Below are 46,767 nucleotides of genomic sequence, written 5' to 3'. Positions count from 1 at the left end.
GCCCCCTCGCCGTGACCGGGCGGGACGTCGCCCCCGCCGCCGGGCGCCGCGCCGGACGGCGCACCGAAAGCCAGCGTGGGCGTCCCGGGAGCGGCCGGAGCCGTGGCGGGGGCCGATGCCAGGGGCTCCGGAGCGGCCGGGGCCGGTGCCGGGGTCTCCGGGGCGGCCGGGGCCGGAGCCGGGGTCTCCGGGGCGGCCGAGGCCGGAGCCGGGTTCGTGGGCTTCGTCAGGTTCGGAGCCGTCCACGGCGGCTCGGCGGCTCGTGGAGACCCCTCGGGGGCAGGCGGCGCGGCCGGTGCCGGAGTTCGCGGGTCTGCCGGGTCCAGGGTTCTGTCGTTCGGAATGCGGTCGGACGGTTCGGGACGTGCGTCGTTCGGCTCTTCCCCCACCACGGTTCCCCCTCGTGGTCCATGCGCGGTGACACCCCACCGTCGCTCTTCCCACCTACCCTTCACCTTCTCCGCACACGCGTCCGCCGTTCCGGGAAGCGGTGACAAACCTGCGACCTTCGCCCTGCGGGAATTCGCGCCGCCCAGGGCCTAGAGTCGCTGGGTGCCGTACGACCACCGGAACACCGCCCGCCGTTCCCTCGCCCTCGCGCTCGCCGCCACGGGCTGCTGCGCCGTGCTCGCCGGATGCGCGGCCTCGCAGGCCGCGCCGCCCGCCGGAAAGGCCCGGGAGGCTCAGGAGGCCCAGGAGACCCGGGAGGCCCAGGGCACTCAGTCCCGCCCCCCGCTGGCCTCCGCGCCGACCCCGACCGGTTCACCTTCCCCCGCGCCGGCGTCCCAGGGCAGCGGGTCCCTGGCCGGCCGGACCGTCGTCATCGATCCCGGTCACAACTCCGGCAATTTCCGCCATTCAACGGAAATCAACCAGAAGGTGAACATCGGGACGACCCGCAAGGAGTGCGACACCACCGGCACGTCCACCGACGCGGGGTACACGGAGGCGTCGTTCACGCTCGACGTCTCCCACCGGCTGCGGGACCTGCTCGCCGCGCGCGGCGCGAAGGTGGTGCTCACCCACGACGCCGACCGCCCGTGGGGTCCGTGCATCGACGAGCGGGCCCGTATCGGCAACGCCGCCCGCGCCGACGCCGTGGTCTCCGTCCACGCGGACGGTTCGGCGGCCGGCCACCGCGGCTTCCATGTGATCCTTCCCGCACGGGTGCGCGGCGGCGCGGCGGACACCGCGCCGATCGTGGCGCCGTCGCGCGCGCTCGGCGAGCGGATCGTCGACCGGTTCGCCCGCGCGACCGGAACGTCCCCCGCCAACTACCTCGCCGGCGGTACGGGGTTGGACGTGCGCGACGATCTGGGCGGGCTCAATCTGTCAACCGTGCCCAAGGTCTTCGTCGAATGCGGCAATATGCGTGATCCGAAGGATGCGCAGCTGCTCACGTCGTCGACGTGGCGGCAGAAGGCGGCACAGGGCATCTCGGACGGCATCGCGACCTACCTCAAGGGGTAGAACCGGCGAGCGATAGATTCGCTCCGTACGATGGGGCCGCCCCCGTGCCGCGAGGCCCCGAGTGCCACCCCCCGACGCGACGACCGACGAACGACGAAGGACTCTTACGTGAATATCCGCTCCCTCACCCGAGGCGATGGCGTGCTGATCGGTGCAGCGGTGGTGCTGTTCATCGCCTCGTTCCTCGGCTACGCCAGCTGTGACGGCCCGGCGTCCATCTGCGACCAGATCGACTCCCCGAACTCCTGGGAGGTGTCGCCGCTCGGCTGGGGCTCCTTCTTCCTCGGCATCGCCGGCGTCGCCCTCGTGGTCGTCTCCCACGGCCTGCCGCAGCAGCGCAAGATCGTCGGCCTGGAGCTGAACCAGGTCGGTGCCGCGTTCACCGTCGCCTCCGCGTGGACCCTGCTGATGTGGGTCTTCGAGTCGACGAACGCCGGCGCGGGCCTGATCCTCGGCCTGATCGCCTCCCTGGTCGCGGCCGGTGCCGCGGTGGCCGGCCCGCTGGTGCCCGCGCTGAAGGCCCCGCTGGTCGGTGCGCCGAGCCCGCAGGCCCCGCAGCCGTACGGCATGCAGCCGGGCCAGCAGGGTCAGCCGGGCGTTCCCGGCGGCTACGGCTACCCCGGCGCGCAGCACCCGCAGTACGGCGGACCGCAGGACCCGTCGCAGGGTGCGGGCCAGCCGTTCGGCGCGCAGGCCGCCGCCCCGCAGCCGCAGGCCCCGCAGCAGCCGGAGCCGCAGGCCCAGGCTCCGCAGCCGGCGGCGCCCGCCGCGGACTTCGCGCCGTTCTGGTTCGCCGTCCCGGTCGCCCGTCCGCTGTACGCGGAGGACGGCTCGCAGGCGCCGATCGCCGAACTGGCGCCCGGCACCTGGTACCTGGCGGTCGAGCAGCGCGGCCCGGCCCTGGTGGCCCAGACGCAGGACGGCCGCCGCGGCGTCCTCCAGGACACCACGGGCATCCAGCGCGGCTAGGTCCCGCGCACATCCCGCAGGCGACGGCCCCCCGTCCGGAATCCCTTCCGGGCGGGGGGCCGTTGCCGTACAGTGCCCGCACCATCTGATGGATCGTCAGAAAGGTTGCGGGGCATGCGACTCGGACTCGCCCTCGGCTACTGGGGCCGCGGCCCCTCGCCGGCCCACCTCGACCTCGCCCGCGAGGCCGAGCGGCTCGGCTACGACTCGGTGTGGACGGCGGAGGCCTGGGGCTCGGACGCCTTCACGGCGCTGACCTGGATCGCCGCGCACACCAGCCGGATCAGGCTGGGCACGGCCGTCGCGCAGATGGCCGCGCGCGCCCCGACGACGACCGCGATGCACGCGCTCACGCTCGACCACCTCTCCGGCGGGCGCCTGCTCCTCGGACTCGGCCTGTCCGGGCCGCAGGTCGTCGAGGGCTGGTACGGCCGCCCATTCCCCCGCTCCCCGCTGACCGCGACCCGCGAGTACGTGGACGTGGTCCGGCAGGTCCTGCGGCGCGAGGGCCCGGTCCGGCTCGACGGGCGGCACCACTCCCACCCGTACTCCGGCGAGGACGGCACCGGCCTCGGCAAGGCCCTCAAGCCGATCACCCACCCGCTGCGGGCCGACGTGCCCGTCCTGCTCGGCGCCGAGGGACCCAGGAACGTCGCGCAGACCCTCGCCATCGCGGACGGCTGGCTGCCCCTCTACTGGACGCCGGACCGCTGGGCCGAGGTGTACGCGCTCCCCGAGGACCTGCCGGAGGGCTTCCTGGTGGCCCCGATGGTCCGGGCGCAGCTCTGCGACGACGTGGCGGCCGGCCTGCTGCCGGTCAAGGCGATGCTCGGCTTCTACATCGGCGGCATGGGACACGCGGCCCGCAACTTCCACGCCGACCTGATGGGGCGGATGGGGTACGGAAAGGAGGCCGGGCGGATCCAGGAGCTGTTCGCGGCCGGGCGGCGCGAGGAGGCGGTGCTCGCCGTGCCGGACGCCTTCGCGGACGAGATCTCCCTCGTCGGCCCGCGCGCGCGGATCGCCGAACGGCTCGCCGCATGGCGCCGGGGCCCGGTGACGGACCTCCTCGTCACGTCACCGGACCCCGCCACGCTCCGCGTCCTCGCCGAGCTCAACACGTAGAGGCGACACATAGGGCTCGACACGTAGGGCTCGACACGTAGAGCTCGGAGCTCACTGAGCAGAGCTCGACAGACGGAGCTCGACAGGCGGAGCTCGACAGGCGGAGCTCGACACGTCGGGCTCGACGCGTCCGACTACCCGCCCAGCTGCGAGGCGCTGGGCACCTTCTCGACGACCTCGGCGCCGGCGCTCTTGCCCGCGTCCTTGACGCTGTTGATGACGCTCTCGAAGGCGCCGACGTCCGCGGCACCCGCCTCACCCTTGCGGAGCTTGGTCCCGAGGTCCTTCAGGGACTCGATGCCGGCCGAGAGCGGCGCGACCGCCCTGGAGAGCAGCGGGTCGCCCTTCGCGTTGTTCACCGCCGCCTTGAGCCTGTTGTACGTGAACGCGCCCGCGAGGCCCGCCTTCACCAGCGCGAGCGTCCGGCCGTCGGCGCCCTTGGTGAACTTGCCCGCGCGGTACGGCTTCACGATCCACTGGTACGCGGCGCCCGCCGCCAGGCCCGCGTTGGCCACGAACCGGGTCTTGGCCAGCTTCTGCTGCTCGAAGGTGCTCGTGCTCGTCGGGGTCACGGCGGCGCCCACGCTCTGGGCCTCGTCGTCGCCGCCGCACGCGGCGGTCGTCAGGAGCAGGGTGCAGGACAGCAGCAGCGCCACGACGCCACGCGAGACGGTTCTGGGCACGACGGACACGGCGGGACCTCCCTGGGGACTGTGGCGCCAGCCTCGCCCGGCCCCCGCCGGGCCGCCACCCGGGTGGCTCCGAACGGGGCGGTGGCTCCGAAGGGGCGGCGGTCCCGGACCAGGGGGTTCCGTCAGAGGCAGCAGTCCGGTTCGAGGCCCGTGGGGAGGCGTTCGCCGCCGAAGACGGCGACCGTGGCCTCCTCGCCGCCGAGTGCGGCGACCGCGAGCAGCAGGGAGCCGGCGGTCCAGCTGGTCTGCTCCTCGGGCCAGAAGGCCTTGTCGGCCTCCGTGTCGCCCTCGAAGACGTACCCCGTCCAGTACATGCCGTTCTCGGCCCGCAGGTGGCCGATGTCCTGGAGGACCGCGAGGGCCCGGTCGGACTCGCCCATCGCCCAGAGCGTGAGGGCGAGCTCGCAGGACTCGCCGCCCGTGACCCACGGGTTGGGCACGACGCACCGCACGCCGAGGCCGGGCACGACGAACGTCTCCCAGTCGGCGTCGATGCGGGCCTGCGCCTGGGGCCCGGTGATCGCGCCGCCGAGGACCGGGTAGTACCAGTCCATCGAGTAGCGCGACTTGTCCAGGAAGCGCTCGGGGTGCCGGCGGATCGCGTGGCCGAGCGCCCCGGCCGCCAGCTCCCAGTCGGGCTGCGCCTCCTCGCGGGCCTCGGCGATGGCGAGGGCGCAGCGGAGGGCCTGGTGGATCGACGAACTGCCGGTGAGCAGCGCGTCGTTCACCGGCTCGCCGTCGGGCTCGCGCTTCCAGCCGATCTGGCCGCCGGGCTGCTGGAGCCCGAGGACGAACTCGACGGCCGCGTAGACGACGGGCCACATCCGGTCGAGGAAGGCGTCGTCGCCGGTGGACAGGTAGTGGTGCCAGACGCCGACCGCTATGTACGCGACGAAGTTGGACTCACGGCTCCGGTCGGTGACCCGGTCCGCCTCCCCGTCGTGGTAGGCCGCGTACCAGGAGCCGTCGCCGTTCTGGTGCCGGGCGAGCCACTCGTAGGCGCGGGCGGCGGCGGCGTGCTCGCCGGCCGTGTCCAGGGCCATGGCGGCCTCGGTGTGGTCCCACGGGTCGAGGTGGTGGCCGCGGAACCACGGGATGGCGCCGTCCTCGCGCTGCCCGGCGAGTATCCCGGCGACGGTCTCGGCGGCCTGCTCGGCGGTGAGCACCCCGGGCAGGACGAGGTGCTCCGCGATCCGCTCGGGGCTCGTCACTTGGCGTCGGCCTTCGGGAGGTGCGGCTTGGTCGCGTACGCCACGAAGCTCTTGCCGACGACCGGGTTGAGCAGCTGCTCGGCGACCCGGGTCAGTGCGGGCTTCTTCATGATGTCCCAGACCAGCAGCTTGTGGTACGCGCGGACCGGCAGCGCCTTGTCGTTGTCGACGCCGAAGGCGCACTTCAGCCACCAGTACGGCGAGTGCAGCGCGTGCGCGTGGTGGGTGCCGTACGGCCGGAGCCCGGCCTGCCGGATCTTGCCGAGGAGCTCGTCCGCCTTGTAGATGCGGATGTGGCCGCCCTCGACCTCGTGGTACGCGTCGGAGAGCGCCCAGCAGACCTTCTCGGGGCCGTACCGCGGCACGGTGATCGCGATCCGGCCGCCCGGCTTGAGGACCCGGACCATCTCGGCGAGCACGCCCTTGTCGTCCGGGATGTGCTCCATGACCTCGGAGATGATCACGACGTCGAAGGACTCGTCGGGGAACGGCAGGTTGAGCGCGTCGCCCTCCATGGCCGTCGCGGTCGCGCCGGCGGGGGCCTCCCCGGCCTCCTTCATCGCAGCGAACCACTTGGCGACCTCGCGGATCTCCTCGCCGTTCTGGTCGAGGGCCACGACCTGCGCGCCGCGCCGGTAGCACTCGAAGGCGTGCCTGCCCGCACCGCAGCCCAGGTCGAGCACACGATCGCCGGGGGCGAGCGGGAAGCGGGTGAAGTCGACGGTCAGCACGGGGTCCTGCTTTCGGGGTTGGAAGGGGTGTGTGGGCAGCCGTCGGCCCGTCGGGGGCGGGCGTTCCGCGAGGCGGAACAGGTGGGCACGGCCCACCCGCGGGGCCGCACCCGGCGAACGGTGCGACGCGTCACGGGCGGACTCCGGCACCCTGGCGGGCGACGGCCTCCCGGTACAGCTCGGCGGTGCCCTGCGCCGCACGCGCCCAGGTGAACCGGGACAGCACCCGCTCGCGGCCGGCGGCGCCGAGCCTCGCCCGGAGCTCCGCGTCCCCCAGCACCCGCCCCAGTGCGGCGGCCAGCGCCCCCGCGTCGCCCGGCGGCACGGCCAGACAGGTCTCGCCGTCGGGTCCGGCGACCTCGGGGATCGCGCCGCCCGTCGTCGCGACGAGCGCCGTCCCGGTGGCCATGGCCTCCGCCGCCGGCAGCGAGAACCCCTCGTACAGCGAGGGGACGCAGGACACCTGCGCCGAGCGCACCAGGTCGACGAGTTCGGCGTCGCTGATGCCCTTGACGAACTCGACGGCGCCTTCGAGCCCGTACCGCTCGATGGCCGCGGCGACGGGCCCCCGCTCGGCGCGCTTGCCGACGACGACGAGGTGGGCGTCGGGGTTCTCGGTGCGGAGCTTGGCGAGCGCCTCGATGAGGTGGACGAGGCCCTTGAGGGGGACGTCGGCGCTTGAGGTGGTGACGATCCGGCCGGGGACCTCGGCGACGGCCGGGTCCGGGGACCAGAGGGTCGTGTCGGCGCCGATGTGGACGACCTGGATGCGGTCCTCGCGGACGCCGAGGTGGTCGACGATCTCCTGGCGGGAGGTGCCGGAGACGGTGAGCACGGACTCCATGCGGCGGGCGACGCGCTTCTGCATGCGGGTGAAGCCGTACCAGCGGCGGACGGAGGCGCGGCGCTTCCAGTCGGCGGCGGCGTCGAGGTCGAGCTGCCGGTCGACGGTGATGGGGTGGTGGATCGTGGCGACGAGCGGTGCGCCGAGGGCGCGGGCGCCGCCGAGGAGCCCGTATCCGAGGGTCTGGTTGTCGTGGACGACGTCGAAGTCGCCGCGCCGGGCGGCGAGCATGCGCCGGGCGCGCAGGGAGAAGGTGAGGGGCTCGGGGAAGCCGCCGGTCCACATGGTGGCGACTTCGAGTCCGTCGATCCAGTCCCGGTACTCCTCGCGCTTCGGGGTGCGGAAGGGGTCCGGCGAGCGGTAGAGGTCGAGGCTCGCGATCTCGGTGAGCGGCACGCCTTCGTCGAGGGTGGGGTACGGCTGGGAGCCGATGACCTCGACGGTGTGTCCGAGGCGGGCGAGTTCGCGGGAGAGGTGCCGGACGTAGACGCCCTGCCCGCCGCAGAACGGGTTCCCCTTGTACGTGAGGAGAGCGATCCGCAACGGTCCGTCACCGGTCGCGGTGACGCCCTGTCGGGGGCCTGCCTCTATGGCCTCAGCGGTCATGCGCGACCCCCTTCGAGCGTGCGTTTCGCCGGAGCGTAACCGCTCGCGCTAATCTAGAACAAGTTACAGACTTGATCGTTCGGGATCTTCTCGCCCGTCTGCCCGCCCGGCCTTCTTGATCCTCCGAGGAGGACAGAATCTACCGGCAGGTAGCTCCGCGGTGAGAGCCGGAACAGGTGATTCGCGCCACGGCGGCGGCACCGCTACTGTCGCTCCCCACCGCACGGAACGGGACCTCATGACCGCAGAGAGCAGAGCGGACCACAGACCCGCGTCGCCGCCCCTCACGGAGCGCCAGGAGGCGCGGCGCCGCCGCATCCTGAACGCCAGCGCCCACCTCGCGGCGCGGGGCGGCTTCGACGCCGTGCAGATGCGGGAGGTCGCCGAGGCGGCCGGGGTGGCCCTGGGGACGCTGTACCGCTACTTCCCCTCCAAGATCCACCTGCTGGTCGCGACCATGCAGGACCAGCTCCAGCACATGCACACCACCCTGCGGAAGCGGCCGCCCGCCGGCGCCGTGCCGGCCGAGCGGGTCGCCGAGACCCTGATGCGGGCGTTCCGCGCGCTCCAGCGGGAACCCCAGCTGGCCGACGCGATGGTGCGGGCGCTGACGTTCGCGGACCGCAGCGTGAGCCCCGAGGTCGACACGGTCTCGCGGCTGACGACCGCGATCATCCTGGACGCGATGGGGACCGATCACCCCACTCCGTCGCAGCTCTCCGCGGTCCGGGTGATCGAGCACACCTGGCACTCGGCGCTGATCACCTGGCTGTCCGGGCGCGCCTCGATCGCCCAGGTGAAGATCGACATCGAGACGGTCTGCCGGCTGATCGACCTCACGGCCCCGGAGCCCGGGACCTCCTGACGGGTCCCGCCCGCGCCCCCTGCGGTCCGGCCGCCGGGGGTGCGGGCGGCGCCGGCTCAGCCCTGGGGCTTGGCGTTGCTCGCGGCGATGACCGCGGCGCACTCCGGGCTGCCGTCGACGGCCACGAACATCACGAGCTTCAGCGGGCCCGCCGAGTGGTTGCTGGCCTGGAGCTGCCAGCTGCTCTTCTTCAGCGACTTGATCACAGAGCCGCCCGCGCCGGAGCTGCGCTCCTCGCTCCAGCCGCCCTTGGTCAGGGTCGCGACGGTGTCCGTGTAGGACTTCGCCGGGTCCGCCGCCTTCTCGGCGTCGGCCGTCCAGCTGACCATGCAGTTCTTGGCCTCGGCCGGGATCTGCTCGCCCGAGGCGTCCTGCGTGAAGCCGGCCCCCGTCGCCGCGTCCGTCAGCTCCTTGGTGACCGCCGCCCCGTCCAGCTTGGCGTCGTCCGAGCCACCCGAGCCGCCCGAGCCGCCCGTCACGGACGATCCGGCCGAGGACGAACCGCCCTTGTCCGAGCCGCCCCCGCTCCCGCAACCCGCGACCAGCAGCACCACACCGGCGGCCGCGGCCACCCTCCCCCAAGTTCTCGACTTCGCTCGAACAGGGGGTACCCCCATCGCCTTGCGCACAACACTCCCGAATACGCACGCACGAAGGCCTCTTGCCCCCGTTGACAAGGGCACAGTTTTGCACGTGGAAACGACAGCCGGGCGCAACGACCCCTTTCGTCAGGGCCGTTCGCGGTCCTCCCCGAACAGGGTGTCCAGTTCCTTCGCCGTGAACCGCGCCATGCACGAGTCCTCCGAGGCCTGGAAGGAGATCAAGTCCATGCTCAGTCCCTGCCGCGTGCTCTGGTGACGGGCGTACAGCGTCCAGCCCTGCTTCTTGAGCGTGACCGCGACCATGGTGCCGCCCTTGTCGTCCAACTTCTCCACCTGGCGCTGCGACTGGCTCCACCGCTCCCCCGCCAGGGCGGCGACCGCCTCGTCGAAGCCACCGCGCGACCCGTCGGCGACGGGGCCGACGTACTGCCAGGCCGCCGAGCATGCGGCGGCCCGCTGGGCGATCCGCTCCCGCTCGTCCGCCGGCGTCGCCGTGGCCGTCACCTGCCCCGGCTCCGGCAGCTCGGACTTCGGCAGCCCCGCCCCGGCCACGGCCGCACGAATCTCGGCCTGCGCCGCCTCCCGCCCGAAGCCCCCGGCCCCGGCCTCTTGCGCGCCGCACCCCGTGACACCGATCGCCACCGTCATGGCCAGGGCCGCGACAGCGGCCCCCCTCTTCCCGTACACAGTCGTCCCTCCCAGGTCACGGGGCTGGAGGCCCCGTGATCGAGGGAGCAGTGTGCCATGGACGCGGGCGGCTACTCCTCCGGGGGATAGACCGGCTCGCCGCCGTCGGCGAGGGTGATGAGGATGGCTTCCACCGGGCAGCCCTCGGCGGCCGCGAGGACGCGTTCGCCCGCGTCCGCCTCGGGCTCGACCGGATGGGACTGGCGGGCGGTGTCGAGGCGGAAGCCGTCCGGGGCGTGGTTGACGCACATGCCGGAGCCGATGCAGACGCTGCGGTCGACCTCGACGCGCCAGCGGTCGCCCATCACGCGTCCCCGTACCCGGCGGGGAGGTGGATCATCTTGTGCTCCAGGTACTCGCCGAAGCCCTCGGGGCCGAACTCCCGGCCGAGGCCGGAGTTCTTGTAGCCGCCGAAGGGGCCGAGCATGTCGAGGCTGAAGGTGTTGACGTTGAAGGTGCCGGTGCGGACCCGGCGGCCGAAGTCGATGCCGTGCTCCACGTCGCCGGTCCAGACGCTGCCGCTGAGCCCGAAGTCGGAGTCGTTGGCGATGCGGAGGGCGTCGGCCTCGTCCTCGTAGGGCAGGAGGCAGATGACCGGTCCGAAGATCTCCTCGCGGGCGATCCGCATGGAGTTGTCGACGCCGCCGAAGAGGGTCGGTTCGACGTACCAGCCGCGTTCGAGCCCGGCGGGCCGCCCGCCGCCCGCGAGGATCTTGGCGCCCTCCTGCTGGCCGATGCCGATGTAGTCGAGGGAGCGCTGCTGCTGGCGCCGGGCGACCAGCGGGCCGACCTGGGTGGCCGGGTCGAGCGGGTCGCCGACGACGAGCGCGCCGGCCGCCGCGGCGAAGGCCTCGGAGATCTCCTCGTACCGCGAGCGCGGGGCGAGGATGCGGGTCTGGGCGACGCACGCCTGGCCGTTGTTCATCCAGGCGGCCGGGACGATCCCGGCGACGGCGGTCTCCGTGTCCGCGTCGGGCAGGATCACGGCGGCCGACTTCCCGCCGAGTTCGAGGGTGACGCGGGTGAGGTTGCGCGAGGCGACCTCCATGACCCGGCGCCCCGCGGCGACCGAGCCGGTGAAGGAGACCTTGTCGACCCCGGGGTGGCCGACGAGGTACTCGCTGACCTCGCGGTCGGCGGGCAGGATGCTGAGGACGCCCTCGGGCAGCCCGGCCTCGGCGGCGATCTCGGCGAGGATGTACGAGTCGAGGGGCGCCTCGGGCGACGGCTTGAGGACCACCGTGCAGCCGGCGAGCAGCGCGGGCCCCAGCTTGGCCGCGGCGGTGAACTGCGGCACGTTCCACGGGATGACGGCCGCGACGACGCCGACCGGTTCGCGCCGGACGAGCAGCGGCCCGAGGACGCCGCCGCGCCGTTCCTCGTACGGGAAGTCGCGGGCGACGGTGATCGCCGCGTCCCAGACCATCATCGCGCCGAGCGCCTGGGCGAGGACGGACCAGGAGTACGGGGAGCCGTTCTGCGCGCTGATGACGCGGCCGATCTCCTCGTACCGGACGGCGATGGCGTCCTTGATGCGGGTGACGACGGCGATCCGCTCCTCGACCGTCATCCGCGGCCACGGCCCCTCGTCGAAGGCCCGCCGCGCGGCGGCGACGGCCCGGTCGACGTCGGCCTCGGAGGCGTGCGGGACGCGTCCGATGACCTCCTCGGTGTGCGGCGAGATCACCTCGATCACGCCGGTTCCGAGCGGTTCGGTCAACTCCCCGCCGATGAACAGCCTTCCGTGCTCCACAAGCTCGGTCATGACCGCTGCCTCCCGAGGAGATGGAATTGCCCCTGAGTTTCTGACGACGCTTCAGAACTGATACCAGTTCTAGTTATACTTGGCCAGACTTGAGGCCAAACCGGCCCCCACCAGCAGCTTTGCCACTGGTGGGGGCCGTCGTCATGCCGCCTGGGCCGCCTGTGGGCCGTCGGGTGCTTCACCGCGCGCCTGATAGACGTCGTCGACGGCCTTCCGCGTACGGCTCTCACTGCTCGGCATGAGGTGCGTGTACGTCCTCAACGACTTCTCCGTACCGTCGGGGCCGACATACCGGGCCCGGTAGCGCATACCCGTCCCGTAGCGGTCGGTCCTGACCCGCCGGGCCTTGCCGTTGGCGCCCTGCTCGACCTTGAACCAACGGTCCTGGATGTGACCTGCCATGTGGTGCTGTGCCTCTCTCAGGGAAAGCCGTGGGGCGCGGCCTCATGGCCGCGCCCCGGGAGTTGGATCGATCGGTTGTGCCTCAGGCGGCCAGGTCGGCTGCCATGCGCTCGCATGTCCACTTCTGGACGGCGGCGGGGTCGTACCGGACGTGCTTGCCGACCCGGAAGCCGGGCGGCCCGGTGCGCTTCCGGCGCCACTGGTAGACGGTCTCCAGGGGCACGCCGAACAGTTCGGCGATGTCGTCGGGGGTGAGGTAGCGGTCGGGGAGTCCGGCTCGCAGGGTGGTCACGGCGGATGCCATGGGTGGCTGTCCTCTCGCGTGTGTCCGAGGTCGGGATTTCTGCGTCATCGCGTCAATCGCGTCACTCGGCCGCCTGACCTGCGGATTCCAGTGACGCAGGGGTCTTCGGCCTGGTCACTGGTGACGCAGGCTCTCCGTCACGGATGACGGAGGTGACGCGGAATGACGCAGACTTTGGCGTCTGCGTCACCGTCGTAGTGGCAGGTCAGGTGCCGTTTCCGGCCGCCTGTGACACAGGTGACGCAGCGTTTCTCTCTTAGGAAAAAGAGAGGGTGGTGTCTGTTGTTGTGCGCGCCTTCGAGCGTGAAGAGGGAGCCGCAGAGCGGCACGTCCCTTGCAGCGGCGGCGAGGCCGCCGAAGAACAAGAGGAGCACGCCCCCCGGGGCGGGGCCGTGCTCCTTTTGCTTGAGCAGTGGCAGGACATGTCGCGCGGCAGTCGGCACGTCGCTGTTCCAGCGGCTGATCGCTGCCACAGCCGCGCGCCGCAGGGATGAATCCTCAAGCAGGAGGGCGCCAACGTAGCCGTCCAGTGCCGCCACCCCGAAGCCGGCGAACGCCCGCAATAGTCGACCCGGCGGCTCAACGCGCCCGGGTCGCGGCAGGCTGCCCCGCACCACCCGCCGGTTGCATCGACGGGCGCTCCCAGCCGGGGAGCGCCACAGCAGCCCGGGGTCAGCCGCCACCCGAGTTGGCCGAGGCCGAACCACCTGAGGTCCAGCGGGAATTGGGCTGCGGCCTTTCGCGCGTGCTGCGCTCGGTGCGCAGCAGCACCACAACCCCAGCCGGGCCGAGCAGAGCCTTCAAGGCGTCGATGAGCCGCCGCGGGTCGCCGCCGAACGGGAGCTCGATCCGCTCCCGGGCGCCCTCTAGGACGAGTTCCAGCGCGAGCGTGGAGACGGCCGGCTTGCAGTCCCCCTGGTACGGCTCCACCACCTTGTGCGTCAGCCACACCTCGCGCAGGGTCGTGACGGGCAGCCAGACGTCCGGCCCGGCGGCCCGGACCAACCGCAGGGACGCGGGCACCCCGGCCGGCGCGAACTCCACCCGCAGGATGTCCCGGGCCCGGGAAAAGGCCATCGCCGGCCAGCCGATCAGGTACTCCAGCCCGACGATCACCCCCACCACCACGAACACGGTCGACGCCCGCGCCCCGGCCAGCGCCATCCAGAGGGCGACGACCAGGGTCGGCACACCCAAGGCGAGCGGAACGAACAGCGCCGGCCCCACCGACATCAGCGCGTTCCACACCCGCCCGGTCGGCCCCGCGCGCAGGACCAGATCCGTCGAGTCGGGGCCTTGTCTCAACAAGGGATCGGCCGCCATGCCTCCAGCGTAGGACCGGTCCGCAAGAGCGCCTCGACCACATCCGGCCGATGGGGCACGACTTCTGACGGCCCGTAGCCCTCAGTCGGCGGGCGCGGCGGGCTCCCAGCGCTCGAACCACGGGTCGGGCCACTGCTCGGCGGCCATCGGCGGCCCGTGCGGCGCGGTCTAGAACATCCCGCGCTGCGCGCCGGGCGAGGGGGGCTGCGGGCGGGTCATCTCGATGTACCGGGCGCTCCTCGTGCGGCCCCAGTCGACGACGACGCCGCGTGCGGCCAGGACGGGCTGGAGACGCTTGAGCCGGTCGGAGAGGACCTTGCCGGTGGTGGGCCACCCCTTGGGCGCGACCCGCAGGCCGTCGCGCGTGTAGAGCTGGGTGAGGCAGTGCAGCCACTCGGACGACGTCATCCGCACGTCCGCGCCCGGGTCGATGCCGGCGGCGTAGTCGAGGACGGTCTGCGCGAGCACGTCGCCCTCGATGACGTCGTCGTTCAGGTCGTCCAGGCTGGCCCGGTAGGCGTCCAGCGCTCCGAAGCCGGTGGCCGTGTCGAGCTGCGCGCACAGGTGGGCGAAGTCGGCCATCCGCAGGTCGGTCGGGATCTGCGGATGGGCGGCGCGGACCTTGACGGTGAGGTCGAGCAGCGAGCCGAGGATGACCGGGAGGATCTCCTCGAACTCCGCCCACAGCTCCGCCTCGGTGCGCCGGATGAGGGGGCGTTCCAGACGGAGCTGAGGAGGCGTTCGGCGAGGTCGGGGCGGATGACGCCGACGTCGATGCCGGTCAGCAGCAGCGGCTTGCGGTAGCGAGAGCGCACCACGTCGCCGTCGGTGAACAGGGCCCGCTTGATGGTCTCGGCACCGGTGACGATGCAGCACATCAGATCCGAGAGGTCCGGGCCGAGGTCGTTCGTACAGTGGCGCGCTCCACCTGGACACCCGGCACCGCGCCTGCTCCACGGTGTGTGGGTCGACGGCAGACGGGATGGGAGTTTGAGGGGTGAAGGTGCAGCGAATGGAGCGACCCGTCGTTGCACCGTCTCACTCTATGTGGGTCAAGCTATTCGTTGGGTGACTCGTGAGTGGCGAGCTCGATACCACGGCGGCGCCTTAGGTGTCGAGCAAGGATATACAGACCTCCACCCAGGATGCCGCAAGGCTCCCAGATCTCTGTCATCAAAGCCTGAAATCCACCGTCACCAACGATGTAGATCGCCTGTCCACCTACGATCATGGCGATGCTGGTGTTGACTCGCTGATCGGTGCTAATAAGCCAATCGACAGGACGCCAGAGTGCGCCAAGAGCATCGTGCGCACGCATCCGAAGAGCAGCTAGCAGGAAACCCGAAAGGAGAACAAACTTCCTTTGAGATGAAACGTGGATTCCGTGCTCCGGGTCACCGAGAAGAATGGTATGCCATTCGTCGTTCAGGTGAGCCCTTCGGCGACCGGCGATGCGGGCAGCAATATTCGTAACCCGTCGAGCAGTGGGGCTCACAGATACCGACATCATCAAATCATCGGGGGTTAGCTTTACCAGTTCACGACGGTCAACGACACGCAGCAGCAACAGATTCCCGCTATCGTCACAAACGAATACGGCGCGCAGATTCCTATCACAGCGCAGGACGAAAAGCCGCCGAGATCCGAAGCTGCCAGAACGAATGACGCTGAGGTGTTGAAACGCTCCGTCACGAAGGCGCCTTATGGAATCGAAGAAGATGGAGCGGCCATCACGCCCTATGGCTGCGACGTCAGCATCCGCAACGGCAGTGATACTGATTTTCATCGGACCGCCAGGCCGGCCATCAGTCGCTCCCAATCCGGCCCGCTGAAGCGACCTTGGAGACACGCGACTTCTCACCCTCATGCGGTCCCCCCTGCCAGACCGAGCCTGACCCGCCGGACCGCCCGCTTCTCCAGGGCTGCCTGCGCCTGTCGCCGCCCCAGTCCCGTGAGTTCGTAGTAGCGGCGCGGAGGGCGGCCCGGATGGGGGGCACTCTCGCTGCGACTGGCGATCCACCCATACTCGGAGAGTCGATCAAGGATCGGATAGACGGTGCCGGAGCCAAGGTCTGCATCGCGACAGATGCTGAGCCCCCAAGCCGGGCTGTCGCTGGTGGCTGCGAGTAGTGCCTCCAGCACGGCGATGGTTGGCTTTGTCAGCCTGGGAGTTGACATGCGCTCAGTAGAGCATATGTCGAGTACGAGACACCAGGGGAATCAAGCATCCGACGTCAGGCTCGGCTAGCCAGTCCTTCCGCCAGCTGCGGCCTATCTGCGGACGGAGATTGCCATCTAGCCGGGTTTCGCGCTTCTGACCTGCTGGAACGCGTTGGCTGCACGCGTCCTCCGGAGTCGTTGCAGCGCAGCAGCAACGTCGCATCGCAGCCCTAACAGCCAAACCACCTGACAACGACTGCCGCCTGGCCAGGCGTCGCTGGGCCGGGCCGTCTCTGGGCCGTGCGAGGGGAGCCCGCGTCGACCAACAACGACCAACCATGACGACCGGAGCGCAGGTCACAGGCAGGGCAAAGTCTCCACACCGCAGACTCTTCTGACGCATAGTCAGTTCTAGTTATGGTGGGCAATGGCCGTACCGGTACACAGAGACGAGGACGCTCATGACCCAGGTGACCGAGCACGGTGGAGGGGTCTGGTCACTGCGGGTGCCCATCCCGGACAATCCGCTGGGCCACACCCTCGTCCACGTCCTCGACACCGACCGCGGCGCGGTCCTCGTCGACACCGGCTGGGACGACCCGGCCTCCTGGACCGAACTGACCGGGGGGCTCGACGCGCTCGGCGTCTCCGTCCGGGACGTCCACGGCGTCGTCATCACCCACCACCACCCCGACCACCACGGCCTCTCCGGCCGGGTCCGCGAGGAGTCCGGGGCCTGGATCGCCATGCACGCCGCCGACACGGCCGTCGTCCGCCGCACCCGCGAGGCCGAACCCGGCACCTGGCTCGACTACCTGGCCCGCAAACTCGCCGCCGTCGGCGCCCCCGAGGACCACCTCGCCCCGCTGCGGTCCGCCCGCTCCTCCGGCCGGACGCGGACCCTGCCCGGCCTGCGCTCCGCCCTCCCCGACCGCGAGATCGTGCCCGGCGAGCTCCTCGACCTGGCCGGCCGGCGGCTGCGCGCCGTCTGGACGCCCGGCCACACCCCCGGCCACGTCTGCCTCCACCTGGAGGAGGAGCACCCCGCCGGGCTGCCCGGCCACGGCCGGCTCTTCTCCGGCGACCACCTGCTGCCCGGCATCTCCCCCCACATCGGCCTGTACGAGGATCCCGACGACGCCACCGGGACCGACCCCCTCGGCGACTACCTCGACTCCCTCGAACGCATCGGCCGCCTCGGCGTCGCCGAGGTCCTCCCCGCCCACCAGTACGCCTTCGCCGACGCCGCCGGCCGGGTCCGCGAACTCCTCGACCACCACGAGGAACGCCTCACCGGCCTCCTCGACCTCCTCGCCACCCCGCTCACCCCCTGGCAGCTCGCCGAACGGATGGAGTGGAACCGCCCCTGGGACCAGATCCCGCACGGCTCCCGCAACATCGCCGTCAGCGAGGCCGAGGCCCACGTCCGCCGGCTCGTGAAGCTCGGCCGCGCGGAGGCCGTCGCGGGCACGGACCCGGTGACGTACATCGCGGTGTAGCCGGTCACCGGGGGTGTGAGGCGCCTCGCACCCCCCGGGACCGGCCCCGTACGGGCCGGTAGAGTGAGCGCGTCGTCATCATGCCCGTACAGGGGAAAGCCGCCCGGGACGTGACCGCCGGCACCGTCGAGGAACACGGAGCCGGAGCCTGGTACTCCTGAGGCGTGCCGGTGCCCGGCCGCAGGAGAGGGCCCCATGAACACCGTCCGCCGCGGCGCCGCCGCGCTCGCCGCCGCCGCAGTCGCACTCGGCACCGCAGCAGCCGTCCCGGCCGCCGCCGCGCCCTCTCCGACCCCCTCCACGGGCACCCTCCCGACCGGGCTGTACGGCACGGCGGACCCGACGTACGACGGTGTCTGGCGCCAGTCGCTCGCCTTCCTCGCCCAGCGCGCCACCGGCTACCAGCCCGCCGACCAGGCCGTGGACTGGCTGATCGGCCAGCAGTGCGCGGACGGTTCGTTCGCCGCGTTCCGCGCGGACACGGCGGCGCCCTGCGACGCGAAGACGATGCGGGACACCAACGCCACCGCCGTCGCCGTCCAGGCACTCGGCGCCGTCCGCCGCCAGGCCGCCGCCCCCGAGAAGGTCGACCAGGCCGTCAAGGCCGGCTCCGCCTGGCTGAAGACCGTGCAGAACAAGGACGGCGGCTGGGGCTACGGCACCGGCGGCGCCAGCGACGCCAACTCCACCTCGATCGTCGTCGGCGCGCTCGCCGCGACCGGCGTGAAGCCCGGCTCGTACGCCTCCGCCGACGGCCGCACCCCGTACGACGCGCTCCTCGCCTTCGCACTGCCCTGCTCCGACGAGGACGGCGCCGGCGCGTTCGCGTACCAGCCGGACAAGACGGGCAAGCTCCTCGCGAACGCCGACGCCACCGCCGCCGCCACCCTCGCCGGACTCGGCAAGAGCATCGTCGCCACCAAGGCCTCCCCCGAGCAGCCGCCGGCCTGCACCGACCCGACGAAGCCGACCGCCGAGCGGGCCGCCCTCAACGGCGCCTCCTACCTGGCGAAGGCCCTCGCGAAGACCGGCCACCTCACCACCCCGCCGATGCCGGGCGCCACCGACACCACCGAGAAGCCGGACGTCGGCAACACGGCCGACGCGGTCGTCGCCCTCGCCGCGGCCGGCGCCGCCAAGGAGGCGAAGCCCGCCCTGGAGTGGCTGGAGAAGAACTCCGCCGCCTGGGCGAAGCAGAGCGGCCCCGCCGCCTACGCGCAGCTGATCCTGGCCGCCCGCGCCACGGACACCGACCCCCGCGAGTTCGGCACCGCCGACCTGGTCGAGCAGCTCAACGCCACCGGCCCCGCGCCCAAGACCCCGGACACCTCCGCCTCCTCCACCAGCGACGACGAGGACTCCGGCTTCGACATCTGGTGGATCATCGGCATCGGCATGGTCGTCGGCGTCGGCATCGGCTTCCTCGTCAGCGGCCGCAAGAAGTGAGAACGACCGGCAGGACGGGCGCCCGGGTCGCGGGCGCCGCGGCCGGGGCACTGCTGACCCTCACCGCCGTCGCGGCCGCCCCGGCGCAGGCCGCGGGATACCGCTACTGGTCGTTCTGGGAGGGCACCGGCGGGAAGCCCTGGGCGTACGCCACGCAGGGCCCCGCCACCGCACGGCCCGCCGACGGCGACGCGATCGGCTTCCGCTTCGCGATCAGCCAGGGCACGAGCGACACCTCCCGGCCGGCCCTCGCACCCGACTTCGCGGGCATATGCGGGGGCGTGGAGAAGAAGGACGGTGGCAAGCGGATCGCGGTCGTCGTCGACTTCGGCGGCCCGGCGGACGCCCCGCCCGGCGAGACCGTGCCGGCGAAGACGGTCAAGGTCGGCTGCGCGGAGGTCCCCGAGGAGGCGACCGGCGCGGAGGCGCTGGCCGCGGTCGCGAAGCCGCTGCGGTACGACAGCGCGGCCATGCTGTGCGGGATCGCCGGGTACCCGGCGCGGGGTTGCGGCGAGCAGGTCGCGGAGCAGGCTCCGGGATCCGCCGCCCCCACCGCGCCCGCACCCGCCGCGGCCCCCGCGCACGGCGGAGGCGGTCCGTCCTTCGGCGTGCTCGCCGGCGGCGCGGCCGTCCTGGCCCTCGGCGGCGCCGCGATCTGGAAGGCCCGCCGCCGCGGATGAGCCCCGCCCGTAGCCGCTCCATCCCCACGTCCCGGTCCGCCCCGCGGGTCGCGTTCGCCGCGCCCGAGGCGAGCCGGGCGAACGCCGTGCACGCCGGCGCCTGGTGGCTGTGGGCGCTCGGGCTGGCCGTGGCCGCCTCCCGCACCACCAACCCGCTCCTCCTCGGCCTGCTCGTCGGGGTCGCCGGATACGTCGTCGCGGCCCGCCGCACGGACGCGCCCTGGGCCCGCTCGTACGGCGCGTTCGTGAAGCTCGGCCTGTTCGTCGTCGCCCTGCGGGTGGTCTTCTCCCTCGTGCTCGGCTCCCCCATCCCCGGGACTCACGCCCTGTTCACCCTGCCCGAGGTGCCGCTGCCCGACTGGGCGCGGGGCGTGCGGATCGGCGGCCGGGTGACGGCCGAGCAGCTGGTGTTCGCGCTGTACGACGGCGCCAAGCTCGCGACCCTGCTGATCTGCGTGGGCGCCGCGAACGCCCTGGCCAACCCGGCCCGGCTGCTCAAGTCGCTGCCGGGAGCGCTGTACGAGGCCGGGGTCGCCGTCGTCGTGGCGATGACCTTCGCGCCGAACATGGTCGCCGACGTCGTCCGGCTGCGGACCGCCCGCCGCCTCCGCGGCCGCCGCACCGGCGGCGTGCGGGCCGTCCTCCAGATCGGACTGCCCGTCCTCGAAGGCGCCCTGGAACGGTCGATCGCCGTCGCCGCCTCCATGGACGCGCGGGGCTACGGCCGTACGGCACACGTCCCCGCCGGCGTCCGCCGCACCACGAACGTCCTCACCCTCGGCGGCCTGCTCGGCATCTGCGCCGGCTCGTACGGGCTCCTCGCCGCGGAAGGCGCCGGATACGGGCTCCCGCTCCTCGGCGCCGGACTCCTCGCCGCCCTGGCCGGCCTGCGCCTCGGCGGTCGCCGCACCCTCCGCACCCGCTACCGGCCCGACCACTGGGGCGCCCGGTCCTGGCTCGTCGCCGGCTCCGGCATCGCGGTCGCCGCCCTCGTGATCCTGGCGAACTCCTCCGCGCCGGACGCCCTGCACCCCGGCGTCGTGCCCCTCGAAGCGCCCGAGCTGCCGCTCTGGCCGGCCGCGTCGATCCTCGTCGGCCTGCTCCCCGCCTTCGTCGCGCCCGTCCCCAAGGAGAGCACGTGATCCGCTTCGACAACGTCTCCGTGACGTACGAAGGCGCCACCGCGCCCACCCTCAGGAACGTGGACCTCACCGTCCCGGAAGGCGAACTCGTCCTCCTCGTCGGCCCTTCCGGCGTCGGCAAGTCCACCCTGCTCGGCGCCGTCTCCGGCCTCGTCCCCCACTTCACCGGCGGCACCCTCACGGGCCGCGTCACCGTCGACGGCCGCGACACCCGCACCCACCCGCCGCGCGAGCTCGCCGACCTCGTCGGGACCGTCGGCCAGGACCCCTCCGCGCACTTCGTCACCGACACGGTCGAGGACGAGCTCGCCTACGGCATGGAGTCCCTCGGCCTCCCCCCGGCCGTCATGCGCCGCCGCGTCGAGGAGACCCTCGACCTCCTCGGCCTCGCCGAACTCCGCGACCGCCCCCTCGCCACCCTCTCCGGCGGTCAGCGCCAGCGCGTCGCCATCGGCTCCGTCCTCACTCCCCACCCCAAGGTCCTCGTCCTCGACGAACCCACCTCCGCCCTCGACCCGTCGGCCGCCGAGGACGTCCTCGCCGTCCTCCAGCGCCTCGTCCACGACCTGGGCACGACCGTCCTCCTCGCGGAGCACCGCCTCGAACGCGTCGTCCAGTACGCCGACCAGGTCCTCCTCCTCCCGGAGGCGGCGATGGGCCCCCCGGCCCGGATCATGGCGGTCTCGCCGGTGCACCCGCCGGTGGTGGCGCTGGGCCGCCTTGCGGGGTGGGACCCGCTCCCCCTGACGGTGCGGGACGCACGGCGGAGGTCGGGTGAGCTGAAGGCGCAGCTGGAGGGATTCCGTCCGGGGCCGATTCCGGCCCCGCCGGCGCTCGGGGCGCGGGAGTCCCGGGACGGAGCCCCTGGTGTCGGGAAGGGGCGGAGTGGGGGATTCTCCCTCTTCCGACGGCGCCGCACCGACCCCACCACCCCCGCCGAGCCCTCCCCTCTCATCCACACCACCGCCCTGGGCGTCCGCCGCGGCCGTGTGGAAGCCCTCCGCCGCGTCGACCTCCGGGTCACCCCGGGCGAGACCGTCGCCCTGATGGGCCGCAACGGCGCCGGCAAGTCCACCCTGCTGTCCGCCCTCGTCGGCATGGTCGCGCCCACCACCGGCACCGTCCGCGTCGCGGGCCGCACCCCGCACACCACGGACCCGCGTGAGCTGATCCGCCAGGTCGGCCTGGTCCCGCAGGAGCCGCGCGACCTGCTGTACGCGGACACGGTCGCGGCCGAGTGCGCGGCGGCGGACGAGGACGCGAACGCGGAGCGCGGCACCTGCCGCGCGCTGGTGGAGGAGCTGCTGCCGGGCGTGACGGCCGACACGCATCCCCGCGATCTCTCCGAGGGCCAGCGCCTGGCGCTCGCGCTGGCCGTGGTCCTCACCGGCCGCCCGCCGCTGCTCCTGCTCGACGAGCCGACGCGGGGCCTGGACTACGCGGCGAAGGCGCGGCTGGTCGCCCATCTGCGGGGCCTCGCGGCGGACGGGCACGCGATCGTGCTGGCCACGCACGACGTGGAGCTGGCGGCGGAGCTGGCGCACCGGGTGGTGATCATCGCGGACGGTGAGGTGGTGGCGGACGGCCCGACGGCCGAGGTCGTCGTCTCGTCGCCGGCGTTCTCGCCGCAGGTCGCGAAGATCCTCGCGCCCCAGCGCTGGCTCACGGTCGAACAGGTGGAGGCGGCGCTGTGAGGGCGGGGCCCGCGAAGACCGACGGGGGCGCACGCCCGGTCCGCCTGGGTCCGCGTTCCGTGACCGCGCTCGTCCTGGTGTCCGTGATCGGGGTGATCGCGTTCTGCTGGCCGCTGTTCGCGGACGCCGGTTCGGCGGTCACGTCGCACGCCGGGGACGCGCCGTGGCTGTTCGCGGCGCTGCTGCCGCTGCTGGTCGCGGTGGTGGTCGCGACGATCGCGGACTGCGGGATGGACGCGAAGGCGGTGGCGATGCTGGGGGTGCTCGCCGCCGTGGGGGCGGCGTTGCGCCCGCTGGGGGCGGGGACGGCCGGTCTGGAGCCGATGTTCTTCCTGATGGTGCTGAGCGGCCGGGTCCTGGGGCCGGGGTTCGGTTTCGTCCTGGGCTCGGTGACGATGTTCGCCTCCGCCCTGCTGACGGGCGGGGTGGGGCCGTGGATGCCGTTCCAGATGCTGTCGATGGGCTGGTTCACGATGGGGGCGGGGCTGCTCCCCGGCGGGCGTGGCCTGCGGGGCCGGGGTGAGCTGCTGATGCTCTCGGCGTACGGCTTCGTGGCGGCGTTCGCGTACGGGACGGTCATGAACCTGCAGGGCTGGGTCCTGCTCCAGGGCATGGGCTCCGGGGTGTCCTTCCAGCCGGGCGCCCCGCTGCGGGAGAACCTGGTCCGGTTCCTGGCGTACGTCCTGGCCACGTCCCTCGGCTGGGACCTGGGCCGGGCCGCCCTGACCGTCGTCCTGACGCTGACCGTCGGCGGCACGCTGCTCCGGGCGCTTCGGCGGGCCACGCGGCGGGCGAACTTCGAGGCCCAGGTCACATTCAAGGCCCGGGAAGGGGCCGCTCCGGGTGAGGCGCCCCACAGGACCTACGTCACGTACGAGCCGGAATAGTAGAGCGGCGGTACCCACCCAAACCACCCCACACTCAGCCATGACCTGCGGAAACCTCCCAAGCCGCCGCCCGGGACGTTCCGCCCGGGTCCGAACCTGCCTCGTATTCGGCGTCCTTGCCCCGGCCCCGCCGGCCCTGCTTGTCTAGTGGACGTCGCCAGGCAGCCGGTGCTCACCACAGCGCCTCGGTCGGCCGGTTCCCCCAGTTCCCGGGTCTCCCGGGCTCTGGTTCCGGCTTGCCGAAATCGCCTGACGCAGCCCTAGTTCCCGACGTTAGGTAGAAACGTTGATCAGCTCGCTCACCACTCGTGTCGCCGCCCGCAAGAAGACCTTCGCCGCCACCGCAGCCGTGCTGCTGGGTGCGTCGGGCGCGGTGCTCGGCACGACGGGCTCGGCTTCGGCCGCCAGCCCGCAGGAGCTCGCTCGTGACATCGTCCCCGCCTCGCAGTACGCGTCCTTCAGCAAGATCGTCGAGCACGAGTCGCACTGGAACCACACCGCGACCAACTCGTCCAGCGGCGCCTACGGCCTGGTCCAGGCCCTCCCGGCCTCGAAGATGTCCTCGGCCGGTTCCGACTGGAAGACCAACCCGGCCACCCAGATCAAGTGGGGCCTGAACTACATGAACGAGCGCTACGGCTCCCCGAACGCCGCCTGGGCGTTCTGGCAGGCCAACGGCTGGTACTAAGAGAACCTGCCGCCGCACAGCGCATCCGCAAGGCCCCGCCCTCCACTCGGAGGGGCGGGGCCTGCGGCGTCTTCCGCTGTGGATTTTTAGTAGACCGGTCGTCTAGCATTCCCGCATCGGCGTACCCACCGCCCCCGCCGCGACCCCGGAGGTTGACCGTGTCCACGCTCCCCACCCTTCCCCCCGGCCGATTCGGCGAGCTCGTCGGGGTCGCGCTCCCGATCGTGCAGGGGCCCTTCGGCGGCGGCCTGTCCTCCGTCGAGCTCGCGGCGACCGTGTCCGAGGGCGGCGGCCTCGGCTCGTACGGGGCGCACATCCACACCCCCGAGGAGATCACCGCGCTCGTGGCCCGGCTCCGCGCGGCCACCGACCGCCCGTTCGCCGTGAACCTGTGGGTGCCGCTGGAGGAAGAGGAGCGCGGACTCCCGGCGGCCGCGCTCGCCGAGCACGTCGAGCGCCTGCGGCCGTACTACGAGGAACTGGGGGTACGCGTGCCGGGCGCGGAGGACGTACGGGCGTGGCCGGACTTCGACGAGCAGCTCGACGCGCTGCTCGCGGCGGCCCCGCCCGTGATCAGCCTGGTCATGGGGCCGCCGCCGCGCCGGCTGGTCGCGGAGGCCCGGCGGCGCGGGATCGTCGTGGTCGGCACGGCGACGACGGTCGACGAGGCGGTGGCCCTGGAGCGGGCCGGGGTGGACGCGGTGGTCGCCTCCGGCAGCGACGCGGGCGGCCACCGGGGCGCTTTCCTGCGGCCGGTACGTGAGTCCCTGGTCGGCACCTTCTCGCTCGTCCCGCAGGTGGCGGACGCGGTGTCCGTCCCGGTGGTGGCGGCGGGCGGGATCGCCGACGGGCGCGGGGTCGCGGCGGCGCTCGCGCTCGGCGCGGACGCCGTCCAGGTCGGCACCGGGTTCCTGGCCTCGCGCGAGTCGGGGGCGAGCGACGTCCACCGGCGTACCCTCGGCACCCCGGAGGCCCGTACGACCGTGCTGACCCGACTGTTCTCGGGGCGCACGGCCCGGGGCGTCCCGAACGGCTTCGTCCGGGACATGGCCGCCCACGAGGAGCTCGTACCGCCGTACCCCGTGCAGAACGCGCTGATGCAGCCGATCCGCCGGGCCGCCGCCGAGCAGGGCCGGCCCGAGTACGTCAACCTCTGGGCCGGCCAGGCCGCCGCGCTCGCCCCGGCCTCACCCCCGGCCGCCGCGTACCTCGCCGTGCTCGTGGAGCAGACGGTCGAGGCCACGGGCTGACGGTCGGCGCGTGGAGCGGGCGGTCAGAGGCGCTGGATGATCGTGCCGGTGGCGAGCGCTCCGCCCGCGCACATCGTGATGAGCGCGAACTCCTTGTCGGAGCGCTCCAGTTCGTGCAGGGCGGTGGCGATGAGCCGGGCGCCGGTGGCGCCGACGGGGTGCCCGAGAGCGATGGCGCCGCCATTGACGTTGACCTTCTCCAGGTCCTGGTCGAAGACCTGCGCCCAGCTCAACACCACGGAGGCGAAAGCCTCGTTGATCTCGACGAGGTCGATGTCCTTGAGGCTCATCCCGGCCTTGCCGAGGACCGCGCGGGTCGCGTCGACCGGCCCGTCGAGGTGGTAGTGCGGGTCGGCGCCGACGAGGGCCTGGGCGACGATCCGTGCGCGGGGGCGGAGTTTGAGGGCGCGGGCCATCCGCTTGGAGGCCCACATGATGGCGGAGGCGCCGTCGGAGATCTGGGAGGAGTTGCCCGCCGTGTGGATCGCGGCGGGCATGACAGGCTTGAGCCGGCCGAGGCCCTCCATGGTGGTGTCGCGGAGGCCCTCGTCGCGGTCGACGAGCCGCCACATGCCCTGCCCGGCGGCCTGTTCGGCCTCGGTGGTGGGGACCTGGACGGCGAAGGTCTCGCGCTTGAAGCGTTCCTCGGACCAGGCGACGGCGGCGCGCTCCTGGGAGAGCAGGCCGAGCGAGTCGACGCGTTCGCGGGTGAGGCCTCGGCGGCGGGCGATGCGCTCGGCGGCCTCGAACTGGTTGGGCAGGTCGACGTTCCACTCGTCGGGGAACGGCTTGCCGGGGCCGTGCTTGGATCCCGATCCGAGCGGGACGCGGGACATGGCCTCGACGCCGCAGCTGATCCCGATGTCGATGACGCCGGCCGCGACCATGTTGGCGACCATGTGACTGGCCTGCTGCGAGGAGCCGCACTGGCAGTCGACGGTGGTGGCGGCCGTCTCGTACGGCAGGCCCATGGTGAGCCAGGCGGTCCGCGCGGGGTTCATGGACTGCTCGCCGGCGTGGGTGACCGTACCGCCGACGATCTGTTCGACGCAGTCGGCGTGGATGCCGGTGCGGCCGAGGAGTTCGCGGTAGGTCTCGCCCAGGAGGTAGGCGGGGTGCAGGTTGGCGAGCGCGCCTCCGCGCTTGCCGATGGGGGTGCGTACGGCTTCGACGATGACGGGTTCCGCGGCCATGAGCTCGTCCTCTCCTCGACCGGACGGGGTGTCCCGGCACCCCGGTCGGTCGGCGTCACGGGGGAACTAGTACGCGTTCTAGTTCTGAGTGCAGTCTTATGACTGCTACCGCCGGTACGCAAGGGTCCGGGACGCAACAGTTCCCGCTCCGCCCCTTGCTACTTGTAGAACTCGTTACTAACTTTCCCGGCAACTTCTGATGGCCCATCAGATATGGAGAGTGTTGCCGATGCCCTGCCCCCATCTCCCCGAAGGGCTCCCCGACGGGTTCGACGCCACCGATCCCGATCTGCTCCGCGACCGCGTCCCCTTCCCCGAGTTCACCCGGCTGCGGCAGACCGCACCCGTCTGGTGGTGCCCCCAACCGGCCGGCGTCACCGGCTTCGAGGACGGCGGGTACTGGGCCGTCACGCGCCACGCGGACGTCAAATACGTCTCCACCCACCCCGAGTTGTTCTCCTCGAACGAGAACACGGCGGTCATCCGCTTCAACGAGCACATCACCCGGGACCAGATCGAGGTCCAGAAGCTGATCATGCTCAACATGGACCCGCCCGAGCACACCCGCGTCCGCCAGATCGTCCAGCGCGGCTTCACCCCCCGCGCGATACGGAACCTGGAGACCGCGCTGCGCGACCGCGCCCACTCCATCGTCGCCGAGGCGAAGCGCGGCGCGGACGCCGACGGCACCTTCGACTTCGTCACCCGCGTCGCCGTCGAACTGCCCCTCCAGGCCATCGCCGAACTCATCGGCGTCCCCCAGGAGGACCGCTCCCGCATCTTCGACTGGTCGAACAAGATGGTCGCCTACGACGACCCCGAATACGCCATCACCGAGGAGATCGGCGCCGAGGCCGCCATGGAACTCATCGGCTACTCGATGAACATGGCCGCCGCCCGCAAGGAGTGCCCCGCCTCCGACATCGTCAGCCAGCTCGTCGCCGCCGAGGGACAGGGCAACCTCTCCTCCGACGAGTTCGGCTTCTTCGTGCTCCTCCTCGCCGTCGCCGGCAACGAGACCACCCGCAACGCCATCAGCCACGGCATGCACGCCTTCCTCACCCACCCCGGCCAGTGGGAGCTCTTCAAGCGCGAGCGCCCCGCGACCGCCGCCGAGGAGATCGTCCGCTGGGCGACCCCCGTCGTCTCCTTCCAGCGGACCGCGACCCAGGACACCGAGATCGGCGGACAGAAGATCGCCAAGGGCGACCGCGTCGGACTCTTCTACTCCTCCGCCAACAACGACCCCGAGGTCTTCACCGACCCCGAACGCTTCGACATCACCCGCGACCCCAACCCCCACCTCGGCTTCGGCGGCGGCGGCCCCCACTTCTGCCTCGGCAAGTCCCTCGCGATCAAGGAGATCGAGCTGATCTTCAACGCCATCGCCGACGCCCTGCCCGACCTCACCCTCGCCGGCGAGCCGCGCCGGCTGCGGGCCGCCTGGCTGAACGGGGTGAAGGAACTCCGGGTCAGGACCCCCGCCTGAACCCCCGCCCCCTCCGCCCCTCCGTCCCTCCGCCCCTTTGCCCCTCCGCCCGGAACCGGATCATCACCGGGCGCGTCCGACCCCACATGCGGGGGACACACGGAAGCAATCCGGCCACCAGAATCCTGACCACACTCATCGCGCTGCTCGCGCTCCAGCTCGGCTCGCTCGTCGCACCGGCGTACGCCTGCGGCTGCGGCGCGATGATCCCGGACAAGTCCGAGCGCATCGGCGTCGACCGCGAGGAGTCGGCCGTCCGCTGGGACGGCCGCACCGAGACCGTCGCCATGCGGTTCAACGTCCACGGGAACGCCAGGAAGGCCGCCTGGATCATGCCGGTGCCGAGCCGCGCCGAGGTCACCCTGGGCGAGCCGGCCCTCTTCGACACGCTCGCATCCCTCACCGCGCCCGAGGAACGCGACCGGCACTACTTCTGGCCCCGCGAGGGCGACTGGCCCTTCGACGACCCGTGGAGCGACGGGGCGGCCGGCGCCGCCCCGGCCGCCCCCGGCCCCGGCGTCGGCGTCGTCGGCCGCGCCCGCCTCGGCCCCTTCGACGTGGCCCGGCTGACCGCCACCGACCCCGAGGCGCTCGGCGACTGGCTGCACGCCAACGGCTTCGAACTCCCCGAACGGCTCCCCGGCGCCCTCCAGCCGTACGTCGACCGGAAGTGGGAGTACGTCGCCGTCCGCCTCGCCCCGCAGGAGAGCGGCGCGGCCCTCTACGGCAACCTGACCCCCCTGCAGATCAGCTTCGCCTCCACCGAACTCGTCTACCCCATGCGGCTCTCCCGCCTCGCGGCGACACCGCAGACCCTCGGCCTCTACGTCCTCGCCGAGCATCGGATGGAGCCCCGCTCCCCCATCGGCGGCGACCGCCCCGAAGTGACCTTCGCCGGCCGGATCGCCGGCGACGAGAGCCACGCCCTCGCCCTGTTCACCGGCGGCGCCCCCGTCCGGCTGACCGCCCTGGAGCAGAGGTTCCCGCACCCCGAACGCATCGACGACGACCACCACCTGCGGGCCGTCGCCGACACCCCGTACCGCGAGGTCGTCTACACCGACCGGCTCCTCACGGTCGGCGACGACGTCCCCGCCTGGCTGCTCGCCGTCGGCGGCGGACTGCTGGTCGCGGCGCTCGCGACGCTCCTCGCCGTACGGGCGGGAAGGCGCCGCTCGCGACTCGCCGCCGGTGTACGTTCGGCCGCATGACGAACCCTCAGTGGACCGCAGTCGACCACTACTTCGCCGACACGATCTCCCCCGACGACGAGGCCCTCACCGCCGCGCTCGCCGCGTCCGCCGCCGCCGGTCTGCCCGAGATCGCCGTCGCCCCCAACCAGGGCAAGCTCCTCCACCTGCTGGCCCAGGTGCAGGGCGCCCGCAGCATCCTGGAGATCGGCACCCTCGGCGGCTACAGCACCATCTGGCTGGCCCGCGCCCTGCCCGCCGACGGCCGGCTGATCTCCCTCGAATACGACCCCGCCCACGCCGATGTCGCCCGCGCCAACATCGCCCACGCCGGCCTCGACAAGATCGTCGAGGTTCGCACGGGCGCGGCCCTCGACTCGCTGCCGCGACTGGAGGCGGAGGGCGCGGGCCCCTTCGACCTCGTCTTCATCGACGCCGACAAGGTCAACAACCCGCACTACGTGGCCTGGGCCCTCAAGCTCTCCCGCCCGGGCACGGTGATCGTCGTCGACAACGTGGTGCGCGACGGCAAGGTCGCCACCGAGCACCCCGACGACCCCGCCATCACCGGCACCCGCGCCATGTTCGACCTGGTCGCCCGCGAACCCCGCCTGGACGCCACCGCCTTCCAGACGGTCGGCACGAAGGGCTACGACGGCCTGCTCCTCGCCCGCGTCACCGCATAGGACCGCGCCCGGCCGGGACCGCTTCCACTCGGAGATCGCGCCCGACACCATCCCACTCCCCTCGGTGCCGAAGGCGAACAGGGCGGCGATCCCTCCGAGCCGGGCGAAGTCGGCGGTGATCGCTTCGAGCCGGGCGAAGTCGGCGGTGATCCCTTCGAGCCGGGCGAAGTCGGCGGCGGCGGTCTCGCAGAACAGGCCGCCCCGCCGGCTCACCCCACCGGACTCGTCGCAGCGCGTGCCTCATCGTCAGGCGGGGACCACCGGCCCCACGGGAGCACTGGACCGCCACCCGGCGAACAGCGGCACCTCACCCTCGCCGTCGAGCACCACCACCCCGAACGGCCGGTCGAACGCGATCCGTTCCACCACCCCGTGGCGCGGCAGAGCCGCGCTGCGGGTCATCGTCACCTGGGTGACGGCCGCCGCCTCGACCCCCTCCTCGGCGACCTCCACCAACGCCTCCTGCACCACCTTGTCGATGAAGACGTCCGCCGCCGACAGCCCCGAGAAGTCGGCCCCCGACCGCATCGCCCGGTCGAGGCCGAGCGCCGCCAGCTGCTCCCCGGCATCGGTCTTCGTCCGCAGCGTGAACCGCGGCAACGCGAGGTCGGCCGACTCGGCCGCGAGCCCCCGCCGCTCCTCCGGCCCCGCCCAGGCCGCCGGCAGCGCCTCACCGGGCCCGTCACCCTCCGCCCCCAGCACGAACCGCACGACGGGCCCCTCCCCCGCACAGGGCAGCTCCACCACCGTCACCCCACCCACGGACCAGACCCACGACGCCGGAATCCGCTTCCGCATGGTCGGCACCCGCCAGGTGTCGCCGTACCCGTCCGTGAACGGCTCCTCGCGGGTCAGCCGCCCCTCGAACGCCGTCGCCCAAGAGGCCTTGAGCGCCAGCGCGTTGAGCAGCACCAGGTCCTCGGACCCGTCCAGTTCGAGCGGCAGCCCCTCGATCCGCCCCCCGGTGGCCTCCCGCACCCACGCGTCCAGCTCCCCCTGGGCGTCGGAAACCTCCCCCGGCGACACGTCGTCCGTCGCCCCGAGCACCCCCTCGGGCAACGCGAACCACACCGCCCCCGGCAACACCCCGAACCGCACCCCGGGCAACCCCCGCCTGAACCCGTCGTGCACCGGCACCGTGCTCCACACCCCGGTCGCCACCGCCACCCCGCCCCCGGCCGCGAGCCGCCGCCCGACACCCGTCACCGCCTCGGCGGCCGCCTCCCCCTCGACCCCCAGCAACTCCCGCAGCTCCTCCGCCGTCCCGCCCCGCGCCCCCGACGCCACCGCCCCGAGCGCCAGCCACAACCCGACCGGCGACACCACGAAGTCGTCGTCCCCGAGCCGCGGAATCCACCGCGCGGCCAGTGCCCGAATCGCGTGTGCCGGGAAGTCGGCGGGTCCACGGGTCGTCATATCCTGCCCCCTATGAGCATCGTGAAGATCAACGTCCTGACCGTCCCCACCGAGCAGCGCGAGGTGCTGGAGCAGCGGTTCGCCGCTCGGGCCGGGGCCGTGGAGGGGTCCGACGGGTTCGAGTGGTTCGAGCTGCTGCGGCCGATGGAGGGGACGGACCAGTACCTGGTGTACACCCGGTGGCGCAGCGAGGAGGACTTCCAGGCGTGGATGAGCGGTTCCATGCAGGCGGCGCACCAGGGTGGCGGCGAGGGCGGCGAGCGCCCGAAGCCGGCGGCTTCCGGGTCGACGCTGTGGTCGTTCGAGGTCGTCCAGCAGGCGTCGCCGAAGTAAGCCCGGGAAACCCAGCGGCGACGCAGGTCGTGCGGGTTGCACAATAGCCCGCATGACCTGGACTTTCTCCCCCGAGCACGTCGGCACCCCGGACGCGACCGCCCTGCGGCGCGACTACCTCGGCGACGTGGCGGGCCGCTACTGGAAGCGGCCCGCCACCGAGGCCGAGATCGACGAGTACCTCACGGACGACGGGGCCGAGCAACTGACCCCGCCGACCGGACAGTTCCTGGTCGGACGCTTCGGGGGAAAGCCGGCCGCATGCGGCGGGGTGCTCCTCCTCGACGACGAACGCGCCGAGCTGACACGGGTCTTCCTGCGCCACGCGTTCCGCGGGACCGGCGGCGCCGCCATCATGATGGACGGGCTCGAAGACGCGGCCCGCGCGCTCGGAGCGCGCCGGATGGTCCTCAACACGCGCCTCGACCTGGTCGAGGCGCGCGCGCTGTACACCCGGCACGGGTACGCGGAGATCCCGGCGTACTGCACGGGGCCGTACATGGACATCTGGTACGGCAAGGACCTCTGAACGGACCCCCTCCGCCTCCGCCCCGTCCCCTTGGGGCGCCCCTTCCTTCACCGGCCCGAATGTCCGGTTATGACCTGTGAATGGGCACGCCTGTTCACCCACCGGAAGGGGGCGGGCTGCATAATCGCTCGCAGTTGTATCGGGGAGGGGACCCATCATGACCGGACACGTCTGTCCTGAATGCGGTGTACACAGACCTGGCTGCGCCTGCGTCCAGGCGGAGATAGCGGCGGCCGAGGACTTCGATCCGCTGCGGATCAGGCCGTACGTGACGCTCGACGCGCCCGACGGCCTGGAGGGCCCGCGCCCGCCGTCCGGCCCTGCCGCGGCGGCGCCGTACGGTGGCGACCCCGCGGCCGGTGACCCGAAGGCGTCGTACGGCGCCGGCCCCGCGAGCCCGGACGCCGCCGCGACGGCATACCTTCCCGCGTACACGACGGACGATCCGCCGACCGCCCAGCTGGCGGCGATCCGGAGGGGCGGTCCCGCGGGCACGGAGGCGCCCCCCGAGGGGGGTGATCCGTCCGAGACGATGCCGCTGCTGCTGCGCGGGGTCGGCGAGGTGTCGCCCGCGCACGGCGGGGAGCGGCCGCGGGGGCGCCGGCGCGGTGTGGTGGTCGCGGCGGTGGCGGCCGTCGCCGTGGCGGGGACGGCGGCGCTCGCCGCGGTCGTCCTGGGCGGCGACGACACCGACGACCGGGCGGCGGTGCCCGAGGTGACGACGAGCGCGTCCCTGAACGTCGCGGTGTCGGAAGCGCCGTCCCCCTCCTCGACGAGCCCGGAGCCGTCCTCCTCCTCTCCCACCCCGGACCGGACGTCGGCGTCACCCTCCCCGAGCCCGTCCGCGACCCGCACGACCACGAGCCCCAGCCCGTCGACGTCGGGCGCGGTCGCGCCGCCGGCCACTTCGACCGCCCCCACGACCGCGCCGCCGACGACCAGCGCGTCCGCGCAGCCGCCCCAGGAGACGGAGGAGGCGGGGGTCACGCTGAGCCTCGGCGCCAGCGGGCCGGAGGTGCGCGAGCTCCAGCTGCGGCTGCAGGCGCTGTGGATCTACAGCGGCCGCATCAACGGCAAGTACGGCAGGGAGGTCGAGGAGGCGGTGGCCACGTACCAGCGCTGGCTGTACCCGCAGACGGACCCCGAGGGCGTGTACGGGGCCTTCACGCGCAGCCATCTGGAAGCGGCCACGCCCGACATCTGAGACGCGCGCGATCCCGGTGGGCGGACCGGTTGGCCAAGTCGGCCCCCGGTTTTGTATCGTGAAAGAACAAAGTGGCCCCGCCCGCACTCCCTGACCGGTGGGCGGGACCGCTTCGTTCTCCGCGCCACCCCCTCTGGAGACCCGATGCCCGCCGTCACCCCGGCAACGCTCACCGCCCGCGCCCTCCTCCTCGACATGGACGGCACCCTCGTCAACTCGGACGCCGTCGTCGAGCGCTGCTGGCGACGCTGGGCCGACCGGCAGGGTCTCGACGCGGCCGAGGTGCTCAAGGTGGTCCACGGCCGCCAGGGCTACGCGACGATGGCCGCCCTCCTCCCCGACCGGCCGATGGCGGAGAACCACGCCGACAACCGGGTCATGCTCGCCGAGGAGACCGCCGACCTCGACGGCGTCGTCCCCGTCCCCGGCGCCCCCGCCTTCCTGGCCGCGATCGCCGACCTCCCGCACGCCCTGGTGACCTCGGCCGACACGGCCCTCTCCGAGGCGCGGATGGGCGCGGCCGCGCTCCCCATGCCCGCGACCCGGATCACCGCCGAGAGCGTCGGGGCCAGCAAGCCGGACCCCGAGGGCTTCCTCAAGGGAGCGGCGGACCTGGGCTTCGACCCCGCCGACTGCGTGGTCTTCGAGGACTCCGAAGCCGGCATCCAGGCGGGCCGCGCGGCCGGCATGCGGATCGTGGGCGTGGGCCCGCGCGCCGCGGCCTTCGCCCCCGACCTCCACGTAGCCGACCTCACCCGTCTCCACGTCGAGTCCACGGCCGACGGCTCGATCACCCTCACGACCCTGCCGTAAGCCCCTGGACGAACGACCGCCCCTCCCCCGCGCGCGGCCGGACCATCCGGCCGCGCGCCACCAGTTCCAGGGCGGTCGCGGCGGCCACCGCCTGCACGGCGAGCAGGGCGATGAGGACGAAGAGCTGGACGGCGCCCGCGTGCAGCGGTGACGCGCCGCCGAGCAGCATGCCCACGAAGGCCCCCGGCAGGGTGACGAGGCCCACCGTGCGGGTCTGGTCCATGCCGGGCAGCAGGGCGTCCGCCGCGGCCGGGCGCGCCACTTCGAGCCGCGCCTCCCGCTCGACGAGCCCGATCGCCAGGCCCGCCTCCACCTCGCCGCGCCGCGTCTCCAGTTCGTCGAGCGCGCGCCGCCCCGCGAGGACGGTGGCGGTGAGCGCGCCACCGACGAGGATGCCGGTCACGGGGACGAGCGTGACGCCCTTGACCGGTACGAGCCCGGTGGCGACGAGCGCGAGGACGACGGGCGCCACGGCGGCGGCGATCGGCACGCCCGCCCACCACCAGCCGGACCCCGGCGCGGGGACGACCCGGCGCCCGGCCGTCCGTACCGCCACGGCGTACATCAGCAGCAGGAAGCAGAGCAGCAGCGGTACGGAGCGCACGACCCACCCGATCACGAGCGAGACGGCGACGAGCTGGACGGCGGCCCGGCCGCCGGCGAGGAGGGTGTCCCGCGCCCGACCGAGGCGGGTGACGGCGACGACGGCCGCGGCGAGGGCGAGCAGAACGGCCAGAACCGCCCCGAAGGTGACGTTCACGTCCAGAAGCACGTGTCAACCCTAGGTCGCCGGACGGAATCTGGCGCTCCATCAGAGGCGCCACACCCCTTGATGTGACGTGCCCATGTCGCCACTCTGTTACCTGGCGCATCCCGCACGGACACTTCGCGCCGCCACGATGACCGGGGCCGCCGCCCGGCAACCCACGGGGACGGCGGACGTCCAAGGTCCCCACACCTCAAGGGAGTTCCCATGCCCGTCGGCAAGATCTACGCGCGTCGAATCGCCGTCCTCGCCACCTCCGCGGCCCTCACCCTCACCGGCCTGCTCACCACCGCCCCGGCCGCCCAGGCCGCCATGCCGACCCCCGTGAGCGCCGCGACGGCCCGCACCTACCTGGCCGCGCTCACCGTGAAGGCGGAAGGTTCCACCTCGGGCTACAGCCGCGACCTCTTCCCCCACTGGATCACCCAGTCCGGCACCTGCAACACCCGCGAGACCGTCCTCAAGCGCGACGGCGTGAACGTCGTCACCGACTCCAGCTGTGCCGCCACCAGCGGCAGCTGGTACTCGCCGTACGACGGCGCCACCTGGACCCTCGCCTCCGACGTCGACATCGACCACATGGTCCCGCTCGCCGAGGCGTGGCGCTCGGGCGCCAACTCCTGGACGACCGCCCAGCGCCAGGCCTTCGCGAACGACCTGACCCGGCCGCAGCTCATAGCCGTCACGGACAACGTCAACCAGGCCAAGGGCGACCTCGACCCGGCGAAGTGGCTGCCCTCGGTGACCTCGTACCGCTGCACGTACACCCGCGCCTGGGTGCAGGTGAAGTACTACTACAACCTCAGCATCGACTCCGCCGAGAAGAGCGCCCTCCAGTCCGTCCTCAACGGCTGCTGACCGGAACGCCCCTGAATGCGCGTCAACGACGCCCGGGTGCGGACCCGCGGTGACGGCCGCCGGGGAGTGAGGATCACCACACGCTCCCCGGTGGCCGAATGTTGAACTTGCAAGCACTAGTGAGGGGTGCCTAACCTTACGGCCTCATCGGTTTCCGTCCCCCACGCCCCGTTCCCCACGAACGGGGTCAGGCCGAAGGAGTTCCCCCATGTCCCCCGCGAACACCCCTGCCCCGCTCGCAGGCCGCCTGAACCAGGCCCAGCCGTACGCGCTCGGCCTCTTCCGCATCGTCGTCGGCCTCCTCTTCGCCTGCCACGGCGCCTCCTCCCTCTTCGGCGTCCTCGGCGGCGCCATGGGCGGCGGCGGCACGGTCCCGACAGGCACCTGGCCCGGCTGGTACGCGGCCGTCATCCAGCTCGTCGCCGGCGTCCTCGTCCTCGCAGGTGTCGGCACCCGCAGCGCCGCCTTCCTCGCCTCCGGGTCGATGGCCTACGCCTACTTCAAGGTCCACCAGCCCGAGTCCCTCTTCCCCCTCCAGAACGGCGGCGAGACCGCGGCCCTCTTCTGCTGGTCCTTCGCCCTCCTCGTCTTCACCGGCCCCGGCGCCCTCGCCCTCGACCGCCTCTTCGGCGCCCGCACCTCCACCAGCACGAAGACCCGCGACGACCAGGAGCAGCAGGGCACGCCGGTCGCGGCCTGAGCAAGCACGCACGCCCCGGACGTGTCCGGCCGGTCCTTTCCGGTCCAGCCGGTCCTGTCCGGTGCAGCCGGTCTGGTCCAGCCGGTCCGGTCCGGTCCAGCCGGTCCTGTCCGGCCGGACAGGACCGGGCGGCCCGGCATGGCCTTCGCCGAGCCGCCGGGCACACCGCGCACGGCCCGCGTGAGGCCCGCCTAGTGGTAAGGGCCGGAAACCACAGCACGGTTTCCGGCCTTTCCCGCACCTGGCGCTCCGGAGCCCCGCCCCGGCGCTCCCGGGCCCGGCGCTCCCGTGCCGCGCACCCCGGCGCTCCGGAGCCGTCGCTCCCCGCCCTTCCCGAGCCCGGCGCTCCGGAGCCGCCGCTCCCCGCCCTTCCCGAGCCCGGCGTACGGAGCCGCCGCGCCCCGCCGTTCCAGCGCCCGGCCCTCCCGCGCCTGCCCCTGCCGCTCCCTCACCCGGCGGTCCCGCGTTCACCGCGCCACCGCACCCCGCCGTTCACCCCGTGCGCCCGGCATTCCGCGCACCGCCCCACTGCTCCCCCCACCGGCCGTCCGCACCCTCCGCCCGTCCCCTGCGGCGCCGCCGGTCGAGGTCCGGTCGGTCGCGGGTCGGGTGCCGGTCGGCTCGCGGCACCCACCCGGTGGGCAGGTCGGCGGGCCCGCGTAGGCTCTTGCCCTGTGAATCTGCTCGACAGCCTCGGCTCGCTGCGGTCGTTGACCGCCGGCCCGTGGATCTACCCGGTGGTGGCGGCGTCGATCCTGCTCGACGTCTTCCTGCCCGTGCTGCCGAGCGGCTTCCTCGTCATCACCGCCGCCACGGCGGCGGCCACGGCCACCGCGACCTCCACGGACGTGCCGTCCCTGCTCCCGCTGCTGCTCTGCGCGGCCACGGCCTCGGTGCTCGGCGACTTCCTCGCCTACCGCCTGGCCCTGCGCGGCGGCGCGAGGATGCACCGGGCGATAGCGCGCTCGCGGCGCCTGAGCCTGGCGCAGGAACGTCTCGGCACGGCGCTGGCCCGGGGCGGCGGCCTGCTCGTCGTGCTCGCGCGCTTCGCCCCCGCCGGCCGCTCCGTGGTCTCGCTGGGCGCGGGCGCGGCGAAACGGCGGGTCGAGGAGTTCCTGCCGTGGTCGGCGCTGGCGGGCGTGACCTGGGCGTCGTACAGCGTGGGGCTCGGGTGGCTGGGCGGTCAGTGGCTGGGCGCGACCTGGTTCAGCGCGGGGGTGTCGACCCTCGCGCTCTTCCTCGCGGGCGGCCTCGCCGCGTACGTCATACGGCGTCCGGCTGCGGCTCCCGCTCCTGCCGCCTGACACCGGGGTGCGCCCCGCGCACCTCCAGGCCGTCCAGGAGTCTCGCGGTGGCCTCCGCGATCTCGTCCACCGCCCGCTCGAACACCTCCCGGTTGTGGGCGGCGGGGGCCCGGAAGCCGGACACCTTGCGGACGAACTGCAGCGCGGCGGCCCGGATGTCGTCCTCGGTCGCCTCCTCGGGGAGCGCGGGCGGGCGGAGCGTCTTGATGCTTCGGCACATGCCTCCAGTGTGGCGCGCACCACTGACAACCGGCGAGCCGCAACCGGCGAGCCTCAGGCCGCCCCCGCCCCGGTCACCCCCCGAAGCCGCGCCGACTCCGTGCGTTGATCTCGGCGGCGCGGGCTCTCAGCTCACGCAGGGGTGTGGCGGGCTGTACGTCGAGGGGCTCGGCCTCCCACTCGGCGTCGCCGTGGACGGCCCGGATCAGAAAGCGCCCGGAGACGCTCTCCACGTAGAAACCGACCCGCCCCGTGGCGGTGTCGCGGACGAGGTCACCGACCTCGGGCAGTGGCTGCACGCATCCCCTCCGTCCCGAATCCCGAATTCTGGGGAGAACCAGAGAAGCCCGGCGGCCCCGCCCTGTCAACGTATCTCTAGAGATGTCCTCCGATGGATGGATCGACCGGCGGGACGGCGTACGCGTGTGCACCCTGGCCGGGGGGTGCGCCGTAGGGTGTCCCGCAGATGAAGGGAGTGGTCCACCCGTGACTGACCAGGACAGCGTTCGCCGGCCCAAGTACCAGCGCATCGCCGACGAGTTGAGAACCGCGATCCAGTCAGGCGCCTTCGCGCCGGGCGACCGGCTCCCCGGCGAGAACGACCTCATGACCACGTACGAGGTGGCCCGGATGACGGCCCGGCAGGCCCTCTCCGTCCTGCGCAACGAGGGACTGGCCGAGGCCCGCAAGGGCTCCGGCGTCTTCGTCCGCGTGTTCCGCCCGCTGCGCCGCCGGGGCATCCCCCGCCTCTCCGGCGACCAGTGGGGCAACGGCCGCTCGGTCTGGTCGGCCGACGTCGAGGACCGCGACCTGGTCGTCGACCAGATCGAAGTGGGCGAGACGGAGGCCGGCGCCCGGGTCGCCGGCGCGCTCAACCTGGTGCCGGGCGCACCCGTGTGCGTCCGCAGCCGCCGCTTCGTCCTCGACACGAAGCCGGTCCTGCTCTCGGTCTCGTACCTCTCCGCCGAACTGGTCCGCGGTACTCCCATCACCCAGCCGGACACCGGCCCCGGCGGCACCTACGCCCGGCTGACCGAGCTCGGCCACCGCCCCGTCCGCTTCCGCGAGGAGATCCGCTGCCGGATGCCGACGGCGGACGAGTCGGACCGGCTCGCGCTGGCCTTCGGCACCCCGGTCGTCCTGATCGGCCGCACGGCCTTCACCGGCCCCGGGGTGGCCGTGGAGCTCAACGAGATGACCCTCGACTCGTCCTCGTACGTCCTGGAGTACGACTTCGACGCGTAACCCCGAGGCCGCGACGCCAGGCTCGGACGGCCTACCGGGCCGAACGACCGGCCGGACCGAACGACCGGCCGGAACCGACCAGCCGGGCGGAACGACAGGACCGACTGACCGGACCGACTGACCGGACCGCCAGCCGGGCGGAACGGCCAGCCAGGCCGACCGACCCACCGGCTGCCCTCACCGTCTCTCGGGCCGAACGGCCCACCACGCACAGCCGGCCTACCGCGCGCGGAAGACCTCGAACCGCGCCCCCGGGTCGGCGTGAAGCACCTCCCCGGAGAACTCGGCGGCGGCGAGCGCGACCGCCTCGGCCGGCTCCGTCCCCGGCCCCACGTGGGTCACGACGAGCCGCCCGGCACGGGCCTCCGCCGCACTCCTGCCCGCCTGCGCGGCGGAATGATGCCCCGGCACCTCCCCGTCGGCCTCGCATACGAACAGGGCGCAATCCAGGGCGAGTTCGACGAGGGACGGGCACGGCTCGCAGTCCCCCGAGTAGACGAGCGAGCGCCCCTCCGCGTCCTCCACGCGCAGCGCGAAGGCGGCGGGACCACCGTGGTCGACCGCTCTGGACCGGAGGGTGAGGCCGCCGATCCGGACGACATGCCCGTCGTACAACTCGCCTACGGCGAAGGCCTTTTCGACCGGACTGCGCTCGGCGCCGTTGGTGAGGAAGCCGGCGAGCCGGTCGGCGATGCCAGCCGGTCCGAGGAGGGGGACGGGCAACTCGACGTCGAGTCCCGCGTACACGAGACCGTAGAAGGCGGTCAGGAGATCGGCACTGTGGTCGGCGTGCAGATGGGAGATCCACACGGCGTCGACGTCACCGAGCCCGACGTACCGCTGGAGCTCCCCGAGCGTGCCGCTCCCCGCGTCCACCCACACCCGGACGCCCCCGCCCTCGACGAGATACCCGGAGCAGGCGTTGCCCGGCCGGGGGAAGGGGGTGGCGGACCCGAGGACGGTGATCCGCAGCGCGTCACTGGCCATGCGACGAGTCTACTGAGACTTGTGGGGACGGAGTGAAGAACGTGCGTATGGTGTGTGTCCTCCGGGCCCCATCGGCGGGCGCCCGGAAGGAACTGAGGGACTTTCATGCTTCGTCGCACCCGTACGTACGCCGCCGTGACCGCGGCCGCCGCAGCCGGCATCCTGCTGCTGCCCTCGCAGGCGCAGGCCGCCGGTTCGGTCCACCTGTACAAGATCTACTACGACAGCCCGGGCGCGGACAACCGCTCCAACACCAGCCTCAACGCCGAGTACGTGCAGATACGCAACACCACCGGCGCCGGGGTCAACCTCCGGGGCTGGACCGTCACGGACGCGTCCAACCACAAGTACACCTTCGGGAACTTCGTCCTCGGCAAGGGCAAGATCGTCACGGTCCACACCGGCCGCGGCACCAACAGCGCCGCGCACGTCTACCAGAACCGCGCCGCCTACGTCTGGAACAACGACCGCGACACGGCGACCCTCCGCAAGTCGAACGGCACCCGCGTCGGCGCCTGCTCGTACAACTCGACGCGCTACGACTACAAGTGGTGCTGACCCCGCCCACCCCGTGACACACCACACCCCCGGGACGCGCCGACCCCGGGGGCTCGTGGCGCACCAGGCATCACATCGGGCGGCCACTCGACCGACGTCGACCCGCCTCGACCCAGCCCGGCATCCCCTTCGGAACAGGGCCCGCGTCAGGAACTCTCCGCCTCCTGACGGGCGGCGGGAACCCCGTGCTGCTGCACGTCCGCGCCGACCTGCCCGCCGAGCGTCATCACGTTCAGCGTCGCCGAGTTCTCGTTGGCGATGGCCTTCTCGACCCGGGCGACCAGGACGGAGAACGCCTCCCGCTTCGGCAGGTTGTGGTAGGGACCCACCTTGGTCTCGAAGTACACCCGCTCGTGGCCGAGGAGTTGCTCGGTCGAGCGGTAGTTCTTCCACTGCTCCCGGTACCGGTAGACGCTCTCCAGCGACACCGCGGCGACGACCACCACGCTCAGTACCGTCGCCGTGACCCGCGCGAACGCCAAGTCCAGGTTCACGAACACCGGCACGAGCGCCGCGCCGACCACGGAGACGGTCCGCATCCGCAGATGCATCGCCTTCATCCGGGTCGCCTTGGCGTCGTACCACTCCTGGTACTGCGACAGCCGGCTCTCGATGTACCCCTGCGGCGTCATCTCGCCGCCCTGCACGCCCGTTTCGGGCACGTCCCCCACCTCGACCATGCCCCGGAGTAGACCCGCCCCGCCGAACTTCCGTCAACTCGCCGCCTCCCGCATGGCCCCCTCCCGTCCGCCTCCCTCCCGTACGTCCCCCTCCTGTAGGGCCCCGTCCCCGCGTAGCCCCTCCCGGACGGGCCCCCTCCGCGCCCTTCCCCACACCCCCGCCCGACCTCGTACGGTCACCACATAACCACCCTTCGCGACCGATCCCCCAGCGTTCCTCGACCGCGCGATGAGATCCCTGTCCCGGCATGACTTCCCCACTGATCCCGTCGGAAAGTGCGGAAGGACCCGAAGGCGGAGCCCTGCTCCATCGGCCCCGCCGCCGACCTATGCCGGAGGATTACGTGAGCCCAGACCGCGAGCCGAACACGCTGAGCACACCGAACACACCGAACACACCGAACACACCGGACAACCCGTCCGCCCCGTACACCGTGGCCGTCGTCGGAGTGGGGGCGGCCGGCACGCTGACCGCCGTCCACCTCTGCGAGACCGCCGCGCGCCGCCGCACGCCCCTCGACCTCGTCCTGATCGACCCGGCCCCGGAGGCCGGCCGAGGCGTCGCGTACGCCACCCAGGACCCCGGCCACCGCCTCAACGTCCCTACCGGCGGCATGAGTTGCTATACCGACGACCCAGGCCACTTCACACGCTGGCTGTGCCGGCACGGCGAACCGACCGTCACCGCGGCCGACTTCGCGACCCGGTACCGCTACGGCGCCTACCTCGCCGACACGCTCGCGCAGGCGATCGTGCGGGCCCACGGGGTGGTGACCGTACGCCGCCTCCGCACCCGCGCCGAGGAGTGCGAAGGCGCCCCGGACGGCCGGGTGGCGCTCCGGTTGGCCGACGGCACGGGGCTCGCCGCCGACGCGGCGGTCCTGGCCACCGGTCCCGCCGGGCCGACAGGGGGCTGGGCTCCCGGGGAGCTGCGTGCGGCGTCCCGCTTCATCGCCTCGCCGTGGACGAGCGGTGCGCTGGACGGGCCGCTGGCCGACGACGCCGACGTCCTGCTGGTCGGTACGGGGCTGACCGCCGTCGACCTGGCCCTCACGCTCGACCGGCCCGGGCGCACGGTGCACGCGCTGTCCCGCAACGGACTGCTGCCGCAGTCGCACGCGCTGACCCCGGCCGGGCCGATGCCCGCGCCGGAGGGGCTGTACGGGGCCTCCCTCGACCAGCTGCGCCGGACGGTCCGCCACCACGTCGCCCGGTCGGTACGCCTCCACGGCGACTGGCGGCCCGCGCTGGACAGCCTGCGGCCGCACACCGCACGCCTGTGGCAGGGCCTCACGCCCGAGGAGCGCACCGAACTCCTGGACTCGGACGGGGCGTTGTGGAACACGCACCGCCACCGGATGGCGCCCGCGACCGCCGAGTCGGTGGCCCGCGCCCGTAACGCGAAACGGCTGGTCCTGCACGCGGGCAGCGTGACCCGGGCCGCCGGCCGCGCCGACGGCTCGTTGGTCGTGGGGCTCTCCGGCGACCGGGAGCTGCACGTGGGCTGGGTGATCGACTGCACGGGTCCGGGACGGCGTCCCGACGGACCCCTGTGGACGTCCCTCCTCGCGTCCGGCGCGGCGGTCCCGGGGCCGCTCGGCATGGGCGTGGCCACCCTCGACGGGCGGCTCCTCGCCGCGGAGGGACGCACCGGCCTGCCGGTGTACACGCTGGGCGCGCCCCGTCGCGGCGAACTGTTCGAGACCACCGCCGTCCCCGAGATCCGCGTCCAGGCGGCGACCCTCGCCCACACGCTCCTCGCCCCGCTCTCCCCGAGGCGCCGCTCGACGCGCCGCCCGCTCGACGGCCACGGACTCGCCCTGTCCACCCACGCGGAGGCGGCGGCCGCGTACCGCACCGGTCTCGACCGCATCCTGAAGGTCCGGGCGGGCGCGGAGGACGCGCTCCGGCGGGCCGTGGCCCTCGACCCCGGCTTCGCCCTCGGGCACGCGGCCCTCGCCCTCCTCGGCCACGAGTGTGGTGCGGCCGTCGACGTACCGCGGGCGCTGGCGGAGGCCCAACGGTGTGCCCGCGAGCGCGCCGACGAACGAGAACGCTCCTTCGTCGAGGTCGTCACCCGCCGCGTCCACGGCGAGAACGGCGACACCGCGCTCGTACGGCACCTCGAAGCGCATCCGGCCGACGCGCTCGCGCTCGCCGCGGCCGTACCGACCATCGCCTTCTCCGGGGTCGACGACCTCGACGACGACTACGCACTGCGGCTCGTCGAACGCACCTCACCGGCGTACGACGGCCACTGGTTCCACACGTCCCTGCTCGCCTTCCTCCGCCAGGAGCAGGGCCGCCTCCACGAGGCCGGCGAGCTCGCGCACCGCGCCCTCGCCGCCGAACCCGCCTCCGGCCACGCCGTCCACGCCCTCACCCACGTCCACTACGAGACCGGCACCCACCAAGCGGGCCGCGACTGGCTCGAACGCTGGGTCGCCGGCAGGGGCCGCGGCGCCGTCCACCGCGCCCACTTCTCCTGGCACATCGCCCTCCACGAACTGGCCCTCGACGACCCCGCCGCCGTCCGCCGCCGCTGGTTCACCCAACTCGCCCCCGGACGCGTCACCGGCGTCCGTGCCCTCGTCGACTCGGGCTCCCTCCTCTGGCGCGCCCGCCTCAGCGACAGCTGGCGCGGCGAACTCCCCACCGCCGACGTCCTGCACTCCGTCGAAGCCGACGTCCTCGAACGCCCCGCCACCGCCTTCACCGCCCTCCACTCCGCCGTCACCCTCACCGCCGCCGGCGACCTCCCGGCCCTCCGCCGCCTCCGCGACCACGCCGCCGGCGCCGACGAAGTCCAACGCGACATCATCGCCCCCCTCTGCGACGCCTTCACCGCCCTCGTCGAAGAACGCTTCCACGACGCCGCCCTCGGCCTCGACTCCCTCCTCCCCACCCTCCGCCGCGTCGGCGGCAGCGCCGCCCAACGCGAAGTCGTCGAAGAAACCCTCCTCTACGCCCTCACCGCCGACGGCCGCTCCGACGCCGCCCGCCGCCTCCTCGACACCCGCCTCCAACGCACCCACTCCCCCCGCGACCACCGCCTCCTCTCCGAACTCCCCACCTGACCCCACCCACCCCCCCACCAGTGAAGCCCCGGACCCAGTCCGGGACTTCACTGCCGCCTCACGAAGATCGGTACGTCGGGCGGGCGGGGGCAGGGTTGGACTCGGCAAACCCATGGAGCACACAGCCGGCTCCCGGCACGGCACTTGCCCAGCTGGCCGCTCGGCCACGCGACTGCGTGGCCGACCCTGAAGCCGGCCTCGGTCACGCCGTGCACGACGCTGCCGCAATATGAGCCCACCCTCAGGAAGGACGAAGCGGGTCCGACCGGCTAGGTTGCCTGTCCTCCCTATGATCAGCCGTTCGCTTACTGATCAGGAATGAAGAGGGAATTCGCGGGATCTGGCATACGTGCGACCGCCGCCGGTGTAACCGCGGCAGCAATGTTTGGCTCAGGCGCTCTTTCGGCAAACGCATCCGCGAGTTGCACTGCCTCATCGGCAAGCTCCACTCCAGCACCGGCGCCGGCTCCAGCTCCAGCTCCAGCTCCAGCTCCAGCTCCAGCTCCAGCTGCTCAACGCCTCCGATTGCCCCTTGCTAGACCCCACGCGCCACGCTGTGAGGCCCGCATCCTCCTAGCTCGACAGAAGAGGATGCGGGCCTTCTCCACGAACAGGCACTTCATGATCAAAGCCGTCTTTCAGGACCATTTCGCCTTCCTTGCGCTCGCCATCACCGTGACCCTCGCTTTCGGCGCCGCCACCTACGCGGTGTCCGTACGCCGCATCGATCGTGCACGGGCCGTGTTCTACGGACTGTGGGCCTCCTCGACCCTCGGTCCCATCTTCCTCACTACGTGGAACGGCAGCGGGCCCCTCACTCATCGCTGCACAGTCAACCCCGCCGTGATCGAGGCGTTCAGCACCACACAGGGCCAACTCAACATTGTCCTGTTTGCTCCATTCGGCCTGTTCGCTGTCCTTGCCACGAGGCGCCCCTTCTTCAGCGCCGCAGTCGGCATTTTGTTCACCGCCGTGGTGGAGACCGGCCAAGCGACCATGCCCTTCATCACTCGCCTTTGCGACACCGACGACCTCGTAACGAACACCGTCGGCGTACTCGCAGGCGCCGCCGTCGGGGCTGTCATCTGCCGCAGAGCCGAGTGCGGCACGCCCCTTGCTCGGGTCGTGGTCCGACGTTCAGCTATCGCCGGTACTGCCATCTCGTTGCTCGTTGCCCAACCTGGGCCACGACGATTGAACCCGTGCGCGCCGTCTTGCCGACGGCGAGTCCTACCGCAGCTCCCGAGCAGGTCCAGGCACTCAACACGGAGCTCAAGAAAGTTCTTGGGGGCGCGTACACCGTCGACAAGGCGGACTTCATCAACAACATTGACGGCCCCAAGACTGTCAGCGCCCCCCTACCAGGCGGCTTCGCTGAACTGACCTGGCCGGACCGCGAGAAGATCACGGTTCACTTCACTCCCACGAGCCAAGGCGAGGGAACCCACGCCTACTGGATTCCCGGTGCTAGCCGTCCCCTCGATACACCCGCAGAAGCCCAGCAAGTCGCCACGCTCTTCGCACAGAAATATGCGCCCTGGGCCTTGCGGGATTCCAAAGTCACGGCCTCACCAGTGGACGCGAGCGTGAAGAACCTCGGCTGGCTCGTCGAATGGCGCCGCTGGCACGGCGATCTCCTCATGCCCATGCGCTTGAGCATCCTGATTGAGCCCTCCGGCCGTATGACCGACCTCATCGCCCGACATGTCGACGATCCCAAGGTGCCGCGCGGCGTCGTCACAAAGGACATGGCGTGGAAGAGCTTCGAGTCCCGCCACAAGCTCAAGCCGGATGAGGCCCAGCGCGAGGTGCCTGTCTATCTGGTCGAGCGCCAGGACGGCGAATGGCGCATCCACTGGCGTCTGGCCGCACGCCAAGCAGAGACCTTGCTGTCAGCCACCGTGGACGCCACCACCGGCGAGGTGGTGAATGCCTCAGCTATACCCGTGTCTGGAGGCACCCCTCCTGCGGCTGAGGGAGTTCCGGTCCCTTGAAGCGCGCCACAGGGCCGCAATCATGCCCATGCCGATGCCGTTACCGACCATCGCAAGGTAGCTACAGCCCGTTGGCCAGCCTCAGGGCAGCGTCTCTGCGGTACGAGCGCCTCATACGGCGCCTGCACCGCAACGAGGGTCCCGGGCTCCTGCCGAAGGAGGAAGGTTAGGTGCACCCGAGGTACTGGGTCGTTGCCAGCGGCCTGGTCCGGGCCCTGACCTGGCCAACCCAGCATGATGGGCTGTTAAGGGCGGGACTGATGCGCCAACTCCGCTACCGGTTGATCAGAATCCCCGGCAGGGCGCCCCTCCCCCGCCCTCCCGGCTGGGGAACGACAAAGGCCCAGGCTCCCGGTTCAGTACCGGTGACCTGGGCCTTTGTCGTGCTACCTACTGGTGGGCGCGGACGGTTTCGAACCGCCGACATCTGCTTTGTAAGAGCAGCGCTCTACCCCTGAGCTACGCACCCGGGTGAGGAAGTCAC

At 72.5% G+C, this 46,767-nt stretch carries 48 protein-coding genes, 1 tRNA gene and 2 pseudogenes; 27 read left to right on the top strand and 24 right to left on the bottom strand.

Annotated elements, in window-relative coordinates; genetic code table 11:
• The first annotated feature begins 552 nt into the window (after positions 1-552).
• The 3 genes from MRBLMG1_RS20345 to MRBLMG1_RS20335 all read left to right on the top strand — a co-directional run bounded on the left by MRBLMG1_RS20345 (position 553) and on the right by MRBLMG1_RS20335 (position 3,564).
• The gene (locus tag MRBLMG1_RS20345) at positions 553-1,470 is read left to right on the top strand and encodes an N-acetylmuramoyl-L-alanine amidase (protein ID WP_367825509.1); all 918 of its coding nucleotides are present in this window, start codon (positions 553-555) and stop codon (positions 1,468-1,470) included.
• Positions 1,471-1,578: 108 nt separating this feature from the next.
• Positions 1,579-2,439, top strand: a complete 861-nt coding sequence (locus tag MRBLMG1_RS20340) for a DUF5336 domain-containing protein (RefSeq protein WP_367825508.1) — start codon at positions 1,579-1,581, stop codon at positions 2,437-2,439.
• Between the two features lie 114 nt (positions 2,440-2,553).
• The gene (locus MRBLMG1_RS20335) at positions 2,554-3,564 is read left to right on the top strand and encodes an LLM class F420-dependent oxidoreductase (RefSeq protein ID WP_367825507.1); all 1,011 of its coding nucleotides are present in this window, start codon (positions 2,554-2,556) and stop codon (positions 3,562-3,564) included.
• Positions 3,565-3,698: 134 nt separating this feature from the next.
• On the opposite strand, the gene MRBLMG1_RS20330 is transcribed toward MRBLMG1_RS20335, so the two are convergent.
• The 4 genes from MRBLMG1_RS20330 to MRBLMG1_RS20315 all read right to left on the bottom strand — a co-directional run bounded on the left by MRBLMG1_RS20330 (position 3,699) and on the right by MRBLMG1_RS20315 (position 7,648).
• The gene (locus tag MRBLMG1_RS20330) at positions 3,699-4,247 is read right to left on the bottom strand and encodes a hypothetical protein (protein WP_367825513.1); all 549 of its coding nucleotides are present in this window, start codon (positions 4,245-4,247) and stop codon (positions 3,699-3,701) included.
• Positions 4,248-4,378: 131 nt separating this feature from the next.
• Positions 4,379-5,467, bottom strand: coding sequence for a prenyltransferase (locus tag MRBLMG1_RS20325; protein ID WP_367825506.1), 1,089 nt, complete (start codon positions 5,465-5,467; stop codon positions 4,379-4,381).
• Positions 5,464-6,198 (bottom strand): class I SAM-dependent methyltransferase, encoded by a 735-nt coding sequence (locus tag MRBLMG1_RS20320; protein ID WP_367825505.1) that lies wholly within the window; start codon positions 6,196-6,198, stop codon positions 5,464-5,466. Before MRBLMG1_RS20320 ends, MRBLMG1_RS20325 begins: the two co-directional genes overlap by 4 nt.
• 130 nt (positions 6,199-6,328) lie before the next feature.
• The gene (locus MRBLMG1_RS20315; RefSeq protein WP_367825504.1) at positions 6,329-7,648 is read right to left on the bottom strand and encodes a glycosyltransferase family 4 protein; all 1,320 of its coding nucleotides are present in this window, start codon (positions 7,646-7,648) and stop codon (positions 6,329-6,331) included.
• Positions 7,649-7,886: 238 nt separating this feature from the next.
• Between MRBLMG1_RS20315 and MRBLMG1_RS20310 the strand changes: the two genes are divergently transcribed.
• On the top strand, positions 7,887-8,513 hold the full coding sequence (locus MRBLMG1_RS20310) for a TetR family transcriptional regulator (RefSeq protein ID WP_367825503.1): 627 nt from the start codon (positions 7,887-7,889) through the stop codon (positions 8,511-8,513).
• A 56-nt stretch (positions 8,514-8,569) separates the two neighbouring features.
• Here the strand turns inward: MRBLMG1_RS20310 and MRBLMG1_RS20305 are convergent, their stop codons facing one another.
• From MRBLMG1_RS20305 to MRBLMG1_RS20255, 11 genes and pseudogenes are all read right to left on the bottom strand, one after another.
• On the bottom strand, positions 8,570-9,085 hold the full coding sequence (locus tag MRBLMG1_RS20305) for a hypothetical protein (protein ID WP_367825502.1): 516 nt from the start codon (positions 9,083-9,085) through the stop codon (positions 8,570-8,572).
• Between the two features lie 156 nt (positions 9,086-9,241).
• A complete protein-coding gene (locus MRBLMG1_RS20300; protein ID WP_367825501.1) occupies positions 9,242-9,802 on the bottom strand; it encodes a hypothetical protein in 561 nt (186 codons plus the stop codon).
• Positions 9,803-9,873: 71 nt separating this feature from the next.
• A complete protein-coding gene (locus tag MRBLMG1_RS20295; RefSeq protein WP_367825500.1) occupies positions 9,874-10,107 on the bottom strand; it encodes a ferredoxin in 234 nt (77 codons plus the stop codon).
• On the bottom strand, positions 10,107-11,567 hold the full coding sequence (locus MRBLMG1_RS20290; protein WP_367825499.1) for an aldehyde dehydrogenase: 1,461 nt from the start codon (positions 11,565-11,567) through the stop codon (positions 10,107-10,109). Before MRBLMG1_RS20290 ends, MRBLMG1_RS20295 begins: the two co-directional genes overlap by 1 nt.
• A 261-nt stretch (positions 11,568-11,828) precedes the next feature.
• Positions 11,829-11,969: pseudogene (locus MRBLMG1_RS20285) on the bottom strand (site-specific integrase); the annotation flags it as partial.
• A gap of 82 nt (positions 11,970-12,051) precedes the next feature.
• Entirely contained in the window at positions 12,052-12,273 is a 222-nt protein-coding gene (locus tag MRBLMG1_RS20280; RefSeq protein ID WP_362567987.1) for a helix-turn-helix domain-containing protein, read from the bottom strand.
• Positions 12,274-12,410: 137 nt separating this feature from the next.
• The gene (locus MRBLMG1_RS20275) at positions 12,411-12,812 is read right to left on the bottom strand and encodes a hypothetical protein (RefSeq protein ID WP_367825498.1); all 402 of its coding nucleotides are present in this window, start codon (positions 12,810-12,812) and stop codon (positions 12,411-12,413) included.
• Between the two features lie 133 nt (positions 12,813-12,945).
• The gene (locus MRBLMG1_RS20270) at positions 12,946-13,596 is read right to left on the bottom strand and encodes a hypothetical protein (protein ID WP_367825497.1); all 651 of its coding nucleotides are present in this window, start codon (positions 13,594-13,596) and stop codon (positions 12,946-12,948) included.
• A 168-nt stretch (positions 13,597-13,764) separates the two neighbouring features.
• Positions 13,765-14,498, bottom strand: a pseudogene (locus MRBLMG1_RS20265) (ATP-binding protein); the annotation flags it as partial.
• 155 nt (positions 14,499-14,653) lie between these two features.
• On the bottom strand, positions 14,654-15,382 hold the full coding sequence (locus tag MRBLMG1_RS20260; RefSeq protein WP_367825496.1) for a hypothetical protein: 729 nt from the start codon (positions 15,380-15,382) through the stop codon (positions 14,654-14,656).
• 77 nt (positions 15,383-15,459) lie between these two features.
• Positions 15,460-15,774 carry a PadR family transcriptional regulator gene (locus MRBLMG1_RS20255; RefSeq protein WP_366376070.1) on the bottom strand — a complete coding sequence of 105 codons (315 nt, stop codon included), beginning with the start codon at positions 15,772-15,774 and terminating at the stop codon, positions 15,460-15,462.
• Between the two features lie 443 nt (positions 15,775-16,217).
• On the opposite strand from MRBLMG1_RS20255, the gene MRBLMG1_RS20250 reads away from it, so the two are divergent.
• The 8 genes from MRBLMG1_RS20250 to MRBLMG1_RS20215 all read left to right on the top strand — a co-directional run bounded on the left by MRBLMG1_RS20250 (position 16,218) and on the right by MRBLMG1_RS20215 (position 25,042).
• Entirely contained in the window at positions 16,218-17,255 is a 1,038-nt protein-coding gene (locus tag MRBLMG1_RS20250; RefSeq protein ID WP_367825495.1) for an MBL fold metallo-hydrolase, read from the top strand.
• Positions 17,256-17,450: 195 nt separating this feature from the next.
• Positions 17,451-18,701 (top strand): prenyltransferase/squalene oxidase repeat-containing protein, encoded by a 1,251-nt coding sequence (locus tag MRBLMG1_RS20245; protein WP_367825494.1) that lies wholly within the window; start codon positions 17,451-17,453, stop codon positions 18,699-18,701.
• Complete coding sequence (locus MRBLMG1_RS20240; protein ID WP_367825493.1) at positions 18,698-19,381, top strand: SCO2322 family protein; 684 nt, start codon at positions 18,698-18,700, stop codon at positions 19,379-19,381. The genes MRBLMG1_RS20245 and MRBLMG1_RS20240 overlap by 4 nt, the downstream gene beginning before the upstream one ends.
• The gene (locus tag MRBLMG1_RS20235; RefSeq protein ID WP_367825492.1) at positions 19,378-20,523 is read left to right on the top strand and encodes an energy-coupling factor transporter transmembrane protein EcfT; all 1,146 of its coding nucleotides are present in this window, start codon (positions 19,378-19,380) and stop codon (positions 20,521-20,523) included. Before MRBLMG1_RS20240 ends, MRBLMG1_RS20235 begins: the two co-directional genes overlap by 4 nt.
• On the top strand, positions 20,520-22,217 hold the full coding sequence (locus tag MRBLMG1_RS20230; protein WP_367825491.1) for an ABC transporter ATP-binding protein: 1,698 nt from the start codon (positions 20,520-20,522) through the stop codon (positions 22,215-22,217). Before MRBLMG1_RS20235 ends, MRBLMG1_RS20230 begins: the two co-directional genes overlap by 4 nt.
• On the top strand, positions 22,214-23,104 hold the full coding sequence (locus MRBLMG1_RS20225; RefSeq protein ID WP_367825490.1) for an ECF transporter S component: 891 nt from the start codon (positions 22,214-22,216) through the stop codon (positions 23,102-23,104). The genes MRBLMG1_RS20230 and MRBLMG1_RS20225 overlap by 4 nt, the downstream gene beginning before the upstream one ends.
• A 286-nt stretch (positions 23,105-23,390) precedes the next feature.
• A complete protein-coding gene (locus MRBLMG1_RS20220; protein WP_367825489.1) occupies positions 23,391-23,792 on the top strand; it encodes a transglycosylase SLT domain-containing protein in 402 nt (133 codons plus the stop codon).
• A 158-nt stretch (positions 23,793-23,950) separates the two neighbouring features.
• The gene (locus MRBLMG1_RS20215) at positions 23,951-25,042 is read left to right on the top strand and encodes an NAD(P)H-dependent flavin oxidoreductase (RefSeq protein WP_367825488.1); all 1,092 of its coding nucleotides are present in this window, start codon (positions 23,951-23,953) and stop codon (positions 25,040-25,042) included.
• Positions 25,043-25,065: 23 nt separating this feature from the next.
• Here MRBLMG1_RS20215 and MRBLMG1_RS20210 read toward each other — a convergent pair whose 3' ends face one another.
• On the bottom strand, positions 25,066-26,235 hold the full coding sequence (locus tag MRBLMG1_RS20210; RefSeq protein WP_367825487.1) for a steroid 3-ketoacyl-CoA thiolase: 1,170 nt from the start codon (positions 26,233-26,235) through the stop codon (positions 25,066-25,068).
• Between the two features lie 229 nt (positions 26,236-26,464).
• On the opposite strand from MRBLMG1_RS20210, the gene MRBLMG1_RS20205 reads away from it, so the two are divergent.
• From MRBLMG1_RS20205 to MRBLMG1_RS20195, 3 genes are all read left to right on the top strand, one after another.
• On the top strand, positions 26,465-27,724 hold the full coding sequence (locus MRBLMG1_RS20205) for a cytochrome P450 (RefSeq protein ID WP_367825486.1): 1,260 nt from the start codon (positions 26,465-26,467) through the stop codon (positions 27,722-27,724).
• Between the two features lie 86 nt (positions 27,725-27,810).
• Positions 27,811-28,935, top strand: a complete 1,125-nt coding sequence (locus MRBLMG1_RS20200) for a DUF2330 domain-containing protein (protein ID WP_367825485.1) — start codon at positions 27,811-27,813, stop codon at positions 28,933-28,935.
• Entirely contained in the window at positions 28,932-29,600 is a 669-nt protein-coding gene (locus tag MRBLMG1_RS20195; protein WP_367825484.1) for an O-methyltransferase, read from the top strand. Before MRBLMG1_RS20200 ends, MRBLMG1_RS20195 begins: the two co-directional genes overlap by 4 nt.
• 246 nt (positions 29,601-29,846) lie before the next feature.
• Here MRBLMG1_RS20195 and MRBLMG1_RS20190 read toward each other — a convergent pair whose 3' ends face one another.
• Positions 29,847-31,016 (bottom strand): serpin family protein, encoded by a 1,170-nt coding sequence (locus MRBLMG1_RS20190; protein WP_367825483.1) that lies wholly within the window; start codon positions 31,014-31,016, stop codon positions 29,847-29,849.
• A 12-nt stretch (positions 31,017-31,028) separates the two neighbouring features.
• Here MRBLMG1_RS20190 and MRBLMG1_RS20185 point away from each other — a divergent pair, with 12 nt between their 5' ends.
• From MRBLMG1_RS20185 to MRBLMG1_RS20170, 4 genes are all read left to right on the top strand, one after another.
• Positions 31,029-31,349: an antibiotic biosynthesis monooxygenase family protein gene (locus MRBLMG1_RS20185; protein ID WP_367825482.1), complete on the top strand. Its 321-nt coding sequence runs from the start codon at positions 31,029-31,031 to the stop codon at positions 31,347-31,349.
• Between the two features lie 52 nt (positions 31,350-31,401).
• Positions 31,402-31,878 carry a GNAT family N-acetyltransferase gene (locus MRBLMG1_RS20180; protein WP_367825481.1) on the top strand — a complete coding sequence of 159 codons (477 nt, stop codon included), beginning with the start codon at positions 31,402-31,404 and terminating at the stop codon, positions 31,876-31,878.
• Positions 31,879-32,035: 157 nt separating this feature from the next.
• Positions 32,036-33,082, top strand: a complete 1,047-nt coding sequence (locus tag MRBLMG1_RS20175; protein WP_367825480.1) for a peptidoglycan-binding domain-containing protein — start codon at positions 32,036-32,038, stop codon at positions 33,080-33,082.
• A 144-nt stretch (positions 33,083-33,226) separates the two neighbouring features.
• Positions 33,227-33,895, top strand: a complete 669-nt coding sequence (locus MRBLMG1_RS20170; RefSeq protein ID WP_367825479.1) for an HAD-IA family hydrolase — start codon at positions 33,227-33,229, stop codon at positions 33,893-33,895.
• Here MRBLMG1_RS20170 and MRBLMG1_RS20165 read toward each other — a convergent pair.
• Positions 33,879-34,667, bottom strand: a complete 789-nt coding sequence (locus MRBLMG1_RS20165) for an ABC transporter permease (RefSeq protein WP_367825478.1) — start codon at positions 34,665-34,667, stop codon at positions 33,879-33,881. The two genes, MRBLMG1_RS20170 and MRBLMG1_RS20165, sit on opposite strands and share 17 nt — an antisense overlap.
• 201 nt (positions 34,668-34,868) lie before the next feature.
• Between MRBLMG1_RS20165 and MRBLMG1_RS20160 the strand changes: the two genes are divergently transcribed.
• The 3 genes from MRBLMG1_RS20160 (at position 34,869) to MRBLMG1_RS20150 (ending at position 37,523) form a co-directional block, all read left to right on the top strand.
• Entirely contained in the window at positions 34,869-35,519 is a 651-nt protein-coding gene (locus tag MRBLMG1_RS20160) for an HNH endonuclease family protein (protein ID WP_367825477.1), read from the top strand.
• Between the two features lie 208 nt (positions 35,520-35,727).
• Complete coding sequence (locus tag MRBLMG1_RS20155) at positions 35,728-36,219, top strand: DoxX family protein (RefSeq protein ID WP_367825476.1); 492 nt, start codon at positions 35,728-35,730, stop codon at positions 36,217-36,219.
• Between the two features lie 680 nt (positions 36,220-36,899).
• On the top strand, positions 36,900-37,523 hold the full coding sequence (locus MRBLMG1_RS20150; RefSeq protein WP_367825512.1) for a DedA family protein: 624 nt from the start codon (positions 36,900-36,902) through the stop codon (positions 37,521-37,523).
• Here the strand turns inward: MRBLMG1_RS20150 and MRBLMG1_RS20145 are convergent.
• Both MRBLMG1_RS20145 and MRBLMG1_RS20140 read right to left on the bottom strand, forming a co-directional pair.
• Positions 37,483-37,743, bottom strand: a complete 261-nt coding sequence (locus tag MRBLMG1_RS20145) for a DUF2277 domain-containing protein (RefSeq protein ID WP_367825475.1) — start codon at positions 37,741-37,743, stop codon at positions 37,483-37,485. The two genes, MRBLMG1_RS20150 and MRBLMG1_RS20145, sit on opposite strands and share 41 nt — an antisense overlap.
• A 73-nt stretch (positions 37,744-37,816) precedes the next feature.
• Positions 37,817-38,041, bottom strand: coding sequence for a hypothetical protein (locus tag MRBLMG1_RS20140; protein WP_367825474.1), 225 nt, complete (start codon positions 38,039-38,041; stop codon positions 37,817-37,819).
• 187 nt (positions 38,042-38,228) lie between these two features.
• Here MRBLMG1_RS20140 and MRBLMG1_RS20135 point away from each other — a divergent pair, with 187 nt between their 5' ends.
• Entirely contained in the window at positions 38,229-38,987 is a 759-nt protein-coding gene (locus MRBLMG1_RS20135) for a GntR family transcriptional regulator (protein WP_367825473.1), read from the top strand.
• A gap of 219 nt (positions 38,988-39,206) precedes the next feature.
• Here MRBLMG1_RS20135 and MRBLMG1_RS20130 read toward each other — a convergent pair whose 3' ends face one another.
• Positions 39,207-39,974, bottom strand: coding sequence for an MBL fold metallo-hydrolase (locus MRBLMG1_RS20130; RefSeq protein WP_367825472.1), 768 nt, complete (start codon positions 39,972-39,974; stop codon positions 39,207-39,209).
• 105 nt (positions 39,975-40,079) lie between these two features.
• Between MRBLMG1_RS20130 and MRBLMG1_RS20125 the strand changes: the two genes are divergently transcribed.
• Positions 40,080-40,532: a lamin tail domain-containing protein gene (locus MRBLMG1_RS20125; protein ID WP_367825471.1), complete on the top strand. Its 453-nt coding sequence runs from the start codon at positions 40,080-40,082 to the stop codon at positions 40,530-40,532.
• Positions 40,533-40,678: 146 nt separating this feature from the next.
• Here the strand turns inward: MRBLMG1_RS20125 and MRBLMG1_RS20120 are convergent, their stop codons facing one another.
• Positions 40,679-41,212, bottom strand: a complete 534-nt coding sequence (locus MRBLMG1_RS20120) for a DUF4231 domain-containing protein (protein WP_367825470.1) — start codon at positions 41,210-41,212, stop codon at positions 40,679-40,681.
• Between the two features lie 329 nt (positions 41,213-41,541).
• Between MRBLMG1_RS20120 and MRBLMG1_RS20115 the strand changes: the two genes are divergently transcribed.
• Positions 41,542-44,289, top strand: coding sequence for an FAD/NAD(P)-binding protein (locus MRBLMG1_RS20115; RefSeq protein WP_367825469.1), 2,748 nt, complete (start codon positions 41,542-41,544; stop codon positions 44,287-44,289).
• A 573-nt stretch (positions 44,290-44,862) separates the two neighbouring features.
• Here MRBLMG1_RS20115 and MRBLMG1_RS20110 read toward each other — a convergent pair.
• A complete protein-coding gene (locus tag MRBLMG1_RS20110) occupies positions 44,863-45,279 on the bottom strand; it encodes a hypothetical protein (RefSeq protein ID WP_367825514.1) in 417 nt (138 codons plus the stop codon).
• On the opposite strand from MRBLMG1_RS20110, the gene MRBLMG1_RS20105 reads away from it, so the two are divergent.
• Together MRBLMG1_RS20105 and MRBLMG1_RS20100 are read left to right on the top strand one after the other, a co-directional pair.
• On the top strand, positions 45,172-45,672 hold the full coding sequence (locus MRBLMG1_RS20105) for a VanZ family protein (RefSeq protein WP_367825511.1): 501 nt from the start codon (positions 45,172-45,174) through the stop codon (positions 45,670-45,672). The genes MRBLMG1_RS20110 and MRBLMG1_RS20105 overlap by 108 nt on opposite strands.
• A gap of 203 nt (positions 45,673-45,875) precedes the next feature.
• Positions 45,876-46,283 carry a hypothetical protein gene (locus MRBLMG1_RS20100; protein ID WP_367825468.1) on the top strand — a complete coding sequence of 136 codons (408 nt, stop codon included), beginning with the start codon at positions 45,876-45,878 and terminating at the stop codon, positions 46,281-46,283.
• A gap of 394 nt (positions 46,284-46,677) precedes the next feature.
• On the opposite strand, the gene MRBLMG1_RS20095 is transcribed toward MRBLMG1_RS20100, so the two are convergent.
• Positions 46,678-46,752: transfer RNA gene (locus tag MRBLMG1_RS20095), tRNA-Val, on the bottom strand.
• Positions 46,753-46,767: the final 15 nt, after the last annotated feature.

The sequence above is a fragment of the Streptomyces sp. LMG1-1-1.1 genome (assembly GCF_040815545.1).
GTDB lineage: Bacteria > Actinomycetota > Actinomycetes > Streptomycetales > Streptomycetaceae > Streptomyces.
The sequence above is the reverse complement of the archived record's forward strand: the minus strand, read 5'-3'. Positions and strand labels throughout refer to the sequence as shown.

Bases quoted from the DNA above. Each gene is read 5' to 3' on its own strand.
- MRBLMG1_RS20335 (WP_367825507.1), top strand. From the start codon at position 2,554: ATGCGACTCGGACTCGCCCTCGGCTACTGGGGCCGCGGCCCCTCGCCG.
- MRBLMG1_RS20315 (WP_367825504.1), bottom strand. From the start codon at position 7,648: ATGACCGCTGAGGCCATAGAGGCAGGCCCCCGACAGGGCGTCACCGCG.
- MRBLMG1_RS20310 (WP_367825503.1), top strand. From the start codon at position 7,887: ATGACCGCAGAGAGCAGAGCGGACCACAGACCCGCGTCGCCGCCCCTC.
- MRBLMG1_RS20295 (WP_367825500.1), bottom strand. From the start codon at position 10,107: ATGGGCGACCGCTGGCGCGTCGAGGTCGACCGCAGCGTCTGCATCGGC.
- MRBLMG1_RS20290 (WP_367825499.1), bottom strand. From the start codon at position 11,567: ATGACCGAGCTTGTGGAGCACGGAAGGCTGTTCATCGGCGGGGAGTTG.
- MRBLMG1_RS20280 (WP_362567987.1), bottom strand. From the start codon at position 12,273: ATGGCATCCGCCGTGACCACCCTGCGAGCCGGACTCCCCGACCGCTAC.
- MRBLMG1_RS20270 (WP_367825497.1), bottom strand. From the start codon at position 13,596: ATGGCGGCCGATCCCTTGTTGAGACAAGGCCCCGACTCGACGGATCTG.
- MRBLMG1_RS20260 (WP_367825496.1), bottom strand. From the start codon at position 15,382: ATGAAAATCAGTATCACTGCCGTTGCGGATGCTGACGTCGCAGCCATA.
- MRBLMG1_RS20255 (WP_366376070.1), bottom strand. From the start codon at position 15,774: ATGTCAACTCCCAGGCTGACAAAGCCAACCATCGCCGTGCTGGAGGCA.
- MRBLMG1_RS20250 (WP_367825495.1), top strand. From the start codon at position 16,218: ATGACCCAGGTGACCGAGCACGGTGGAGGGGTCTGGTCACTGCGGGTG.
- MRBLMG1_RS20245 (WP_367825494.1), top strand. From the start codon at position 17,451: ATGAACACCGTCCGCCGCGGCGCCGCCGCGCTCGCCGCCGCCGCAGTC.
- MRBLMG1_RS20235 (WP_367825492.1), top strand. From the start codon at position 19,378: ATGAGCCCCGCCCGTAGCCGCTCCATCCCCACGTCCCGGTCCGCCCCG.
- MRBLMG1_RS20210 (WP_367825487.1), bottom strand. From the start codon at position 26,235: ATGGCCGCGGAACCCGTCATCGTCGAAGCCGTACGCACCCCCATCGGC.
- MRBLMG1_RS20205 (WP_367825486.1), top strand. From the start codon at position 26,465: ATGCCCTGCCCCCATCTCCCCGAAGGGCTCCCCGACGGGTTCGACGCC.
- MRBLMG1_RS20200 (WP_367825485.1), top strand. From the start codon at position 27,811: ATGCGGGGGACACACGGAAGCAATCCGGCCACCAGAATCCTGACCACA.
- MRBLMG1_RS20195 (WP_367825484.1), top strand. From the start codon at position 28,932: ATGACGAACCCTCAGTGGACCGCAGTCGACCACTACTTCGCCGACACG.
- MRBLMG1_RS20190 (WP_367825483.1), bottom strand. From the start codon at position 31,016: ATGACGACCCGTGGACCCGCCGACTTCCCGGCACACGCGATTCGGGCA.
- MRBLMG1_RS20185 (WP_367825482.1), top strand. From the start codon at position 31,029: ATGAGCATCGTGAAGATCAACGTCCTGACCGTCCCCACCGAGCAGCGC.
- MRBLMG1_RS20180 (WP_367825481.1), top strand. From the start codon at position 31,402: ATGACCTGGACTTTCTCCCCCGAGCACGTCGGCACCCCGGACGCGACC.
- MRBLMG1_RS20175 (WP_367825480.1), top strand. From the start codon at position 32,036: ATGACCGGACACGTCTGTCCTGAATGCGGTGTACACAGACCTGGCTGC.
- MRBLMG1_RS20170 (WP_367825479.1), top strand. From the start codon at position 33,227: ATGCCCGCCGTCACCCCGGCAACGCTCACCGCCCGCGCCCTCCTCCTC.
- MRBLMG1_RS20160 (WP_367825477.1), top strand. From the start codon at position 34,869: ATGCCCGTCGGCAAGATCTACGCGCGTCGAATCGCCGTCCTCGCCACC.
- MRBLMG1_RS20155 (WP_367825476.1), top strand. From the start codon at position 35,728: ATGTCCCCCGCGAACACCCCTGCCCCGCTCGCAGGCCGCCTGAACCAG.
- MRBLMG1_RS20145 (WP_367825475.1), bottom strand. From the start codon at position 37,743: ATGTGCCGAAGCATCAAGACGCTCCGCCCGCCCGCGCTCCCCGAGGAG.
- MRBLMG1_RS20130 (WP_367825472.1), bottom strand. From the start codon at position 39,974: ATGGCCAGTGACGCGCTGCGGATCACCGTCCTCGGGTCCGCCACCCCC.
- MRBLMG1_RS20125 (WP_367825471.1), top strand. From the start codon at position 40,080: ATGCTTCGTCGCACCCGTACGTACGCCGCCGTGACCGCGGCCGCCGCA.
- MRBLMG1_RS20120 (WP_367825470.1), bottom strand. From the start codon at position 41,212: ATGGTCGAGGTGGGGGACGTGCCCGAAACGGGCGTGCAGGGCGGCGAG.
- MRBLMG1_RS20115 (WP_367825469.1), top strand. From the start codon at position 41,542: ATGCCGGAGGATTACGTGAGCCCAGACCGCGAGCCGAACACGCTGAGC.